Source organism: Planococcus chinensis (genome assembly GCF_020071995.1).
Lineage (GTDB): Bacteria > Bacillota > Bacilli > Bacillales_A > Planococcaceae > Planococcus > Planococcus chinensis_A.
The window spans coordinates 1-57,671 of sequence record NZ_JABWTK010000011.1; the positions used below are offsets into that span (position 1 = coordinate 1).

Below are 57,671 nucleotides of genomic sequence, written 5' to 3' on the forward strand. Positions count from 1 at the left end.
TGACGATGGTTTTTGACGGGACCAATCATGAGACCTCGCTCCTTCATTTTCTTTTAGTGTACATCGGAAAAGTAGTAAAATAAACAAAAAAACAGGCTGTCGAGAGAGTTTCTCGACAGCCTGAAAAGGAGGCACCCTAAGGGATGCCTCCTTTACATTTTTATTCCACGACGTATTCAGTTTCTGTTCGGAAGGCAGGGCCCTGTTCAGGCGTTAGCCAGGCTTCCAGTGTGTAAGTGCCGGGTTCCAGTTCCAGCGGCGGCACTTCGATTTCATACTCCAATTCTTCTGCTTGTTTTACCGTTTCTTCTCCAAGTGCCTGCGCATACATGCTGACAGACGACTGCAGGAAAACCTGCTCGCCTGATTCATCGAGCAAAGCGAAATCATAGCGCTGGCTGCTGGTGAAATCAAAAGTCAGCGGCTTTTCCGTTTGGTTTTTTACCGTATACAGATAGGTTTTGTCATCCAGCTGTTTAATCGCCGGTTCCGGTTCGCCGGCTGCAATGCCGCCGGAAGTGCCTTCGTTTGTTTCGGGTTCTTCAGGCATTTTCTCTGCGTCCTCCTCCATGCCGCATGCTGTTGCAAAGAGTGCCAGCAACAACAGCGATAGTGCCAAAAACCATAAGCGTTTTCTCATTATCGCACCTCCTTTGAAACTTCAATGGAATCTCTTCCGCATCTCCTTCCGCATCTCTTTAGTATAAGACCGTTAATCGAAGAGAAAAGTTACAAAAGAAAAAGGCGCCGGCGGCAACCTGTCAAAGGCCGCCGCCGGCGCTTTTTTGAATCAATCACGTGATCGATGCTTCGTAAATAGTCCGGATTGAATCAGCAATGCCTTCGTTGAATTCGTCATCGCTTTGGTCAGCGCTGACGCCTTCAGATAAACCGCGGGAGAAGCTGGCGATTAAGCCGTTGTTCCGTGCCAATTTCTCATTGGCTTCTTTCCGTGTATAACCGCCGGAAAGCGCCACTACCCGGACGACACGGGGATGTTCGATCAATTCTTTATAGAAATTATCAACTGTCGGAATCGACAATTTCAGCATCACCGGCTGGTCTTCGCTGAGATTATCCAGCTCTTTCAAGATTTCTTCTTTTAACAATGCTTCAATTTTTTCTTTGTCAGCACTGTGAATGTCCACTTCCGGTTCAATGATGGGCACAAGTCCGGTAGCGATGATTTGCTTGCCGACTTCAAACTGCTGGGCCACTACTTGTTTAATGCCTTCAGCATTCGCTTCTTTAATGACCGAGCGCATTTTCGTGCCGAATACTTTGCGTTCAACCGCTCTTTTTAACAGTTCATCTAAATTTGGAATGGGTTTCATCAGCTGGACGCCGCCTTCTTCGTCAGCCAGGCCTTTATCGACTTTCAAGAAGGGTACAACGCCTTTTTCTTCCCATAAGTAATCGGGTGTGTATTTGCCTTCCACTTTCCGGTCCATCGTCTGTTCGAACAGGATGGCTCCAAGAATGGAATCGGAATTGAACGCAGGAGCGGTCATGACGCGCGTCCGCATTTCGTGGATCAAATCGTACATTTCCTCTTCGTTGGAATAGGCATCTTCCGGAACGCCGTATAATTTCAACGCTTTTGGTGTACTGCCGCCGCTTTGGTCAAGCGCTGCGATAAAACCTTGTCCGTTTTTAACCAACTCTAACTGCTCTTTGTTCATTTTCCCAGCTCCTTAGATAAATTTTTTTGAATAAATCCTTCATAAAAACTTTAACTAAAAGTGACCTCTTACAATAATTAGTGTATCAATAATCGATTTAAACTACAAAAGAATATATAGCACCTGAAGCACTGAATTTTCACACTGTTCCAGTATGAATGGGTTTTCTGAACGGTATTTTAACTGTGGAATAAGTACGAAAAGTTAGTTTACTGGTTGCACAAAGTTTATGAACATTGCTACAATTAATGATAACGTTTTCAATTTGAAAGGAGGAAGGGAGTCAAAAAGATTTTTCTCCCGTTGACGCAGATGAAAAACAACAAGAACTTTTATATTTTTGCCATTACTTTAGTGGCTACGTTAGGTGGTCTTTTGTTTGGCTATGACACAGCTGTCATATCCGGTGCAGAAGGGGCTTTGCAAAATTATTTCGCAGATTCCTTAGGGCTTAGTTCCTTTGTTCATGGCCTTACAGTTTCCAGTGCGTTAATTGGCTGCATCATTGGCGGCTTATTGTCTGGTAAAATTTCAACAGCAATCGGCAGAAAGTACTCATTGATTTTGGCTGCCATTCTTTTTATTCTTTCGGCTTTAGGCTCTGCTTATCCAGAGGTTTTGTTTTTCACAGCCGGGGAACCGACGATGGCTCTACTGATTACCTTTAATGTTTACCGCATCATTGGCGGCATAGGTGTAGGCTTGGCTTCTGCCGTCGCTCCGATGTATATCGGGGAAATCGCTCCCGCACATTTGAGAGGCCGGTTGGTTTCATTAAATCAGTTTGCCATTATTCTTGGGATGCTTGTCGTTTACTTTGTCAACTGGGGCATAGCCAGAGGCGAGAGCTTGGAATGGATCAATTCGATCGGCTGGAGATACATGTTCGCATCTGAACTGATTCCGGCGGTATTGTTCCTGCTGCTGCTGTTCTTCGTACCTGAAACACCGCGCTACTTGGTGTCGCAGCAAAAAGAAGACAAGGCAATGGCGATTTTGCTGAAGACTTATGATGCAACCATGGCAAAAGCCACTTTATACGAAATCAAGCAATCGTTCGACCATAAGAAAGAAAAATTATTTGTCTACGGAAAAGCCATTGTGGTAATCGGTGTATTGCTTTCTGTATTCCAGCAATTCGTCGGGATCAACGTAGCATTGTATTACGCACCGCGAATCTTTGAAAGCATGGGAGCGGCACGCGACGCTTCGTTTTTCCAGACCATTGTCATGGGCTTGGTCAACGTCATCTTTACAGTCATTGCGATTCTGACAGTAGACAAATTTGGGCGTAAGCCGTTGTTGATCATCGGGTCAATCGGTATGACAGTGGGGATGTTCGGCGTGGCCGGTCTTGCTTATTTCAATCAAATCGGAATTGCGACTTTGGTCTTCATCATTATTTATACGGCATCATTCATGATGTCCTGGGGACCGGTTGTTTGGGTCTTGCTGTCTGAAATTTTCCCGAACAAAATCAGAGGCCAGGCACTGGCGATTGCTGTCGCAGCTCAATGGGCCGCCAATTATTTCATTTCTTCTACATATCCGATGATGATGGAAGTCAGCGGCGCGATGACGTACTCATTCTACGGAATCATGAGTTTGCTTTCGGCATTATTCGTTTGGAAGTTCATCCCGGAGACAAAAGGCAAGTCGCTGGAGGAACTTGAAATCCTGCTGAAAAAGTCACATGCTTCAAAACAATCGCAGACAGCGAACAAACGCGGTTCTGCAGTGAAAGAAATTTAACGCAGCAACAGGCGGTTTCCATCAGCAGAAGGCTGAAGGGAATCGCCTGTTGTTTTGTGTTTTAGAATGATTTAGCTGCTTTAAAAAAGCAGACTGCCTGAAATCAGCAACCTTTCAATTCAAGGCTGCGGGTCTTTTGAAATTAGATGCAAAATTAAGCTTGAATGGATTCGATTATTATTAAAAACGGCACTTTCGCATAATTGTCAAAATTTTTTATCAATAATTTGCTTCTTTGTGTTAGAGTAATGAAATAACTAAATTCAAAAGGGTGATTCAGATGACAAGAAGCAATACGACAGAGCTTGAGAGAGCAACAGACGCAGCGAAAGTGACAGTGGCAGACATCATGGTGGCAAATCAGGCACTGAAAGACGTCATTGTGAAAACGCCGCTTCAGCGCAACGAAATTCTGTCCGCCCGATACGGCTGCAACGTCTTTTTGAAACGGGAAGACCAGCAAGTGGTGCGGTCTTTTAAATTGCGCGGAGCGTATAATTTTATCTCCAGCATGACTATGGAAGAACGGAGCAGAGGCGTCGTCTGCGCAAGCGCCGGCAACCATGCACAAGGTGTGGCGTACTCCTGCAAGGCGTTGGGCATCGAGGGGAAAATCTTCATGCCGCTCACCACACCGAGCCAAAAAGTGTCCCAAGTCAAGCGCTTCGGTGGTGAACAAGTTTCCGTAGTCCTGACAGGCGACTCGTTTGATGATGCCTTTGCAGCGGCAATGGAGCTTTGCACAGCGGAAGGGAAGACTTTTGTCCATCCGTTCAACAGCACCCAGGTCATCGCGGGACAAGGAACGGTCGCGCTTGAAGTGCTGAATGAAATGCAGGAGCCAGTCGATTACATGTTTTGTGGAATCGGAGGCGGGGGGCTTGCTTCCGGCGTAGGTTCCTATCTAAAAGGAATCAGTCCTTCCACCAAACTGATTGGTGTTGAACCGGCGGGAGCCGCCAGCATGAAAGCTTCCTTAAAGAACGGCGAAGTGACCCGCCTGGATGAGATTGATACTTTCGTTGACGGAGCCGCCGTCAAGCAGGTCGGTGATTTGACGATGGCGATCTGCGAAGACGTCGTTGATGACATCATTCCCGTGCCCGAAGGAAAAGTGTGTACGACCATTCTGGAACTGTATAACGAAAATGCCATTGTCGCAGAACCCGCTGGCGCTTTGTCGGTAGCTGCGCTGGATTTTTATAAAGAGCACATCAAAGGCAAAAACGTGGTCTGCGTAATCAGCGGAGGCAATAACGATATTGAACGGATGCAGGAAATCAAAGAAAAGTCACTGATCTATGAAGGCTTAAAACATTATTTCATCGTGACATTCCCGCAGCGTGCAGGTGCACTCCGCAAATTTATGGAACAAGTGCTTGGTGAAGAAGACGACATCACTCATTTCGAGTATACGAAACGGACAAACCGCGAGCACGGACCGGTTATTGTCGGCATCGAATTGAAACGCCGGGAAGACTACGAACCGCTTGTCACCCGGATGGCGGAAAACGGTTTCCCGTATAAAGACATCAATAATGATTCCTTATTGTTTAATTTATTGATCTAGTCTAAGAGCCTTTTCAAAGAAAGGGCTCTTGGCTGGTATATTGCTTTTGTGAGCATTTGGTGATTTTTTGGCAAATGCTCTTTTCTTTTGGAGCGTTTCAATCGATAATATAGAAGGAAAATTCATCATCGGTGAGTTGAAAAGAAAGCAGAGCAAAAGGATGGAAATCATTGCCTAGACGACTAATAAGAAAAATCATGCAAGTGCTGATGCTGGCGCTTTTTGCATTTACAGTGTTTGCGGCTTATGGCATTTGGACATATGCTGCAGAAATAGAAAATATAAAAACCGATGCGGCCATCGTTCTTGGCACTAAAGTGATCGGGGATCAGCCCTCGCCGGTGCTGCGGGAACGCATCAACCATTCGATATGGCTGTATGAAAATGAGTTTGTGGATAAGATCATTTTTACCGGCGGCAAAACGGACGGCGCCGAAATGGCGGAATCGGAAGTCTCCCGCAAGTATGCATTGGGAATGGGAATTCCGGATGAAGATATTTTCATTGAAACCGAATCCATGATTACGGAAGAAAATTTTCTGTATGCCTACGAAGTTGCAGAAGAAAATGGACTGGACAGCTTTCTGGTGGTCAGTGACCCTTTACATATGAAACGTGCGTTATTGATGGCGCAAGTGACGGGAATCGATGCCTATTCTTCACCGACACAGAGTTCAATCTACCAGACATTCAGCAGTCAGCTGCCATTTTTCATCCGGGAAACCGTATGTTACGTCGGCTATGTGCTGACATCCTCATTTTTTCGTTAAACACAAAAGAGCGCCTCTGCTAAAGAAGAGGCGCTCTTTTGTGTTATTGCTTATACGATTCTTCGTCCGCTTTTTCCGAGGGCATAGTAAATGCCATGCTGCAGCGATTGCAGGCATTCGAATTTTTTTAGGCTGGTTAGGGTCTGCGAGATAATCAGCGCCAGTTCAGGCGACACGCCGACTAAAATTACTTCGGTTCCAAGAAGCCGGGCAGACGCGCCGAGTTTGTCGATCAGTTCAGCCGTATGGGCTGTAATGTTTTTATTCAAGCCGGTTAAATCCAAAAGCAGGTAATTGGCCTGGTGCTTCGGCAAGTGGCTAAGCGTTTTATAAATCAAATCTTCAGCGCGTTCTTCATCGTAAGTGCCGATCATCGGGACGACGATAATGCCTTCGAGTACCGGGATGATGGGAGAAGAAAGTTCTTTCACAAGCTTCTGCAGCATTTGGGTATTTTCATTTACGAGCAATTCAAGCTTGTTGATTTGTTCGGCTTCCTGCCGTCTCGACAGTTCATGGATATTGCGTTGGACGGTCACATCGGAAGGGAAGTACTCAACGATGCTGTATGGATTTTCACTGTTCTGGTATTGAAGGGTCTTGTACCAGAAATTGATGCCGAAAATACCGGTTAATACACCGGCGTAATGGGAAGGGACGAAAATTCCTTCTGTTTGTTTTTCGTCCAGCTGATTCAGTTTGTATTCCCAGTCATCCTGGATATGCAAAGTGAACGTATTGTTCTTTTCATCCATTTTAACAATTTCCACTTTCCCCCAGCCGGCAGGGGCATATGTATCGGAAATCCATTCCACGATATTCGACGTATCGATGTGCTTCATTTCTGCGAAACCTTCGCCGACGATGATGCCTTGGCGAAAACCCGTTGTTTCCAGAACCAGGTTGGTTGCTTCAACGCCTGAGATTTCCTTGATGGTATCAAAGAAGGTTTTCATGGCACTGACCCAAAAGAAGACTACGTCGCCGCCTTCAAAAAGCACTTCTCCTGAATCCAGATCCCATTTCAATTCGATTCCGCCAACTGTTATGTTTTTCTTTTGCGTCATTGTTGTTCCTCCATATCAGCAAGATAAATCAATTATATAGTTTAGATTTCTGAATGTCTCTTTTGACACCTAAACGCAGAAAGCATAAAAAATATATCTGAATAAACTGAAAATATACTTTTCATCTAACGGGAATGGGTGTATAATTAAAAAAATAAGAACACTTGTTCTTTCTGGTTATCTACATAAGTTTTGTATAGGGTGTCTGATGAATCCAGCAGGATTATGCGGATTCAGGGAAAAATAGCTTCTCCTTGAATACGTAAAATAGATAAGGGATAAAAGAAAGGAGCGATTTACGTGCCGGTAGTTGCTTATATGGTGTTCAACGGGAATTGCGAAGAAGCAGTCAAGTACTATGCGGATGTTTTTGGAGCAGAACAGCAGGAAATTATGCGTTTTGGGGACATGCCTCCGGAGGAAGGCTTTGAAATGGCGGAAGAGACGAAGAACTTGGTTATGCATACGGCTTTAAATATCGAAGGCAGTGAAGTGATGTTTTCTGATGGAATGCCGGATTCGGAAGTGCCGTTTGGCAAAAATCTCAATTTGACGATCGTCTCGGATGATTTGGACAAAGTGAAGTCTCAATTTAACCGGTTGGGAGCAGACGGCAAGGTGACGATGGAGTTGCAGGAAACTTTTTGGAGTCCGGCATACGGGGCACTGGAAGATAAGTTCGGCATTGTGTGGCAGTTTAATTACGATGATGGGTCTTATGGCCAGCAGCAATAACACCACAATATGGGGGAAATGACAGCACGCGCCTAAAGCAGGCGCGTGCTTTTTGCTTGTGCGTTTCGACTGCTTGGCAGTTAGGGTATGGGTATAAAAAACCTTGAAATGCGTACCTTGTATGCTTTTTCGTCTATAGGAGTGGACCGCCGCTATGCCGCATATTTCAATTGATGAATCAGTTTCGCTTTACTATCATGTTAAAGGACAAGGCATGCCCATCGTTTTTATCCATCCATTTGTTATGGGGCATAATGTATTCCGTAACCAGGAAGCTCTCGCAGAAAGCTATCAATTGATTTTCTATGACCTTGCCGGGCACGGGCTCAGTTCAAGAGGCAGCAATCCGTTGACCATCCATCTGCTGGCTGAACATTTAAAGAGACTGCTCGATAAGCTCGGCATTAAACAAGTGGTTCTTTGCGGTTACTCCCACGGAGGCTTGATCGCCCAAGAATTTGCTTTGAACTACCCGGAACGCACCATTGCTTTAATCCTGTCGGGAGGCTACTCGGAATTAAATAATTTCACTCCTAAATTCTTTATCAAATCCGTCATGTACATGGCGAAATTTCGGCAAATCCCCATGGCTGCAAAACTGCAGGCTAAATTAAACCGGAAACTGCCGGGAGATGAACAAGCGATTTACCGATTGGCCAAAAAGTCGGATCCTCGGGCTTCTTATGAATTTTGCAAAACGGGGCTGCACTATATTTCCACCTATTCGCTTCATCGTTTGAAAATGCCGATTCTGCTTCTATATGGAACGCTCGAAAAACCGATGCACCATTACCGGATTCCGTTTTTGAAAGCGGCACCCCAAACACAGGTGGTTTTTATCGAAGGGGGTACCCATCAATTGCCGCCCCGGTCATTCAAGGAATTCAATGCGGCTGTAGATTGTTTTCTGTGGCCGATCGAAGAGCAATACCGGCTGGGTTCTACCATAGCAAAGACCGGTGATGCACGATGAGAAATGCTTTGCGTTTGATTGGGCCGACAGTGATGATTTTTATCGGGCTTCAAGTCATGGGAAATGTCGCGATTACGTTTTTGCTTTTTTATAGCTGGCTGCTGTTTGTACCGCTGATTGACCGGGCATTTCCGGTGAAACAGCTGAAGTTGGACAAACGAGGAGTTGTTTTAGGTGTCGGAAGCGGGTTGCTTTTTTTCATTTTTATCTTTGGTGGTTTAAGTTGGCTGCATGTCTACTTATTGGATATTGAATATTTGCGGACTTTGCTGATGGACTGGGGATTTTCAGGACGAGGGGAGATCCTCTTGGTCCTTGTGCTGCTGTTGGCCAACCCGGTATTGGAAGAACTTTACTGGCGAGGCTACATGTTTAACCGGCTGCGGATGAAAGGAAGCGCCTTGTATGCTGTTGGGATGTCGGCTGGTTTTTACACTTTGTATCATCTGCTGTCGATCATCCCGATTTTTGAAGCCGGGTTTAGTTTTGTCGCCGTACTTCCTGTGTTTATCGCCGGGCTTTTTTGGGGGTTCATTCGGGAAAAATCGGGTTCGATGACCGCAACCATCATCAGCCATGTGCTATCGGATTTTGGAATTGTTTGTGTCTACTGGTTTATTGTGAGATAAGGGGGACGACGGAATGGTGGCAGTCCAAAAAAGTATTGTGATCAATCGGCCAATTGACGAAGTATATCGATACGCAACAGATCCAAAGCACTGGTATCAATGGTATTCCGGTTTATCCGAACCACGGAATTTAAGTGGGCAAGGTGAAGCGGGGACAACGATGGATTTGGATATTCATATGTTCGGCATGCAGCTTCCTGTCATCGTTGCAGTGACCGAAAATTCACGGACGGGCAGCGGCTATACGTGGAAAGGGCTTATCAAAGGATCAATCGATTCTCTTCAGAGCTGGACTTATACGCCAGAAGGCACAGCTACCCGGATTGATTATGCGGAAGAGTATGAATTGCCAAAGAGTCTGATGTCGAAGTTAGCGGATAAGCTGATCATCAAAAAAGTGATGAATAATGCCATGGAACAGAGCTTAAAGAACTTGAAAGACATTTGTGAAACAACGGAACTCAGAACCAATTAGGGAAAGCGGCTACGTCTGGCAGTTTTACTCCAGCACGTAGCTTTTTTTATTTTAACGGATGGCTAACCAAAGTTGTGGGTATACAAATAACAGATTAGAAACACGGTTAGGGGCGATGAAATGATAAAAGAGAATACAAAAGTCGGCATCAGCCTGTTGCTGCTGGGGGTAGGGCTCGGCGTGGCTGCGCTTTTCCTGGTGATATTTACGGAACTGGCCGAAGAAGTCATGGAAAACGAAATGAGAAGGTTTGATGGATCGATTATCAATTACTTTAAAGCAATTGACCATCCTTATCTCGACACGGCCATGATTTTGATTACGGAGCTTGGTTCGGTCTGGTTTTTGACGATGCTGTCTGTTGCAACGGTCCTCGTATTAGGAATTAAATACAAAGATAAATGGGGGATTTTGTTTTTCCTCCTGGCAGTTGGAGTTGGCGGTTTATTGACGAAAATGCTCAAACAATTGTATGAAAGAGGCCGTCCTTCCATCAATCCGGAAATCGATGCGGTCGGCTACAGCTTCCCGAGCGGCCATTCCATGGGATCTCTTATTTTCTATGGCTTTATCATGTATCTCGTTATGCGCGGCAATGGGCGTGCTGCCTTTAAGCGGCTTTCCATCGTATTCATGGGGATTGTGGTGCTGCTCATCGGCTCAAGCCGGGTGTACTTAGGCGCCCATTTTCCGAGTGATGTGCTGGCCGGTTATATAGCTGGTACGATTTGGCTGATTTTATGCCTGATTGCTTTAGAGTGGATTCAGTGGCAAAGCAAAAGCGATGTGCGTCCGGTGCATTCCATCCGCAATATGCTGGCGTCCATGTGGAATGCAATCAGAAAGCGATTTCCGGCAAATAAATAGCAGGTGGAAATTTTCCCAACCCGGTGCTCTCCTTTTTATTTTGATGAAAGATGGAGACTGTAGTATGGTTATCTTAAGAATGTTTGATGTACACATTCTCCATAAATTTCGGTTGAATTCTAAGGAGGCGGCAGCCTGTGAACGAAAAGATTGCAAACCTGGCAAAAACATTGACTGCAACAGGCAAGGGCCATATTTTTTATAGTTCCAACAGTTTGGAAGAATATATCCGCAATGCGGTTTCTTTTATCGTGTATGGCATTCAGCAAGGAGACTACGTGCTGTTTGTAGAAAATTCCCGTATATTTCCGATGATCCAACATCATTTGAAAGAGAGGCTGACGGAAGAAGAACAATCAGCTTTGCACTACATCAATAATTTTGATTTTTATTGGCGAAATGGGAATTTTCATCCGCCTACCATTTTGGCTTATTTAGATGAAGTGATGGCTGCAGGAAATGGGACTAAGCGCAATGTCCGTACATGGGGGCATGTCGAGTGGAGCGATTCGCAGGATATCGAACGGGAAATCGCAGTGTATGAAAACGAACTCGACCGGATGGTGCTTCAGAATGAAGCAATTTCTGTTTGTGCTTACAATGCGGAGCGGGTTTCCGAAGAGCTTAAGAAGAAGCTCTTGAGCTGCCATGGCTACTTAATGACAGACAACAGCATTATTTCCTTAGCGAATAAATAACAGCAAAGGCTGTTGTAAACCGTTCTTTCTTCTTTTAATCTTGAGACAGAAAGCAATCAAAAGGAGGAGTTGGATGAAGGCATTATCGAAGAAACGCTCAAAAGCGATGCTCATTGATTTTCTGACTGCAACCGCAGCGCTGGCCGCTTTGGAAGCAGCCGTGCCAAAGAAAGTCAAAAACAATGCAGCCTATTCGCTGGTCGTGCCAACCTTGGTGGTATGGGGACTAGAGTATGTGCAGCTGGCCAAATCAGGGCAAACGCTCGGCTACAAAACACAAGGGCTCGTTTTGGAAAGTGAAGACGGCCAGAAACCAAGCGGCGAACAAATTGCCAAGCGTTTCCTTTACCGTGATTTTATCAGCACCATTGATTATTTTAAAGACCGCCAAGGCTTTGAACAGCTAGGCGGGGCAAGCTTCCCGCATGATGCTTATGCCCGTACGGTAGTCAGAGAAAAATAAGCCTACGAACAATCGTCCCGTTCTGCCGCTCTTTTGAGGATCACTCAAAAGAGCGGCGTTTTTTATTTTTGCGCCTTGTCTCTCTTTGACTAGTTGAAGTTCCGGATTTCCGCTAAGATTAAAGAAAGAATGTATAGAAATGGATAATAATTCAAAGGCAGGAGGGAAGCACATGTTCAAAATCATGATAGTGGAAGACGATGAGACGATTGCCGGCATTTTGAAAGAAGAACTGCAGAAATGGAATTACGAAGCCTTTGCAGTAGACAATTTTAACCGGGTGCTTGATGTGTTCAAAGAACAGTCGCCGCAATTGATCTTGCTGGATATCCAGTTGCCTTCATTCAATGGCTATTACTGGTGCCAGGAAATCCGCAAAATATCCCAGGTGCCGATCATTTTTGTCTCATCAAGAAACGAAAACATGGATATCGTGATGGCAATTCAAATGGGGGCCGACGATTTTATTGCCAAACCGTTCGATTTAACGGTGGCCATCGCGAAAACACAGGCGTTGCTGAGAAGAACGTATGATTTCAACGAAGCAGATAATTTTCTGAACTTTAACCGGACGGTTTTGAAACCGGGTGAATCGAAGCTCTATTACGAAAAGCGGGAAGTGGATTTGACCCGTACGGAATTGAAAATCCTGGAGCTGTTGTTTCTGCAAAAAGGGGAGTACGTCACGCGTGAAGAAATCATGATCCAGCTTTGGGAAGACGAATCGTTCATCGATGACAATACCTTGGCGGTAAATGTGGCAAGGCTTCGAAAAAAACTGGCGCAGGTGGAACTAACCGATTTTATCGTCACCAAAAAAGGCATCGGGTACGCGTTGAATAAGGAAGCAGCCCATGCCTGATTTCTCGAGAAGTGAACTCTTAAAAAAGTTTTTATGGTCAGTGCGCCCGCAAATATTCATTTTCACCGGCATGATGGTGATATTCGGTTTGGTGTATCTGTTGGGCCGGCTGCCACTCGATTTTTTTCTTTACAGCATGGAAGTATCATTTTTTTTATTTGGCATTTACGTGGCCATCCAATATATTCAGTATGCAAGACGCTACGGGAAGGTAAGGCGTCTACAGACAACAGATATTGCAACATTGCAGGAGCTTTCGGAAAGTCCAGACCCTTTTGATCGGCTGTACATAGAAAAACTGGCGCTCGTTATGAGGGACCAGCGTGAAGCAGAAACAGCCTATGCAGACCGGCAAGCGGATCAGCTGGATTACTTCACTTTATGGCTGCATCAGATCAAGACGCCGATTTCTGCCATCAGTTTGCTGAACCAAAGTTCCAGCGGGAAAGAGGCACGGCAGATTTCACAGGAATTGCTTAGGCTAGAGGATTATACGCATATGGCGCTGAATTATGTGAAGCTGGAAGAACCGGGTGCTGAACTTGATTTGAGCCAGGTGGACCTTGATGGTGTTATTAAAAAAGCTCTCAAAAAATATTCCATTTTGTTTATCTACAACGGCATTAAATTAGAATACGAACCGCTTCAGATGACTGTTTTATCCGATGAAAAATGGCTGCAGAATTTGCTTGAACAGGTGATATCCAACAGCTTGAAATACACGCCAAACGGCAAAATCTCCATTTACAAAGATTCAGTGAAAGAAGGAAGGCTGGTCATTGAAGATACGGGCATCGGCATTCGGCCTGAAGATTTGCCAAAGATTTTCAACAAGGGCTATTCAGGTTTCAATGGGCGTCTTTATGAAAAATCGACGGGACTAGGATTGTTTCTCAGCAGAAAAATCTGTGAACGGTTGGGGTATAAGCTCGATATTCAGTCGGAACTAGGCAAAGGAACAAAGGTACTGATTGATCTGTCGAGAGAGGAATTACGGGTATTTGATTGAGGAACGAGAACGCAGTTGGATAAAGAGAAAAGAACCAAAAACAGAAAAATGATTGGTGATTTTAGTAGAAAGTCGGATAAAAATTAAAAAACACGAACTATTAATAGATAATAAGATGCAAATGTTCGCTTTTGTGTTGACTCCCTGTTGGGTGCTTGTTATATTAGCGAAGTGTTAAAAATGAATAATAATTCTCGTATATGCCCGGTAATATGGTCCGGGCGTTTCTACCAAGTTCCCAAAAAATGAACTGGACTACGGGTTGAAGTATTTGACGATGGCGATTTTAACCTTCTATTGGTTTGCCTCGTTCGAACACTTTAACTTTGCTAGTCCAGAAGGTTAGCACAAGCTAACTTCTCTGGCTTTTTTTGTGTGGACAGCCGTGGGGAGGACTTAACAACTAGGAGGAAGACAGCATGAGAAAAGTGAAAACCTATCAAATTTGGGTACTGGCAATGGCAATTTTGCTAATTCTTGCAGGATGCAGTTCAACAGGCGAAACAGAAGCGAAAGAAAAACCGCAACGTCCGATTTTAATTCAAGGACCAATGCCGATTGAAGCGGAAAAGTTTGCTGAACGTTTGGAAAATGTGAAAGTAGAAGAAGCAGGGTCGACCTTTGAATTTTACATTGGGACAGTGGAAGGGTATCCAGTGATTGTAACCAAGACGGGGAAAGGGATGGCAAATACCGGTGCTGCAACTGCATTGGCCATTGAAAAATACAATCCCGCAGCAATCATCAACCAAGGAACATCAGGCGGACACGATCCAGCACTGAACGTCTTTGATATTGTGCTTGGCGAGCGTTCTGTAAATATAGGAGCTTTGAAAACAGGGGATTTAGCAAAAGGTGAAGGCATCGAGCCAACGGAATGGAAGCCGATGGACTTGATGGCTTCAGAAGGCAGTGCCGGAGAAGATCCGGATGCTGAAAATATTCGTTACTATGAAGGCGACAAAGAATTATTGGCTGCAGCTAATGCAGTAAAAGATACGCATACTAAAGGGAAAGTTGTAGAAGGAACAATCGGTTCCGCTGATTTCTGGAACAATGAAGTGGACCGCATCAATTGGATCCATGAGAAATATGGCACCTCTGTTGAAGAAATGGAAACTGCATCCGCTGCGCAAATTTCTGCAGCATACGATATTCCATTCCTCGGCATTCGCATTTTATCAAATAATAAAACAAACGACGGTGCTTACAATCCGGATACAGCAGCAGCGAATCAGGATTATGTGTTTGAAGTGGTAAAAGAATACATTTCCAGTCTTTCAAGCAAGTAAGTAAATTAAAAGATGGCTATAAAAACATATGAGGTTTGAAGGCTGTCGAGTGTTTCTCGATAGCCTTTTTCTTTTCGCTTCATGTGGCCGCTTTCCACTGCGCCTTTACTCGGGTCCGAGAGTTTCAATGCCAGTTCATCTGTTCAATCAATCGCGCTATCAGAATCTGGAAGTCGCGTTCGGGATAGCGTTCCTTGCTCTTCTTGAGTTCTTCAGCAGCATAGCTGGCTGCTTCCTCATAGCTCGAATGATTAGCTACAGCGCCTTGGCTTGTGTACATGGGAGAAGTTCCATTGATCTGCACAAACCGGAATGTTATATAAGGATGTTGTTCGTTTGGATGTTTCGTATCTTCAGAAGTCAGAACATCATTTTCACTAAAGTAAGACTGCTGATTTTCGGTGGCCAGGCCGATGCGCTTCAATAGCCACAAGGCGGTGTACCCCATTGGTGCTTCTTCACGCAGGTTGTGGAATATTTCTGGAATCGTCTGGGCAACTTTCGGGAACGGGTTTGCTCCATTTGTTAAGTAGACAAAATAAGCGGGAGCGGCTTGGTCTTTCAGTAACTTTTCAATCATTGGTCTGCCTCCTAAAGAATTAAATTAGATGATAAAAGAACAAGGTCTCTCAACATAGTATAACAGTAAGAAATTGGAGATAATCTTCGCAGTTTCGTTTATTTGGGCTTGAAGGGCTGAAAAAGGTATCTTACGAAATCGTAAGATACCTTTTTCGATTGTAAGAAACGGTACAGGCAGACCTAATTCTTCTGTCGTATAGTTAAAAGCAAGGAGGGGTTAGCAATGACCTTATTAGAAATTAAGAATTTGAAAAAAGTATACACAGCGCGTTTTTCCAATCAGCAGACCGAAGCACTTTCGACTGTCAATTTCTCAGTGGAAGAAGGAGAGTTTGTGTCCATCATGGGCGAGTCCGGTTCCGGAAAAACGACGCTTTTGAATATCATTTCCACCTTGGACGAAGCGACGGGCGGAGAAGTTTATCTGGAAGGAAAACCTCTATCCAATATCAAAGACAAAGAAATCTCCGCTTTCCGCCGAAATACTTTGGGCTTTGTGTTCCAGGACTTTAACTTGCTGGATAATTTCACAATCAAGGACAACATCCTGTTGCCGCTCGTGCTGTCGAAAATTCCGGTAGCAGAAATGGAAGAGCGGCTGATTCCGATTGTCCGCAAGCTTGGAATTGAAGCCCATATCAACAAATATCCATATGAGGTCTCAGGCGGGCAAAAGCAGCGGGTGGCTGTGGCGCGGGCATTGATCACACAACCGAAAATCATTCTGGCAGACGAACCGACCGGTGCCCTCGACTCGAAGGCTTCGCAAAACTTAATGGAAATATTAAAGGGAATCAATGAAACAGGGCAGACGATTTTGATGGTCACACACAGTACGCGCGCAGCAAGTTTTTCAAGCCGGGTCTTATTCATCCGCGATGGCTCCGTCTACCACGAAATTTACCGGGGCGAGCAGATTTCAGACGAATTCATGGAGCGCATTTCCCAATCATTGACGGTGTTGTCGAGCCGGGGTGGCAAAGATGAATAATCGCTTTTTCACTTCTTTGGCCGTTCGCAACATCAAATCGAATAAGCAATTGTATGTGCCGTATTTGCTGTCGTCGACTGCAATCATCACGATGTTCTATTTGATGTCTTCTCTTTTGACGAATAAATTCGTACAGGAACGTTCAAGTGTGTTGCCGACGCTTTTTGCAATGGGAACGATTGTCATCGGGATCTTCTCGTTTATCTTTATTTTGTATATCAATAGTTTTCTGATCAAAAGAAGGAAAAAGGAGATCGGCCTTTACGGAATACTGGGCTTGGAAAAAAAGCATGTGGCGAAGATTTTGTTTTTTGAAACGCTCATCACGACGTTTGTGAGCATTGCCGGAGCGCTGATTGTAGGGCAGGTTTTCGGCCGCTTGTTTTTCATGCTGCTGAATTACCTGCTCCGTTTGCCGACAAATATCAATTATTCGACAAGCCCGATGACGGCTTTGATCACGGCAGGCTTGTTCGCTGGAGTTTTTGCGATCACTTATCTCTACAACGTCAGCCAGTTTACATTCGCCAATCCGATTAAATTGTTGAAAGGCAAAAAAGAAGGCGAGAAAGAACCGAAAGGATCGATTCTTCTCTTTATCCTGTCTCTTGTTTTAATAGGCTGGGGCTACGGCATTTCGCTGACCATTGCCGATCCGCTCAGCGCGATTTCAAAGTTTTTCCTTGCGGTGTTGCTGGTCATTATGGGAACTTATTTATTATTTATCACGGGTTCGATTTATATTTTAAAGGCGTTGAAGAAAAACAAACGGATCTACTACCGCCCCGGGCCTTTCATCTCCATTTCAGGCATGCTGTACCGGATGAAGCAAAATGCGGTGGGCTTAGCGAATATCTGCATTTTGGCTTCGATGGTAATCATTGCCGTGTCGACAACGGTCACTATTTTTGTCGGGACAGAGGAAACATTGGAAAATCGTTTTCCGAAAGAAAACAACATGACCCTTAACGGAACGGACTTATCACAGAAAGAGCTGAATACGCAATTTATCGGGCTGCAGGGCAAGTTCCGTGAAGAAGCACAGAAAATGGAGCTTAAAGTGACAGACATGGAAAGTTATCGCTACTTGACTGTGTTTGGAAATTTGGAAGGGAATCGCCTAGTATTTGAAGAAGGGTTCCCGGCAGCAAATGTCCCTTTATATATCCAGGTGCTCTTATTGGAAGATTTTAATGAAATGGCCGGAAAACAGATCGAGCTTTCAAATGGCGAAGCGCTGTACTACCATTCAAAGGGAGCTCTCAATCAGCAGAATATTGTAATCGGGGATCAGGAGTTCAAATTGAAAGAAGCCGACTACGATTTTGGGGGAGAAGCAGCCATTGTCACGACGATGGTTCTGATTGTTCCTGAGCTTTCCCAGATCGAAATGATTTCAGAAATCTATCAGCAGGAATTGCCGCAGGCCAATCCGGCGAGCATTGATGCCTTCATCGGTTGGAACACAGACGGCACAAATGCACAGAAGAAAGCACTAGGTAAGCAGATGAAGCAATTATCCAGCGCTTCAGAATCACTAAGTTTCGAATCCAGAGAAGCCTTTCGGGAGGAATGGTACAGCATGAATGGCGGGTTCCTGTTTCTCGGGATATTCCTTGGATTGCTGTTTACGATCGGCACGGTCTTGATCACTTACTTCAAGCAAGTATCGGAAGGCTTTGATGACCGGGAGAAATTCCAGATCATGCAAAAAGTCGGCCTCGACAAAGACATGATCCACGAATCCACCCGTTCGCAAATTGTCTGGATGTTCCTGCTGCCAATTGTGACGGCAACCATCCACGTCATTTTTGCCTATCCCATTGTCCGCAAAATGCTGACGGTGTTCGGTGTGACAAGTGAAATCACCTGGCTGTTGTCGTTCACAGGAGTCGTAGTTGCGTTCGGTGCCATTTACTGGATGATTTACCGCATCACTTCAAGAGTCTATTACAGTATCGTAAAATAAATTCAGCAAAGAGCCGTTCAAGGACCTTGTCCATTGAATGGCTCTATTTTCAGTCTAAAGTCTGAAATAGCGTTCAAAATGAGCATATTAATACCTTTCTGTTTTATTTTCAAATAGCATTTACCTATAAAGGAAACGGAAACTATTACCGCTTTCCAACAATGGCAACTGGGTATAGACCTTTAAGGAGGAATTCATTTGAAAATTAAAACAGAAAACATATTCGAACCGTATACATTTACGTCGGGCTTAACCGTAAAAAACCGGGTTATGATGGCGCCGATGACAATCTCCTCTTCCAATGCGAACGGAGATGCAACGGACGCCGAACTGGCGTATTACAACCGCCGGGCCAAAAGCGGGCTGGGCGCTGTCATCACCGCTTGTGCATTCGTTGAACCGTTAGGCGCCGGATTCCCGGATTCCATTGGAGCGGACAGCGATGAGCGCATACCAAGTCTGGCGCGTTTGGCTGAATCCATCCACGAAGGCGGGGCAAAAGCGATTCTGCAGATTTTCCATGCCGGCCGCATGTCCAATTCGAAATTATTGAACGGCGAACAGCCGGTGTCAGCGAGCAATGTCGCAGCGCCGCGCCCGAACGCGGAAACGCCGCGTGAGATGACAGCGGAAGAAATCGAAGCAACGATTGCCGCGTTTGGCGAAGCCACAAGACGTGCCATCCAGGCCGGATTTGACGGAGTTGAAATCCACGGGGCCAATACGTACTTGGTGCAGCAATTTTTCTCTCCTCATTCCAACCGCCGCACCGACAAATGGGGCGGAGACGTAAACGCACGTATGGCGTTTCCGTTAGCGGTCATCGAATCGATTCAAGAAGCGGTGGCTAAATATGCAGAGAAACCATTTGTAGTCGGCTACCGGATCAGCCCGGAGGAACGGGAAGAACCGGGCATTACGATGGACGACACGCTGCTGTTTTTGTCTGCCATCGTGGACAAAGGCATTGACTACATCCATGCGTCTGTCGGCAATTTCTTCGGCGGGTCCATCCGGGAGGACGATGTCCGTTCGCGCGTGGAAATGATCCAAGAGCATATCGGAAGCCGTGTTCCGGTCATCGGCGTCGGCGGCTTGCAGACGCTTGATCAAGTGAAAAAGGCGTTGGAGATTACGCCGCTCGTGTCGCTTGGGCACGCTTTGATCATGGATCCGGAATGGTTGTTGAAAGTGAAGAAAAGCCAGGAGAAAGAAATTTTTCAGGCGCTTCACCGCAGCAAAAAGGATGAACTGAACATACCTGAAAACTTATGGAACATGGTTGCCAATGCGCCGGGCTGGTTCCGTGTAGAAGACTGAACCAAAAAAAGCCGCGTAGCCAGTTTATTCACTGGATACGCGGCTTTTCTTTTGAGGGCTCATTGTGCATCTTCTGAAAAAGACAGCGCTTTTTCGTGAAGAGCCTCGCGCAGAATTCTGACCGCTTTTGGTCCGACGCCATGCAGCTTCAACAATTCTTTTTCTGAAACCGTGGTGAATTGCTCCAAATGTGTGAAGCCGGCGAGCAATAAGGCGTTGGTTGCGGGCCGTCCTATGCTGTGCGGCAAACTGTGTTCAATTTCTGGCTGTGCCATTTTAATCCCTCCAGTCCTTATTGCTGTAAATATACTTCTAGCCTAAGGAGATTGCAATGCTTATAGGGATCAGGGGGCTATTCTTTAGCTCTTGAAAAACTTGAATGCTTTCAATTCGTTTGACCATTAAAAAGCTGCAGCCCATAATATTGGCTGCAGCTTTCGTTTCAGGTGGAGTTATGAAGATTCGGCAGTCCGGTTTGTATGCGTCCGCCGGCTTCTTCTGCTGAGAACATTGACGATCAATACCCCGGAGATGGCAACCACTCCGCCGATCAGCGAAAGGCCGGTCGGCAATTCATGCAGCCACATCCAGGCGACCACGATGGCGACGGCCGGTTCCAGGTAAATCATGCTCGATACGGAACTTGCATTGCTCAAAGACAAGGCAGTAGACCACGTGACATAAGCAATGGCAGCAGGGAAAATGCCGACATACAGCGTTGATAAATGAGCTTCCAGCGTCGCATTTTGAAGGGCTGTAAAGATGCCGGGCGAAAAGATGAAAAACGGCAATGTGCCGGCCCAAGTAAAATAAGCCGTCAGCTCGATGGCTGTGTAACGGGCAAGCAAATTTTTCTGGTATACAAAAAAGATGGACGTGGCAAAGGCGGCAATCAGGACCAGCAAGGCGCCTTTATTGAGCGTAAGTGATGCGCCGGCAGCCCCAAAAGCGATCAGGACAATGCCGATAAAGCCGACTCCGAGGCCAATCCAGCCGATTCCCGTCAAGCGTTCTTTTAGTACGATGGCTGCAATCAGGGCAGTAAAAATTGGTCCGGAACCAACCAGCATACCCGCGGTTCCCGCTGAAATGCTCTCCATCCCGAATGTGACGCAAATATGGTAAATGCTGATGCCAATCCAGCCAAGAACCAATATGCTCCAAATGTCTTGTTTGCGGGGCAGCCGGAATTTTGTGCCAGGCCACAGGGCATAAGCGAGGAATAGCAACGAAGCAATCACGAAACGCACCAGCACCATTTGTCCGGCATCGTAGCCGCCTTGGAGGCTGACACGGATAGCGGCAAAAGAGGAACCCCATATAAGAACTGAAAATAATGCCAATGAAAAAGCTTTTGTATTCAAAAATTTTCCTCCAGTAAACATGATGAATTTATAAAACAACAGCTTCTATTATATTCGGAAACAGTGGAAATGTCTTTTATTCCAGCCCTTTCTTGATTGCATATTGAAAAATTATTCCAGTTCCTCTTTATTTTGTTTCAATAGTTCTATATTTTTATTGAAAAGCTTCCTCTATAATTTAAAGAATAAAGGGAAAATGGCGAGTGAAACGGGGGAAATACAATGGCATCAAATCACTTTACAGACACAGAGATAAAAAAATCAATTGATGAATTATTGGAAAAAGCGGACCACCGGACAGCAGCATGTTGGGCAGCTGACTGTGCGGAGCGTGTCCTTTCCTATTATGAGCAGTATCAGCCTCAAGATGGGCGGCTGCGCAATGCAATTCAAGCAGCTCAGCGATGGGGGAAAAGCGAAATCCCGACTCGGGACGCCCGCGAAGCGGCTTTTCCCGCTCATGCAGCAGCGCGTGAAGCGACGGATGAAATTGCAATCGCTGCAGCCCAAGCAGCTGGGCAGGCAGGCGCTACACCTCATAGCATCGGCCACGCAGTCCATGCTTCTACCTATGCCGTCAAAGCAGTGGCGCTTGCCAACGACTTTGATGAAGCGGCAATTGCGGAAGAACGGAACTGGCAGTATGCCTGTTTGAAAAAATGGCTTCGCCTTTAAAATGGAATTCCGCTTTTTTTAACTTCAAAGAACAGCCTGTTTCCTGCCTATAAGCAGGAAACAGGCTGTTTTTTTATGCCATGAAATTTACAAAGCTGCCATACATATCGCCTTTTCCACCGTTTGTCGTCCAATAAGACGGGTAATCTAGGGAAGAACGGTAATTTTTTTTATGAATAATAATAGTGTAACCATTAGTTTATATAAGGAGGAATAGTATGAATATGAATAAATACCGGGTTAAGCCGGACGAACAAGTGGAGTTGTCCAATTACCAGACGGTTGAGCAAAATCGGCCTTCCGAAGAAGAACTGCAAGATAAGTTGATTCCCAAGAGCGTCGAAAAATTAAAAGCTCTCTATACGAAATTGCGCGCGGAAGAAGAGAAAGGGGTTGTTGTTGTCCTTCAGGCAATGGACGCCGCAGGGAAAGATGAAGCCATCAGTTATGTTTTTTCAAATCTGGCAGCACAGGGATTGAAAACAACTTCCTTTAAAAAGCCGACCGAAGATGAACTGAAACATGATTACCTTTGGAGATTCCATAAAGGGCGTCCGGCCAGAGGGGAAATCGGTATTTTCAACCGCTCCTATTACGAAGAAGTGATTGCGCCAAGAGTCCACAATCTATTAGAAGAAACGCCGCTGCCGAATGAGTTGATCGGCGATGATATTTGGAAAGTGCGTTACCGCCAAATCAATGATTTCGAAAGATACTTAGTGGAAAACGGGTTCCCGGTAGTGAAATTCTTTTTTAATATGTCTAAGGATGAACAGAAAAAACGTTTGTTGGAGCGTATGAAAGATCCGGAAAAGAATTGGGAATTCTCGTTTAACGACGTCAAAGAACGGGAGCATTGGGATGGTTACCAGGACATTTTTGAAGACTTGATCAATCATACTTCTACAGAGTATGCACCCTGGTATGTGCTGCCGGCAGATGATGAATGGTATTCACGCTACCTGATTTCTGAAGTGATGGTCGAATTGCTTGAAAAAATCAATCCGCAATTGCCGGTTATTTCAGGTGAAGAAAAAGAGAAATTGGATGAAGCCATTAAAAAATTGGAAAACGAATAGTGTATCGACTGCGATGACCGTCTGTAAAGCGCCGGTTATCGCTGTTTTCTTTTTGAGAGCAAAGTATTAAACTGAAGAAAAGTTTGAAAAGTTAGTTAATATACCTTTACAAGAATATTCCGTTAGGAGTATATTGTAAGTATGAAAACATTACTGAATTCACTAGCTGAACCTACCCGTTGGAATATCGTTGAATTGTTGAAAAAAGGGCCGCTGACAGTCGGAGAAATTGCCGAGGAGCTGGGGATCCGGCAGCCGCAGGTATCCAAGCATTTAAAAGTATTAAGCGAAGCCGGGATTGTGGCAGTCCATCCCATCGGAAACCGCCGCGTCTATCAGCTGAACCCCGAGCCGTTTCAGGAGTTGCAGGAATGGACCGAATCTTACCGACACCTATGGGAAGAGCAGTTTGACCGATTGGATGATTATTTAATGAACGTCCAGAAAGGTGTAGAGGAGGAAAAATAATTGCCCCTGCTGGGTCGTGGAGCCAATGGAGTCTAACCCATCCTAAGGAGGAATTGAAATGTCAGTCAACAAAGGATCAAATGAGGCTTTTACAAAAGTCGAGGGACTTGAGTTGGTGATGGAGCGGTTTTTTATGGCGCCGAGAGAGCTTGTTTTTTCAATGTACACAGAGTCTGAACACATTCAGAATTGGTGGGGACCGAATGGCTGGAAGACGACAGTTTATCAAATGGATGTACGGCCAGGAGGCATTTGGCATTATTGCATGCGTTCAGAAGATGGGCAGGAAGCTTGGGGTAAGAGCACCTATCAGGAAGTGCAAAAACCCGGACGGCTCGTTTATGACGATATTTTTTCCGATGAAAACGGAAATGATGCGGAAGGTTTTCCCATCATGAAAATTACCGTTGAGTTTGTGGAAGAAGGAAACGGGACACGGATTGTCAGCCGGACCTTGTTTGAATCCGAAGAAGACTTAAAACAGGTAATGGATATGGGCGTTGTCGAAGGCATGACGGAAACCTTCGATCGACTTGAAAAGTACTTGAATCAGCAGTAGCAGAAAGAACTGGAAAAACAGAAACAGCCACCCTTGAAAAGTGAAATTCAAGGGTGGCTGTTATTAATGTTAAAGAAAAAGCAGATTGATAAGGACGGTCAGGATAATCGAAAGAATGATTGAAATAATAATGCTTCCCATACAAGACATGCGCATAGCCATCCCACCTTTTTTCCTGTTTCTTTACTTTTCCTGCTTTTTTACTTTTCCTGCTTTATATCTTCATTAAACCCTTTCTTGCAGTTCCTATGTTTGAGTGATGGAGTTGAAAGGGAAAAGGGAAACATTCTTTAGGAAAATTAAAGAAAATGGAGGAAGGCTCATGACTATTTTTTCGAACGACTCTTTAAAACAAAAACATGTGTTGATTACAGGCGCCACTGGCGGTATCGGTTACGAAACGGCAAAAGTGCTGGCAGGCATGGGAGCACGGCTGACGATTACCGGCAGAAACGAAGAAAAGTTGCTGGAGTTGAAGCAGGAACTGATTCCATTGGCAGGAGAGGAAAATATTTTCGTGAAAAAAGCAGATTTGACGGACCAGGCAAGCCGTGAAGAACTTGTAGAAAGTTCTGCTCAAGCCCTCGGATTTATAAATGGCCTCGTCAATTCAGCCGGTATCGGCGGAGGCGGCGTAGTGGAAGAGCTGGATGAGGAAACGGTGGACCGGGTCATGGATGTGAATTTCAAATCCACGCTTTTTCTGACGCAGTTGGTATACCGCAATATGCTTGAACAGAAAGAAGGCGACATTGTTAACCTTTCTTCGCTGTCAGGACTGCGGGGCACGCACGGCAATACGGCTTATGCCGCCAGCAAATTTGCGGTCATTGGCTGGACGCAGTCGATGGCGCTGGAAGCGATTGAACACAATATCCGGGTCAATGCTGTTTGTCCGGGGTATGTAGAAACAGAAATGGCCTGGAACAGCATCCGGAAGAAAGCGGAAAAGAAAGGCATCCCGTTTGAAGAAGGATTGAAAGAAGCCGCCGCTGCAATACCGTCCCGCCGCATATCAACAACGGAAGAGGTGGCGAATACGATTGCATTCCTGCTGACAGATGCCGCCCGCAATATTGTAGGCGAGGCCTTGAAGATTTCGGGCGGGAATTTTATGAGATAGAAAATATTTTGTGCATGTAAAAAAAGATGGGATCTGCAGAGTCTGTCGTTCCCATCTTTCTCTGTTTAGGTCCACCACATTTTCGCTGTTGGTTCTTTCAGCAAAAGCGGCATTAAATTATTCACTGCTTTTGTAAATCCTTCCTCTACGGACATCAATCCGTCTTCATGTTCGATACTGACGACGTAATCGTAATCGTATAGCCGCAAGGTGCTGATGATATCCGCCCAGGTTTTTTGATCGTGCCCAAAGCCGACCGTCCGGAAATACCAGGACCGGTCGCGCATCTGGGAATAATCGGTCATATCGGTAAGGCCGTTGCGGTTCATGTTTTGCTGGTCAATGATGGTATCTTTGGCGTGGAAATGGTGAATGGCGTTTTCCCGCCCAAGTATTTTGATGGCTTCGACTGGATCGATGCCTTGCCACCACATATGGCTTGGGTCAAGGTTTGCGCCGATTGCAGGGCCGCATGCTTCCCTCAAGCGGAGCATGGTAGCAGGCGTATGCACAGAGAATCCGCCGTGGAGTTCAAGGCCGATCTTGACGTTCAATGATTCGGCCAGGTCATTTTTTTCTTTCCAGTAAGGAATCAGCTTTTCTTCCCACTGCCATTTCAGTATTTCTTGAAAATCGGATGGCCAGGCAGCAACCGGCCAGTTCGGGTAAAGTGCATGTTCATGGTCGCCTGGACAACCTGAAAATGTATTGACGACAGGCACGCCAAGTTCCGAAGCTAATTTCATCGTTTTAACCAATAATTCATCTGCCGGCTCACTAAACTTTTTCTGTGGATGAAGCGGGTTCGTGTGGCAGCTTAGGGCGCTGATGACGAGTCCGTGGTCGTTGATCTGCTGCTTAAAGCGCTGAAGTTTGTCTGCATCATCCAGCAACTCATCAACATTGCAATGAGCATTCCCCGGATAGCCGCCCGTCCCAAGCTCCACAGCTTCAATGCCTTTTGATGATACATAACCCAGCGTTTCCTCAAAGCTCTTCTCCGAAAACAAAACCGTAAAGACGCCTAATTTCAATGCCAAAACCTCCTTTTGAAATGTCAGAAAATACAGAAATGTAATCCGTTACATCCTTAACATAACGAAATTTTCTTTTGAAATCAATAGATTATGCCGAATAAAAAACTTATTGACAGATTATTCAGATTAATTTACGATGAAAATGTAATCGATTTCATTTTAATTTTAGTGGAATTTTGGAAAGTAGGAAAGCATATGGCCAATATCCAGCAGGTAGCAAAACAGGCAGGAGTATCTGTAGCCACGGTGTCGAGAGTGTTAAATGGGCAAAATACGGTTTCGTCGAAAACAAAAACGAAAGTGGAAGAGGCGATAAAATTCCTGAATTATGAACCCAGCATGCTGGGACGGAATTTGCGGAATTCCGAAAGCCGGATCATCCTGATTTTAATCCCGAACATCTCCAATCCGTTTTACCTGGACATCATTAAAGGAATTGAAAACTTGGCACTTAGCCAAGGTTATAACATCCTGTTGTGCGAAACCGATTCAAATCCGGACAAGGAAAACATTTATTTTGATCTGGTAAGAAAAAAGATGGCAGACGGCATTGTGTCGATGGATCCGGCAGTCAATGTGGACACCTTGAAAGAGCTTGCCAAAACATACGCTATTATTCAATGCAGTGAGTACGGGGGCGGCATCGGCATCCCCTATGTAACAATTGACAGCGAAGAAGCTTCTTACCGCGCGGTAAAACATTTGATCCAAATCGGGCATACAAAAATTGCGCTGATGAATTCGGATGAAAAGTTTCTATATGCCAGAGAACGGAAGGCCGGCTATCAGCGGGCACTGAAAGAACATGGCATTGCTTTGAACCAAGATTACGTGATCTACACCCAGGAACTGAGCTTTGCACACGGCCAGCAGGCGATGAAAAAAATCCTGGCTTTGGGAGACCGGCCGACAGCCGTTTTTGCGGTATCGGATTTATTGGCGATTGGGGCATTAAAGGAAATCAACGCTTCCGGCCTCCACGTGCCAAATGATATCGCCGTAGTCGGCTTTGACAAAATCGATTTCTCAAACATGACCAATCCGACTTTAACCACTGTTGCTCAGCCCATGTATAAAATGGGGGCGACCGCAGCAGCCATGCTGATTGATAAGATCAAAGGCAGGGAAGTGGACAGCGTCATACTGGAGCATGAACTGATTATCAGGGAATCGACATCGGGTTAAACAGCTTGAGGCAGAGTGGCGTCAACAATGGCAAATGGAGTTTGATTGCTTGTGTAAACGCTTATATTTAAGGGTTTAAAAAAACAAAGGGGTGAATCGAATGAAGAAATTGTTGATGTTATCGCTGATTACCGTATTCGGTTTAGCAGGCTGCGGCAGCAATGAAGAAGCAGGATCAAGCGGAGGAGGCGGAGCAGAAGACGATACCCTGACGATCGGCATATCTTTGCCTTCTGCAACGCATGGCTGGATGGGGGCGCTGATCGACAGCGCTGAAAAACAGGCACAGGCTTTAAAAGAAAGCGACGGCATTGAATACGTCATGACCAATGCAACCGACCCGAACAAGCAAGCGAACGATGTGGATGATTTGATCGCCCAGGACGTCGATGTCATTGTGATGCTGCCGATTGAATCAGCAGCGCTTACGCCAGTCGGTCAGAAAATAAAAGATGCCGGAATTCCATTGGTCATTGTGGACCGGGAATTGGAAAATGATGCCGCAACCGTAGTGGTCAAAGGCGACAATGAAGGAATCGGCGTGAACGCCGGCAAGTATTTCATCGAACAACTGCAGGGCAAAGGAAAGATTGTTGAAATCAGCGGACCGCCAAGTTCGGTTACCGAACAGCGGGGATCCGGATTTAAAGAAGCGGTAGAAGGGCAGGAAGGCATGGAAATCATTGCTTCCCAAAGCGGCGATTTCTCTACTGAAAAATCATTGGAAGTCATGCAGAACATCTTGCAGGCCAACCCTCAAATTGACGCGGTATTTACGCAGGATGACGGAATGGCATTAGGCGTCTTGCAAGCCATTAAAGAAGCGGGCCGCACGGATATCAAATTCGTTACAGGAGCGGGCGGTGCGAAAGAAGTATTTGAGGACATGAAAAATGACGGCTTGATGAAAGCGACGTTCTTGTATTCACCGACGATGGTGGAAGACGCAGTAAAAATTGCGGCTGATATTGCAAAAGGTGAAGAACCGGCGGAACCGATGGTCGTCAAAGAAGCAACGCAAGTGACCAAAGAAAATGTAGATGAATACTACGATCCCGAATCTAAATTCTAACAGGAGGAAAGGAAATACAATGAGTGCCATTGTATTTCCTCTTTTCCTATATAAAGGGAGTTTGCGCCATGGATAGACAGCCTTTCTTGATGATGCAAAATATGGAGAAATCGTTTAACGGTGTGCCGGTTTTGAAAAACGTCACGCTGGAAGTTGAAAAAGGGGAAATTCATGCCTTATTAGGCGAAAACGGGGCCGGAAAGTCCACGTTGATGAATCTTTTGGGCGGTGTCCATCAACCCGACGGTGGAACCATCCACATAAATGGACAAGAAGTGAAAATGGCGAATCCAAGGGTATCCCAAGAGCACGGCATCAGCTTTATCCATCAAGAGCTCAATATGGTCTCGGATTTGCGGGTGTATGAAAATATGTTTTTGGGGTCAGAACTCCGAAACAGAATGGGTTTTTTAAAAGTGGAAGAAATGTGCCAAAAAACATACGAAGTGATGGCGAAGTTGGGCGTTGACATCGATCCGAAAGAATATGTGCGGAATCTGGCTACGTCCTATAAGCAGCTGATTGAAATTTCGAAAGCCCTGCTCCACAACTCCACGCTCATCATCATGGACGAACCCACCACTTCACTGGCCGAACACGAAGTAAACCGTTTGTTTGAACTGATGAAAAACCTGAAAAAGTCCGGCGTTTCAATCATCTACATTTCCCATAAGCTGAAGGAAATCAAAAACGTATGCGACCGCTTTACGGTTTTGCGGGACGGGGAACGGGTGAAGACCGGATCAATTGAAGAGGAAGATGTTGAAACCATTACGCGTTTGATGGTCGGGAAGTCCATTTCCCAGGACCGCTTTATCCATGAACATCAATTCGGTCCAGTGTCATTGGAAGTCGTTAACTTAACCAGCCCGGGCTTGTTCCGAAATATCCATTTCGTGCTTAGGCAAGGCGAAGTCCTGGGGTTTACTGGCCTTAGCGGCGACGGGCGAACCGAACTGTTTGAAAGTTTATTTGGATACCGGAAGAAATACAGCGGCGAGGTGCGGATCCACGGCAAAGCGGTAAAAATAGATCATCCCCGAAAAGCCGTCAAAGCAGGCATCGGCTTGGTGCCAAAAGACCGGAAAGAAAATGCCATCATCAAAGACTTGAGCGTGATCCACAACATGAGTCTGTCTTCCATGGGGCATTTTGAAAAAACCGGTTTTATCCAAGACCGGATGGAACGCAAGAAATTCCAGAAGTACAAAGAAATGCTTAATATCAAAGTACACAATCCCCGGATCACCATCGACAAATTAAGCGGAGGCAACCAGCAGAAAGTGATTATTGCCAAATGGCTCGAAGTGGGTGCAGACATTCTCATTTTTGACAACCCGACACAAGGGATTGATGTAGGCGCCAAGCAGGAAATTTATCATGAAATTGCCGAATTGGCCAAAATGGGGAAATCGGTCATCATTCTTTCGTCTGAAGCACCGGAAGTGCTGCGGATTTGCCATAACATCAACGTGATGTACCAAGGCGAAATAACGGCCAGATTTACCGGTGATGAAGCCACGGAAGAAGAAATCATGAATTACGCCACTGGTTCAAAAAGGGAGGCTGCAAAAATTGGCTAACATCGGTGCAAAAGAATACAAGCCCCAAGGCTCAACTGCCAAAAGCCGGCTTTCCTGGCTTTGGTCGGAATACAGCGTCATTATTGCTTTTGTCATTATCTTTATTGCCTCAGCAATTATGAATCCAAGATTTTTGGACATGAACAACCAGTTGAATATTTTGATGCAGGTGTCAATCATCGGCATTATTGCGATGGGGATGACCGTTGTCATGCTGTCAGGCGGCATCGATTTGTCGGTCGGGTCTGTCCTGGCATTGGCGGGCGTGATTTCGGTCTTGGCTTTGAATGCGTCCGGCAGCATTCTGGTCGGTGTATTCACAGCTTTATTGGTCGGCTCGTTTGCCGGGTTCCTGAATGGACTGATGGTGGCAAAAGGCAGGATCGCCTCATTTATTGCGACACTCGGCATGATGGCAGGCGCTCGGTCGATTGCCCTTTATATTGCAGACGGAGGCAGCGTCTCCGGGGAAGTCACCGGATTTACCGCCATAGCCAACAGTGATTTCTGGATATTTGATGTGCCGGTCCTCATTTTCATCGCCATGACAGCACTCGTCTTTATCCTAATGCACAAAACCCGTTTCGGCCGTTACGTCTATGCGCTTGGCAGCAATGAAAAAGCGGCTTTGCTGTCGGCAATCCGGGTGGACCGCATCAAAATCGGCGTTTATACCTTGATCGGCACATTGGTTGGGGTAGCGGCAGTCATCGAAACCTCCCGCTTGAATTCCATTTCCTCATCGAGTTCAGGCGCCCAGTATGAATTGGATGCCATTGCGGCTGTCATTATCGGAGGTACGCGGATGACAGGAGGGCGCGGGAAAATCATCGGCACCCTTTTCGGCGTTCTGATTTTGGGCATCTTGAATAATATGATGAATTTGATGAATGTTTCGCCGCATCTTCAAGGGTTTGTAAAAGGCCTGATCATCATCATAGCGGTCGTCTTTCAAAAAAGAGAATAGGGGGCAAGATTATGGGCTATCGAGCGGGCATTATTGGCTGCGGCTCCATTACGAAAATGCGCCATGCGCCTGAATATACGGCAAATCCGTATGTGGACGAAATCGTTTTTTACGACCGGAACCTGGACCGTGCAGAGGCGCTGGCGGATTTATTCGGCGGAAAAGTTGCAAAAACGGTGGATGAATTGATGGAGGATCCGACAATTGATATCATCAGCGATTGTTCTTCCAATGAATCTCATCATATCTTCTCTTCCAGAGCATTGCTGAGCGGCAAACATGTGTTATGCGAAAAACCCATTTCACTGACCCTCGAGCATGCGAAAGAAATTCTGAATGCGCAGAAAACGTCCGGCAAGAAATTGATGCTCGACCACAACCAGCGGTTTACGCGTGCCCATCAAAAAGCGAAAGAAATCATCGCAGGCGGCGAACTCGGAAACGTCCTGACGTTCCGCACCACTTTCGGGCATTCAGGCCCCGAACTATGGGGGCATAATAAAACCAACTCGACCTGGTTCTTCAAAAAAGAACGCTCGGGGCTCGGTGTGGCAGGGGATTTAGGAATTCACAAAGTGGATGTGCTGCATTACTTGCTGGATGATGAAATTGAGCAAGTCAGCGCTTTTCAAGGAGCCTTGCATAAAGTCGACGAACAGGGCCAGCCGATTGAAGTATGCGACAACATCGTCTGCAGTTTGAAAACAAAAAAAGGGCGTTTAGGAACGGCTTCTTTTTCCTGGACGCATTACGGGCAAGAAGACAATAGCACGGTCCTCTACTGCGAAAAAGGCATCCTGAAAATATACAACAGCGACGCATACCAGCTGGAAGTGCTGACAAACAACGGCGAAAAAATCAATTACGAGTTGGAAAGCATCCAGACAAACGACAATCAGACCAATACCGGCATAATTGATGCTTTTATTGAGAGCATCCGGCTGGACCACCCGCCGATGGTGACAGGGCAGGAAGCCTTATCGTCATTAGCCGTCATACTGGCTATTTTAGAAGCAGCAGGGACGGGGCGTGTGGTATCGGTTGAAAGCGAGTCCCTTCAGTATTTTTAAGGAGGGGCTTTTAACAAGGAAAAGAAACGCCAGCAGGAAGAAGGAGCGAGCGAAGTGAAAGTGCGCGAAGCAACCGAACAGGAATATGAAAAAATTTACAGGCAAGGCTACCGGGAATGGGCAAAAGGGCGGTCGCTTCAGCAATATATAACGGATAATCAAAAAGAAGAAACGCTGGGCAAACGGTATGTCTTGGTGGATGACGAGGAAGACATCATCGCTTCACTGATGCTGTTGGAGTTCAAGCCTAGTTTGTTCGGGATTGGCTCGATTGTCGTGGAGCCGGAATTCCGTGGGAAAGGCGCAGGAGCGCAATTGATCAAGGAAAGCATGAAGCTGCACCCGGATGCAGCTTTCATGCTATACAGCGAAATCGGCACTGCTTATTATGAGCGCTTCGGGTTCCGGGAACTGCCGGAATCCTATCAAGGTTCGGTTCAAGCCATCTGCATGGTCCGGGCGGATGAGGAATTATACACACAGATCCTGAAAGAGACTATCCCTTCATATTTTTAAAGGGATAGCAAAAAGAAGAACCGTAAGCCGAGAGCTTTGGTTCTTCTTGCTGGTTACGCACCTTTTTCTGCTTTTGTCCGTCCGGTGCCGTACAGCATCCACGGGGAAGGAAGGTCGAACTGGTGATTTTCCGGAAGGGTATGGGCCTGCTCTTTTGTTAAGTCCATCCAGATCAACGCATCTTCTTGGACTTCCTGGCACAATTTCTTATGTGCAGAAGCGATGGTTTCCCACAGGCCGGGCTGATCCATCAAGTCTTCCCAAGAATAAATGGCATGCAGATAATGATGTTTTTTAATATCTCTTTTAACAATCACGACTCGTGTGGCGTCTTCATTTTCAAAAAATGACCATGTCTCCAGTTCCTTATCTGCAAAAAGCTCTGAAGAAGCGGGGAATGGGTAATAGCATTCATAAGGAAAAACGGCGCCGTTTTTAACGTATAAGTCATGGACCCATTGTTTTTTTCGCTCTAAATCGGTCAATTCGTTCCAGACAGGAGAACCATTTTGCAGCTGGGACACGTCTTTTGCAGTGGCTCCATAAATGGCTGCTTGGGGCGTGAGCCCGAGCTTTTCCAAAACGCGCCGTGCCGGAACATTTTTTTCCTGCGTGTTGGCACCAACCCAATGGATATTAGGCAGCTTGAACGCTTCATCCATGACTTGAGAAGTTAGCGTAGTCGCCAAGTCTTTGCCTCTAAAACGGATATCGCTGCGGATTCTGCCGAGCATCGCGTAATGCTTGGCAAATATCGAGTAGCCGCAGACACTGGCCAAGTGATCATCCAAAAATAAACCGAACAGGCGGTTTTGCTCGGTCGTGACAAGCCGATCAAAAATCCGTGTGACGTAATCGTCTTCAATTCCTGTTTGCATCGCTTCCATATAGGGCAAATCTTCAAGGCTTAGTAAACGTATTGTTTTTTCCATTGCCTGCACTCCCTGCTTCTGTCGGATTGACTGGTTTCTTTTTATTATAACTTTGAACTAAGAAACTATGCATGCAATTTGCTGCAGCCATAATAAAAAGCCGTCGGAAAAAAACCAACGGCTTTTTAAGTAGAGTGCAGGAGCTACTTGATGGCGCAGGAATTCGGCGACCATTCAGTATGGGTGGAACCGGTACTGACCCAATGGATCTGGTTCAGAATTTTGTAGCTTCCGGCTGGAAGGCTTTTGTATGATGTGAAATTCAGTCTTCCATCATTCGAAGTATTGCGCCATCCTGGTTTCGTATTCGGATTAAATCCGTATAAAGTCACATACGCATAGCCTGGCCATTCGGAAAGAGACTTGAACTGCTCATACTTTGAGCCATTGTAACGGTAGAGCACGGGTTTCCAAAAAACCGTATCCGTTTCCCGCCCTTTCCAGGCAGTCACATAGCGAGGAGGTTCGGCTTTGACTATTTTTCCGGCACATGACATGGAACCGACCGCATGCGAAGGCCAGTTGCCTTCGCCGTTGTGGGCATCAGCAGGTTCAGCGGCAAAACTGATGGCAAAAAATATAGAAACGGAAGCTAATAATTTGGCGGCAGTAGAAAATTTTTTGAAAGCCATGAAAATTCCTCCTCTGGAATATGTAAAATAAAGAAAAATGCATGTTGGTTAGAAAGCAAAATATTTGGGAATAACAAATAATAGAAAATTCGGATATTAAATATAATATCATATTTTTACCAAGAAACCTAGCACTAGGATAATAATGAGATAAATTTTTCATAATTTTTGCCGGAAATGAAAAAAGCGGAAACAACTTGTCGTGCTGCGGCAATGTGTTATAAAATTTTAGCTAGTGAAGAGGCAGGTAGATGGAGGTGGAAAATGAGCTTTAGGAAAACGAGGAGCATTTTGTACAAAATTCGGGGATTTCAAAGCGGTTAAAAACGGTACCATCGGAAGCAGAATCGGCAAAAGAATTCTCAGAAGAATGATTAACCGCCTATTATGGAGGTTCTTTAAAATATAATCGAAAAATTCATCCTAAGCGGGCCGTCTGCAGTTTTTTTGCAGACGGCTTTGCTATAGATTCCTAAACTATTTTCTTTTTAATACACCCAAGTAGTTTGCCCATGGACCGACGTCTTCCCGGTACCTTTCTGCCATAACACGAGTGATTTGGGAAAGATGGGTCATGTCGTGGACAACCCAAGTTGACAGCAGTTCCCGCAGTTTAACAGATCCGAATTCAGGGTGAATGCCGGTCAGTTCAAAATGAAGTTCAGGATTCACGAGTTGGTTTAGCTTTTCAATGTTCTGCAAACGGAGGGCTTTAAATTCCTGCAGCTTATCTTCAATTGAATTTTGATTGCTGATTTTCAAATGGGCAAAACGGTCAAAAGGAGGGAAAGGCTTCGTTTCACCATCCTGCAAAATGGTTTTCAGCCTCGGCAGCCAATTCGTTTTCTCCGCTTCGATCAAATGTGCAACAACTTCTTCAGCATTCCAAGTGCCTTCGTCTTCGCAGTTCTGCAGCCAACCTTCAGATAACCCTGACAAGAAGTGGCTAAGTATGCCGGGGGTACGCTCCAAAATTTCAATCGCTTCTTCAAGTTTCAACTCCATTTATATGCCCCTTTCCATCGCTTAGTGAATAAGAAATAAAACATTATGTATTCATTATATATTAATCTGAATTTTTAGATAAGTTATAGTTTTATTCTTTGTTTAAGCGTATAATAAATACGAATTTAAATCAGAAAATGATAGCACAGCTTCACTAAAATAGAGAAAGGAGAAAAGGCAAACCAAGTTTTTTCGTATTCTTTTGCCAGTCGCCGAAACTTCATGGCCAATCAACTGGAATGACAGCCACTAACTGGAGAAGGAGAAAAATAAGATGCTGTATAATGTCGTATTATTCCTCCACATTTTAGGCGCGGTGATCATGTTCATGGCAATCAGTATCCTTGCTTTATCGATGATTTCCTTGCTTCATGCAAAGGAGACGGGAGATGTGAAGCGCTGGTCGGGGCTTGCAGTCAAAACGGATGCGCTGTTTCCGTTAAGTACACTCATTATCATCGTGCCGGCGTTGTACCTTGTATTTTCTGCCTGGGGATGGGGAACGGCATGGATTAATGTATCTTTAGCGGCGCTTCTAGGCACCAGCTTTTTAGGGCCAATCATCAATTTGCGCCGTCTTAAAGGAATTCTTGCCGCTGCCGAAGCAGAAACAAATCCTGTCCCATCGAGTGATTTAGTGAGAAAAGTGAGAGATCCGGTACTTTGGAATTCCGTTTCCGTTATGACGATGCTGATTTTCGGCATCCTGTTTTTGATGGCCGTCAAGTTGCCGTTGCTGGGAGCACTCATTACAATGGCCATTGCTTTAGTGGCTGGCCTTATACTTGCCCGCTTCATGCTGGCAAAAACTAAGCCGGACACTTCTGTGGATACGGTTTCGTTTAGATGAGTCCAGGGCCATTAACCCAAAGCAGTTGCCGGATAAAAGCCGTACTGATTATAATCAGTGCGGTTTTTTATTATTAATCTTTAGCAATCCTTACATTAAATTATTATGAATAATCAGAAAATACGTTGAAAGCAAAAATTTTGGTACGTATAATGGAAATGTAAGCGCTTTTTATTTTGGAAAGGAAGTGGGAAGATGTGAACGATAACCATGCAAAAGGCAGAGTTGCAGTAATGGATGAGCCGGAAAAGTTGAGCTACCGGGAATACGAATTGCCGAAGCCGGGGCCGGGAGCTGTTCTTTTGAAGGTGCTGCGTTCCAATATTTGCGGATCGGAGCTGCATATATGGAGAGGGCAGCATCCGACCAAAAAGAAAGGCGTCCTTGGCCATGAGATGATCGGCGAAATTCATTCGCTTGGGGACGGTGTGACGACTGATTACGCAGGCGAACCCATCCAAAAAGGAGACCGCATCGTTTCCGCTTATTACATTACGTGCAGAAAATGTACCGCATGCCGGGAAGGGCATTTTCATCTGTGTGAACATGCTTACGATTTCTGGAATCAGCCGCCGGAAGTAAGCCCTCATTTTCATGGTACTTTTGCTTCGCACTATTACATCCACCCAGACCAATACTTCTATAAAGTGCCGGACAATGTATCAGAAACTTCCGCCGCCAGTGCAAACTGCGCTTTATCACAGGTCTATTTCGGCTTGGACAAAGCTGGCGTGACGTATGGCCAAACGATTGTGATCCAGGGAGCAGGCGGCCTTGGATTGAATGCGACGGCAGTAGCCAAGGAAAAAGGTGCCAGAGTGATCGTAGTGGACGGCGTAGAAAGCCGGCTGCAGCAAGCCAAACTTTTTGGCGCTGACCATACGCTTAACCTAAACGACTACGGCTCTGTTGAAGAACGGGCAAAAGCTGTTCTAGATCTTACTGATGGAAAAGGGGCTGAATTTGCAATGGAAGTGGCAGGTGTGCCTGCCGCTTTCGCAGAAGGCATCCACTACATCCGGCCTGGCGGCAAATACGTAACCATCGGGAATATAACCCCAGGGAAACTGATTGAATTCGACCCGGGGCTTTTGACCAGAAAGTCGATTCAAATTATCCCGGTCGTCCGCTACAATCCGTGGTATTTGTACAAAGCCTTGAAATTCCTTTCCGACACGCAAGGGAAATATCCGTTTGATGGCATGATTGATGCTGAATTTTCGATGGATGATATTAAACTGGCGCTGGATAAATCTGCAGCCCGGGAAGTCACAAGAGCCACTATCATTATGGACCGGCAATAATTCTTCGTACGATCCGATCATGGACAGCTATACAGGCAAAGGTTTAAAAATTAGCAGACGGAGGTCATACAATGGACAAACCAAAATTATATGTACTGGATACAGGAACAATGAAAATGGATAAAAACTTTATGGTGGCTGCCCATAATCCGGCAAGCATCGACAACCCCAATCCGCCGGCTGAATTTGTCGAGTTCCCGGTATATGCCGTTTTGATCGACCATCCGGACGGGAAAATTCTATTCGATACCGGCTGCAATCCGGAAGGAATGGGGGAAAACGGGAGATGGCCGGAAGGCGTCCAAAAGTTATTCCCGGCCTTCCAGGATGAATCCTGTTACTTGATCAACCGGCTGGAGCAATTGAATTTGCGGCCTGATGATATTAAATACGTGGTTGCTTCCCATTTGCACCTCGACCATGCGGGCTGCCTCGAGCTGTTTACGAACGCCACAATCATTGTGCATGATTCCGAACTGAAAAATACGATGAAGCAATATGCGATGACAAAAGACATGGGCGCCTACATATGGGCGGACATCAACGCTTGGATCGGCAATGACTTGAAATGGAAAACCGTCATGCCGCATGAAGATGAATTGGAGCTTGTCAAAGGCGTTAAGATTTTGAACTTCGGACCGGGGCATGCCTGGGGACTGCTGGGGCTGCATATTGATCTTCCGGGAGAAGGCGGCGTCATTTTGGCGTCGGATGCTGTGTATTCGGCGGAAAATTACGGACCGCCGGTTAAAATTCCAGGAATCATCTATGATTCATTGGGCTATTTAAGCGCAGTGGAAAAAATCAAAAAATACGCTGAACGCACCAATTCGCAAGTATGGTATGGACACGATTCCAAGCAGTTCCGCAATTTCATCAAATCCACCGAGGGCTTTTATGAATAAGTCAGCTTAATTGGACCGGCCCTGCGACACCTGGACATCAGCTGTTAAGGGGCCAGTCTTCTTTAATTGGAAAAGGGAGGACGAGTGAATGATTGATGTAAAAAGTTATTATTTCGGTTCCATTATTGATGGAGAAGAAATTAGCAAAGATGGCAGAAAAGATCTCGAAGTATTTAACCCGTATACAAATGAAGCGATCGGGAAAATATCCTGTGCGACGACAGAAGATGTGAAACGTGCAGTGGATACGGCGCAGCGGGTATATACCGAAACGACCAAAAAGATGCCGGCTCATAAACGTTCCGAAATTTTGCGAAAAGCCGCTGATTTATTGGAGCAAAGAGTGGATGAGTTCGCCCGCACCCTTGTCCTGGAAGCGGGAAAGCCGATTAAAGAAAGCCGGGTCGAAGTGCAGCGGGCGATCCAAGTTCTGCGTTTTGCTTCAGAAGGAGCAAAAGCGATATACGGTGAAACCATTCCGCTCGACAGCGCCATCGGAGGCGAAAACCAAATCGGCATCGCCAAACGGGTGCCTTTAGGTGTGGTTGCGGCCATCACGCCGTTCAATTTCCCGCTCAACCTGGCGCTTCATAAAATAGCGCCTGCGCTAGCAGTCGGGAATACAGTCGTGTTGAAGCCTGCTGAAAAAACACCGTTTTCATCCGTGCTGCTGTATCATTTGCTGGAAGAAGCCGGACTGCCGAAAGGTGCATTAAATATTGTCATGGGACCAGGTCAGGAACTGGTGGAACCTTTGGTGACGCATCCCGACGTCAAAAAAGTATCGTTTACCGGAAGCAGTGCCGTCGGTTGGAAAATACATGAAATGGCGAAGCGGAAAAAGGTGACGCTTGAACTGGGGTCCAATGCACCGAATATTATTTTCGAAGATGGGGATGTCGAGGTCGCGGTCAATGCAATTGTGCTCGGCGGCTATACATACGCCGGACAGGCCTGTGTTTCCGCACAGCGGATTTATGTCCACGAAACGATTTATGAAAATTTCCTGGATAAGCTTGTTGAAAAAGTAAGTGCGCTGAAAACAGGAGATCCGCTGGAAGAATCTACCGATATGGGCCCGATGATTACGGAAGAAGCTGCAGAGCGTGCGGAGTCCTGGGTAAAAGAAGCCGAAGATCAGGGGGCTGCCATCCTGACCGGCGGAAGCCGAAAAGGATCGATGCTCGAGCCTACCGTTATCAGCAATGTCACATCTGACATGAAAGTCGTCTGTGTGGAAGTGTTCGCGCCGATTGTCAGCGTCATGCCGTTTTCGACCGAAGAAGAAGTGGTGGCCCATGCCAACAATACGGACTTCGGCTTGCATGCCGGCGTCTTTACCGCCGACATCAACCGGGCGATGCGCATGGCGGATGCCATTGAGACGGGCGGCGTCTGGATCAATGAAGTATCCGTACGGCGCTATGACCATATTCCATATGGCGGCATCAAAAGCAGCGGCATCGGCAAAGAAGGCGTGAAATATGCCATTGAAGAAATGACGGACTTGAAATTTGTCGGAATCAAGCTGTATTGATTTCATAAAAATCGTATTGAATGGATTAAACAATTCGAGATAGGGAGAGGATTAAATGAAGGTGAAGTCAGCGGTATTGCGTGAAATTGGAGCCCAGACTCCGTATGAAGAAAGCCAGCCGATTCAAATTGAAGAATTGGAGCTGGATTCTCCGGAGCGGGGAGAAGTATTGGTCCAGATAAAAGCAGCGAGCCTATGCCATTCCGATTTATCGGTGATGAACGGCAGCCGGCCGCGTCCCTTGCCGATGGCACTTGGACACGAAGCGGCAGGAGTTATCGTTGAAGTCGGAGAAGGCGTCGTCGGCTTGGAGGTCGGAGACCATGTGGCTTGCGTCTTTGTGCCAAGCTGCGGACAGTGTGGGCCATGCAGGGAAGGGCGCCCGGCTTTATGTGAGCCTGGAGCTGCCGCGAATACAGCAGGAACCTTGCTTGGGGGCGGACAACGCCTCCACAATGCAGAAGGCGTTGTCAATCACCACGTCGGCGTATCGGCATTTTCCGAGTATGCGGTGGTTTCCCGGAATTCCGTCGTGAAAGTCAGCAAAGACATTCCGTTTGAAAAAGCGGCGTTGTTCGGCTGTGCCGTCATTACCGGAGTTGGTACCGTAGTGAATACAGCCGGTATAAAACTCGGCAGCACCGTAGCGATTGTCGGACTGGGCGGTGTAGGGCTCAGTGCGCTGCTTGGCGCCATTGCGGCAGGTGCGAGCCGGATTGTGGCAGTTGATATTAACGAAACGAAGCTTAAGCAGGCAAAAGAACTTGGCGCGACCGACACGTTCAATTCCAAAGATCCGGATGTGGTGGAACAAATCCGCCAAGCGACCGGCGGTGGCTTGGACTATGCGTTTGAAACAGCTGGAGTGGTGCCGGCGATGGAAGTGGCTTACTCTATTACGAAGCGCGGCGGAACTACCGTCACAACCGGGCTTCCGCATCCGGAACACAAATTTTCATTCCCGTATCTTTCCTTGACGGCGGAAGAACGGACGCTAAAAGGCTCGTATATCGGCAGCTGCGTGCCGAGCCGGGATATCCCGAGGTACATGAATTTGTTCCAGGAAGACCGGCTCCCGGTCGATAAGCTGATCACCGATTTTATTTCTTTGGACGAAGTAAACAAGGGATTCGACATTCTTACAAAAGGGGATTCGTCCCGCATCATCATTAAATTTTAAGAAAACCCGCAGGCTGTGAAATCACTGATTTCACAGCCTGCGGGTTTTTTCATTTTTATGGAAGGAATTATTCAATAAGCAAAAAATCATGGTCAAAAATGAATGCATAACTGATATCCACAAACAAAAAGTACTTGTCGGATAACGGAAAGCTGAACGTCCGGATCATTTCAGCTGTTTCGATATCGGCATAAGGATCGGAAAGAATGCCTTTATGCCATGTCCGCATATGCAGGATGTTTTCCAGGAAATAAGGGCGGAATGCCCAGTGCGAACCTTTTTGATCCGTTTCCATCGTCCAGCTGCCATCCTGTTTCCTGAAGTTTGAAGATATTTGCTGGCCATCGCTGTTGCAGACATAGATGCGGAAACTTTCTTCATCGAACGCTTCAGTTACGGAAGCAATAAATGCATCGGCTGTTTCCGGACCTTGCCATTTCGCCGACATTTTTTTCATCTTATCTTCGCAGGCTAAAGCAAAAGCCAAGCGTTCTTTAACCAGTGATTTTTCCCTTTGGATAAAACCGAGCACTTTTTCGCCGACATTGATCAAGAGGGAGTCATCAGGCAAAGGCGTAAAAGAAGGCTTTGCTAAATGGAAGCCCTGGTAATAATGTCCGCCGTTTTTCCAGGCGAAGTACAGCTGATGATCGTCTTCTATATTCTCGTAAGAAAGCTTCGCGCCAATTCGGCGAGCAAGCAGCGATAAGGAATAAAGAATGTCCTGAAAAACATCAGGGCTGCTCTGGCGAATAATGCCTGTATCGATTTTCAGAATATGCGGTTTGAGTTGGCGTATCCGATCGATGTTCGAGCTCTTGGCCCCGACATGATCGACGGCAATCTGGATGCCGTAGGTTTTATAATAAAGCAGCAAATGATTCAGCACATCGAATCGTTCGTCGAAATCATGTTCGGTGATTTCCAGCACCAATCGGTTCATGGCGAATCCTTGTTTTTCAAATTCCAGCAAAGTATGCAAAAAATCTTCGCCGCCGTTGATTAACAGTTGTTTGGCATTTCGGTTGATAAACAAAGATCCGGCAGCGCCTGATTGAATCATTTCGGTGATGGCCAGCTGCAGAAGATGGTGGTCAACTTCAACTTTGTATTCATCAGGCACATCGGCATCGTGGAAAAAGTCTGCCAGGCTGACCCATTCGCTGCCGGATTGGTAACGGCCGAAAATTTCATAGCCGATAATGGTATGCTTCACTGCACTAACAATCGGTTGAAAGGCAGGTTTTACCTGGTCAAGGTTTTCAAGAATGTCTAAAGGATCCAAAAGTCCGCCTCCTTACGGGAGCTTTATGCTAAAGCTTATGCAATTAAATGCTCTTTCAGCGCTTGTTGAAGAGTGCCAAGCGTTTGCGTTTTTTGATCGAATGTTAAATCCAGATGGATCATTTTTCTGACAACTTCTGCTCTTAATCCCGTAATGACTGATTTGCAGCCCATCATAGCCGTGCCGTCGATAATTTTCATTAAGTGATGAATAACTTCAACTTCCATATCTGCGATGCCTGATAAATCGATGATCAATGTTTGGATGCGGGATCTGCCGATTTCCGTCAACACTTTTTCTTCCAGGATGTTCGTCCGGAACGAGTCGACTGCACCGATCAAAGGCAGGATGCAAACGGAAGCATTGATTGGAATGATCGGAACGGACAAGTTTTCAACCAGCTGACGGTGAGCCAGAATCAACGAATCTTTATAGGTGGAATAACTGATGAAAAACGTATTCAAGAATTTGTCCACACCGTTGTTTACAACTTCTTCTAGTTTGAAAAAGTCAGGAGCCAATTGGTCTTTGAATAATTGATTGTACTTATTGATAAAAGTCCAAAGCGTACGGCGGATGGCCTGCACCCATTCCAACTTGAAAGCCAAATCAATAGAGTGGGTTGCCCAGGCAATCCCTTCTTGCTTGGCAAACAGATTCAATTCCTCTTCTTTGCCATCTATGATATAACCGACTACTTTATGCGCATTGGAAACCAAGTCAATATTCCCCACAGTTAAAATTTCGTCGATTTTCTCTTTTACGTTAACGGCCTCAGACAATAATTTCTCTTCAAAGGCTTGTTTGTTTTCTGAAAGAAATGATTTTAATTCCTCGGAATTCTGCAGGGCTTGTGCCATTTTTCTTGCTCCTTTTTATGTAATATTTGAATAATGTATTTCTTAATTAAATCATATAACCGCGTAAAATAGAAATTAAGTATTCACTTAGCTTATTTTTAACTAAATCAGCAGTCAAGAAGGAGAGATGCCCAGAAGTTTTCCCATTCCACTCCTCTGTTAAACCTTTAGCTTCCTATTTAATATTCATTAGTTAGCAGAAACTAGAAGATATTGACTATTCCGAATATTAAATTTATACTAAATCTTAAGACGTGCTTAATGAAAGATAGCAAATTTTACATAGATGAGCAAAATTCTTTCACCAAAGAAAAAACTCGGCTGCAAAAAGGAAGCCGGATTTGCACATAAAGAAATTTTCACTTCGCTTGATTCTGGCAGTAGCAAAGCAGGTTTCCTGTTTTGTTCACTATAGCAATTCAAACTTTTAAAAAAGGGGGAATTTGCATGAGGAACCAAAAAAACGTGTGGAAAGTTCTGTTATTGGCATTCATCGTATTCATTTTGGCAGCTTGCGGCGGTGATGGAGGAAGCGAAGAAAGCGGCGGAGAATCTGGCGGCTCCGGAGACTCAGGAAGCCAAAAAATCACGGTTTTCAACCGAAAAGTGGAAATCTCTGACCAGCTGGCTGCAATGGCCAAAGAATACACGGAAGAAACGGGAGTTGAAGTGGAAGTGTTGGGGACGACAGGCGACGATTATCTGCAGCAATTGCAGATCCGCTTGAACAGCAACCAAGGGCCTTCCATCTTTACACTTCAAAACGAAACAGAAGCGGAGCAATTAAAGTCCTATGCCTATGATTTAAGCAATGAAGAATATGTAAAGCACATTGCACCCGATATGGAACTGAAAGTGGATGACAAAATAGTCGGCGTGCCTTATGGCGTCGAAGGATTTGGAATCGTCTACAACAAAGATCTGGTACAACCGGAAGATATAACGGATTATGCATCGTTTGTCAGCGCGCTTGAGAAATTCAAAGGAGAAGGCATCAACGGCTTCGGGTTGGCACAGGACGCCTATTTCCTGATTGGCCATCCAAGCAACTATCCATTTGCCTTGCAAGAAGACCATTTTGACTTTATTGACCGCTTGAATGCGGGAGAAGTGACGATGGCAGAAACGCCGGAATTCCAGGAATTCGGCAAGTTTATGGAAGCGATCAAAGCGAATACACCGAATCCCCTCAGCATCACCTATGACCAGGAAGTCGGTGACTTTGCTTCAGGGAAAACAGCTATGATCCATCAAGGAAACTGGGCATTTGGCATGCTTTCCGAATTCGAATTTGATTTTGAAGTCGGTATGATGCCGTTTCCGCTGATGGGCAATGACAAATTGGCGGTTGGCGTCGGCAATAACTGGGTGATCAACAGCAAAAAAGAAGAAGGCGAGATCAAAGCCGCGAACGACTTCCTAAACTGGATGTCTACGAGCGAGACGGGGCACCGCTATATTGTGGAAGAGTTCGGCTTTGTGCCGGCTTTGACCAATATCGATGCAGGCGAATTGGACCCATTGTCACAAGCGGTTCTTGATGCCAGCAACAGCGGCGAAACCATTCCATGGGCCATCAATTACTATCCGGCGAATATTGTGCCGAATGATTTGACTCCACTGGCGCAGCAATTCTTCTCAGAAGACATGACGGGTGAAGAATTCATTGCGGGTATGGACGAAGCATGGAAAGGCGCCCAGTAAATCAAATAGAAGTGAATCTGGACACGCCTCTTGGCGTGTCCAGACTGTATACAAAGTGTAAATGAAATGAATAGCAATGCAGAAAACCAACCGGACCGGACACTTCGCTTTCCGTGGGCTCAGCTTCAGCCTCCTCGCCGCTTCGCACCTGCGGGGTCTTCAGCTTTCGCTGGTCCCACAGGAGTCTCCGTGGCCGGACCGGTTGGGGCGTCTCTCTTTGATTCGATCGTGAATGTGAATCGGATTGTAGCCTAAATAGATATTCCAAAGAGGAAAAGCGACACCTTTGGATAGCCTTCACTTTGAGGATACGAAGTGAAAGCCGGCGACTCCTGCGGGATAGCGAAGTGCCGAAATCCACTCGGGACGCCAGTTCCGAGTTAGTTCGGCGCGAGCCCGCGGAACTCGTCCGGCTGAAACGGAGGATCCGGGACGCCCTGTTGTCCGTTCATTCATTTCTCATACGTAAAAATTCTTTTGTCTACAAGGTCGGACACACCTTTTGGCGTGTCCACTATTCCTTAAACGAGTCTTGATCATTCGCCGAAAGAAGGGGTGGGCGTGCCAAATCGAAATAAACTTAAATGGTTTCTCTTATTTACACTTCCATTGATTTTCATCTTTACGATTGTTGTCATCATTCCGTTTCTTGTGGGCATTTACTATTCGTTTTTTGAATGGGACGGTATTGGAGCGAATCCGAAAGTATATGTCGGCCTGGATAATTTTGTGGAATTATGGGGAGACACTCAGTTTCTCCGGTCAATGTGGCTGACGACTTTGTTCACTGTCCTATCCGTCATTACAATCAATGTGATTGGATTGGCTTTTGCTTTGTTGGTTACTTCCAGAATCCAAACAGCGAATGCTGCACGTACTTTGTTATTCATGCCGTATTTGATTGGTGGATTGATTTTAGGCTATATTTGGCAATTTGTCTTTGTGGATGTGTTTTCTTTTCTTGGAGAAGTGACGGGGCTGGACCAGGTATTTTTTAACTGGCTGGTGGATCCGCAATTCGCTTTATACGGCCTGGTGTTTGTCTTTACGTGGCAAATGGCCGGTTATATCATGATCATTTACATTGCGGGCATCCAGGCGATTCCAAATGATGTGGTGGAAGCGGCAAAGATTGACGGCGCCAGCACATGGCAGCGTTTTACCCGAATTACGTTTCCGCTTCTTATGCCGGCTTTAACAATCAGCCTGTTCCTGACGCTTTCGTCCGCCTTTAAAATCTACGACGTCAATTTGTCGCTGACGGGCGGAGGGCCTGCAAATGCCACGGAACTCTTTGCCATGAATATTTACCAGGAAATTTTCGGCAGCAGCAATTACGGCTTTGGGCAGGCAAAGGCCATTGTCTTTTTCTTGATTGTCGCTGCAATTACATTGACTCAAGTGTACATGACGAAAAAGCGGGAGGTCGAAATGTGATGAGAAAAACTTCAGGCATTTTAAAATCCGTGCTGCTCATTTTGCTCGCACTTTTCTTCCTGTCGCCAATTTACATCATTTTCGTCAATTCATTTAAAGACCGGCAGGAACTTTATGACAACGCCTTGGCGCTGCCGGATAACTTCAGTTTTCAATACTATCTGGAAGCGATGGAAAAGATGAATTTCCTCAGCGCACTTGGCAATTCACTGTATATCACGATTGTATCGGTCATACTGATTGTCATTTTGTCTTCTATGACCGCTTGGATGCTGGTGCGGACAGACAGTAAATGGAGCACCGTCATTTTCATGACATTCATCGCAACGATGCTGATTCCTTTCCAGACCTTGATGATGCCGCTGATGCAGTTTATGAGTGCAATCACTGAGAATTTGAATATCCCGATGTACAACACCCGTGGAGGCTTGATTTTCATGAACATCGGATTCCATGCCAGCCTCTCGGTATTTTTGTACCATGGCTTCATCAAGTCCATCCCGATTACGTTGGAGGAAGCGGCGACGATAGATGGAGCTTCGAAGTTCGGCGTCTTCTGGCGAATCATTTTCCCGATGCTGAAACCCATTACGGCCACCGTGATGATCCTGAATGTCATCAGTATATGGAATGACTTTTTGCTGCCATCTTTAACACTGATTGATACAGCTCTCAGAACCATTCCGTTGTCGACGTTCTTTTTCTTTGGGGAGTTCACCATTCAATGGAATTTGGCCATGGCAGGATTAACGCTTACCATCATCCCCGTCATCATTTTTTATGCGATGGCCCAAAAACACATCATCAAAGGGATAGGAGAAGGCGCAGTGAAATAAAGAAAAGTGGTGATGAACGATGCGCGAAATGCCGGGAATAGCGGGTGCTTTATACGTTTATGCAGAATGGCTCATGCGATTTTCTGCTGCGAATATCTTATGGTTTATCGTAAACCTTCCATTATTATTTGTACTGTTCAGTGTCTACGTCAATGGATTCGCCGAAGGGTTTGTATGGTACTTGCTGCCGCTTGCCGGATTGTTTCCAGCGGTACTGGTGCCCAGTACAATCGCATTATTTGCCACGGTGCGTGAGTGGGTTATCCAAAAAGACCAGCCTTCCATTACGAAAGCCTATTTGTCCCATGCAAAAGCGAATTATCTGAACAGCTTTTTCTCCGGCATTTATATAATGGGGCTCTGGCTCGTCTGGTTAATGGATTTCTATTTTTTAAAGGCAGAGCACGAGCTTTTCGGCCTGCTTTTTGCATTCATTGGATTGTTCCTTTTTGTTTATACGCTGAACTTTTTTTCGCTGAGCGTGCATTATGACATGAAACAGCGGGCATTGATGAAAAATGCTTTTTATCTCACCATTGGGAATCCGCTATTGAGTCTGTTTATTCTTGCGAGTAATCTGGCAATATTTTATGTCAGTGCTGCAAAGCTCTTATTTTTGCTGCCGCTTTTCGCCATATCGATCAGCGCATATCTTTCTTTTCTTGCCTTTTACCGGGTTGCTTTAAAAATGCAGAGAAAAATCGCGGCTTAATGAGGAAGAAAAAGCAGCGACAAAGAGGAGGCGAGGGCTATCAGCATATATCCGAAAGCCATCATTTATGATTTAGACGGCGTAATTACAGATACTGCAGAATTTCATTTTTTGGCCTGGCAGAAAATTGCCCAACAACTCGGTATACCGATTGACCGGGAATTCAACGAGCAGTTGAAAGGAATCGGGCGGATGGATTCTTTGGAACTGATTCTACAACAGGATCCCGCTTTAGCTCAGCTATCTGATCAAGAAAAAGAAATCATGGCAAACCGGAAAAATGAGCAGTACCTGGAATTGGTCGAAACCATTGATTCGTCCAATATCCTGCCGGGCATCGAAGAATTGTTGGCGGCCAACAAAGAACAGGGACTTAAAATTGCCTTGGGTTCCGCAAGCAAAAATGCGCATTATGTATTGGACCGGCTCGGGTTGACCCATTATTTTGATTACATTGTCGATGCGTCGCAAGTAAGTAAGGGCAAACCCGATCCCGAAACGTTTACAGTCGCTGCAGATGCTCTCGGGATTGAATATCCGGCGTGCATCGGCATAGAAGATTCCGCTGCAGGAGTTGCAGCCATCAACGCTGCACATATGTTTTCGGTCGGAGTCGGGGACGCAGCACAGCTTTCCGATGCTGACTATTTAGTAGAAGCTACTTCACAATTGGATTTTAAAGAAATTGTCGAGCGTTATCGCCGGAAAATGGCGTTGAAGGAACCGGATTAATAGATGTTATAGTCTTTACAATCAAAGGGAACGGCTGAGGAGTGAAACCGATGACCTGGAAATTGACGAAATGCGGACTGGAGAACCCTGACCTTTTGCTTGATGAAAGCATTTTGTCAGTGGGAAATGGTTATTTAGGCGTTAGAGGGAATTTTGAGGAAGGCTATCCGGAACTGTTCAGTTCAATCCGGGGAGCCTACATCAACGCCTATCATGACGAAACGGAAATTGCGTATGGGGAGAAATTATACGGCTTTCCGGTGATGCAGCAAAAAATACTCAATGTGATAGATGCCCAGACGGTCCAAATATATGTGGATAACGAATTGTTTTCCTTGTTTGAAGGAGAGGTCATTCATTTTGAAAGGAATTTACATATGGACGCCGGTTTTGCAGAACGTATCGTCCATTGGAAATCACCAAAAGGAAAAGAAGTGAAGATCGTTTTCCGGCGCTTAACTTCTTTTATTACAAGGGAGTTATTTGCCCTTTCCATCCGGATTGAGCCGGGAGAAGGTGTTCGAAAAGTAAGGATTGTGTCGGCTGTGGATGGGGACGTCTCGAACTTTGTAGATGCCAGTGATCCGCGTGTAGGTTCGGGCCATGCAAAAAGGCTTCATGTGACAGAAGCTCGAAAAGAAGAAGATTTTAGCATTGTGAAGTGCCTGACCTATGTTACCCAACTTGAAGTGGCTTGTGCAACAGCTACTGATATTCAGGCTGAGAAATATGCTTACAGCAGCCGGGTTGAAGGCAGCCGCATAGAAGAAACTTATGTTTGCGAAGGCAGTCGGCCGATTGAGTTTACGAAATTCAGCGTCTATACCGATACATTGAGGCATGGGATTGAAGTGGTGGAAGAAGCGCGGATGCTGCAGGAGCGGCTGGAAGGCAAAAGTTTTGAGGATTTGCTGGTGGAACAACGGTCATACATGGATCGTTTTTGGCTGCATTCAGATGTTGAAATTGACGGCGATGCGGACATGCAGGAAAGCATCCGGTTCAACCTTTTTCAGCTGCTGCAATCGGTCGGGAAAGATCCGCACAGCAATATCTCGGCAAAAGGCTTGTCAGGAGAAGGTTATGAAGGGCATTATTTTTGGGACACGGAAATCTTCATGTTTCCGGTGTTTTTGATGACTAATCCTGAAATTGCAAAAAACTTGCTGAAATACCGTTATTCGATTTTGGAAAGCGCAAAAGCACGGGCGAAAGTCCTTGGCCATGAAAAGGGCGCCCTGTTTCCTTGGCGGACCATCACCGGACCGGAAAGTTCGTCGTTTTTTCCAGCAGGAACGGCGCAATACCATATCAGTGCGGATATCGCTTATAGCTATATCCAGTACTATTTAGCAACAGAAGACGAAGCGTTCTTGCAAGAAGCGGGTGCAGAAGTGCTGTTTGAAACTGCGCGTTTATGGATTGATACCGGCCATATGAGTGGCGGTGCTTTTAAAATCGACAGTGTTACCGGTCCTGACGAGTACACATGTATCGTCAATAATAATTATTACACCAACGTGATGGCCAAGTATAACCTGCTTTGGGCCGCTAAAATTTACCGAATGCTTCAGGAAAAAGATGAAGCGCATTTAAATGAGCTTGCAGAACGCCTGGAACTTAAAGAAGCAGAAGCAGCCGCTTGGCAGGAAGCCGGCGGAAAAATGTATTTGCCATTTGATGAAACCCTTAAAATCAATGCACAGGATGATAGCTTTTTGCAAAAGTCCCGTTGGAATCTGGAGGATACTCCAAAAGATAAATTTCCGCTTTTGCTGCATTATCATCCGCTTACGCTTTATAGGTATCAAGTATGCAAACAAGCCGATACGGTTTTGGCGCACTTCCTGCTTGAAGACGAGCAGGACTTGGCCACAATCAAAAACTCATATGACTATTATGAACAAATTACCACACACGATTCTTCGCTGTCTTATTGCATTTTTAGCATCATGGCTTCCAGATTAGGGTATAAGGATAAGGCTTATCATTATTTTAAGGAGACAGCCCGTTTGGATCTGGACAATAGCCATGGCAACACAAAAGACGGTCTCCATATGGCAAATATGGGCGGTGCGTGGCTTGCCATTGTGTATGGGTTTGCCGGTCTGCGCATAAAAGAGGAAGGCTTAAGTTTTGCGCCATCACGGCCTTCAGAGTGGAATGCCTTTGCTTTTCATTTCCAGTACAGGAGCCGATTGATTTTCTTGCGCGTAGAACGAAATGCGGTGAAGTATCTTTTGGTCGAAGGAGAACCTGTAACAGTTTACCAAGACGGAAAGCCCATCCACCTTGAACTTGGAAAAGAAGTGGCAATTAGGGAATCGGCAAAACACCATTAAGCAGAAAAAACCACTTCTATATTATGTTTCGTCCTTTCTGAGACTACAGCTTTAGCCAGCCATTAGCACAAGTTATTTGCTTCAGACATCTATTGAAGTTTCGGAAGGCTTTGGTCCGAATTTCATGCAGAATGGAAAGGGTGAGACTTATGGCAGCAAACCGCAAAAACGAGTCAGACGACAAAACACCGTTTATAGCAATCGGGATTATATTAGGGGTGATCATCGGCGCTATTTTAGGGCTGGTTTTTGGCAATCTGGCCGTGGGAATTGGATTTGGCATTGCCATCGGCTCGGCTGCAGGAGTTGCGATGGAACAAAAACGCATTAAGGTCTAAAGAAGAGAAAAAGAGCGCCGCCTTCACTCTGGAAAGTGAAGGCGGCGCTCTTTTAACTTATTCATCAAATGACAGGTCTTTGGCCCATTTGGACAGATGCTGTTTAATGGATTGATTTGCTTCAGGGTGCGCGTTTTTTAAAAGAGTGACATTGTAATTTTTTTGGTTTTCACTTTCCACGAATGTAGGGGTGAAAGTAGGGTTTTCCAATGCAATCTTGACCGACCCAGCATCTATCGTTTTGACTGCTTGAATGTGAAGGATGCCGCCAATCTGCTTTTGCAAGCCTTCCTGTCCCGATAAAAAGTTGCCTAACGAATAAATGACAAAACTTTTTCTGCCATCGGTGGTTTCAATCCATTCTACAGGCTGCAGAACATGAGGATGATGCCCTAAAATCAAGTCGGCACCTTGTTCCGCGGCAAAATGGGCGAGTTCTGTTTGCTCCTCAGTCGGCATTGTTTCGTATTCGTTTCCAAAATGCAGACTCAATACGACCACATCGGAAGCCGACTTGGCTTTTGCCAACTCTCGCTGCATAGTTTCTTTATCGATCCGGTTAAGCAAATAGTCTTTGCCGCTTGGCGTCGGGATGCCATTTGTGCCATACGTATAAGAAAGAAAAGAAAACGTGATGCCGTTTTTTGTCAGCGTTGTGAGTTCGTTTTGTTCTGCTTCCGACGCATGGGCGCCTGCATGTCGGATCCCAAGTTGGTCCCAGTAATTGATGGCGCTCAAAATCGCTTTTTCTCCTCTGTCGAGTGTATGATTGTTCGCCATGGATACGACATCGATTCCAGCATCTTTCAACGCGTCGGCCACTTCAAAAGGGCTGTTGAAAGACGGATATGTGGAAAGTCCGATTGTGCTCCCGCCTACAATGCTTTCGGAATTGGCGACCGTAATATCCGCTGCTTCTAGAAAAGGTTTCACTTCATCCAGCATAGGTGTGAAATCGAAGCCGCTTTCCGTTTTTGCATCTAAGTAAACTCGTTCATGAATCAAAACATCGCCGACGGCCGACAAGGAAGCGGTAGAAGTCTTTATGAGTTTTGGCGGAATGATAGCAACAGGAATACTTCGTGCTTCAAATTCTTCAACTTCCAGTACCGGCGCAGCATTGTTCGATTTGGAGAAGCAGCCGGCCAAAAACAAACACATCAAAATCAGAAGCAAAGTTAGCAAATTGTGTTTCGTTTTCACCGTGTACACCCCTAAAATTTAATATAAATTATCGCAATCCCGCAATTCGAAAGACTCACGTATTCAATGATATAGTACTATAAATAAACAGTTATATATAGTCTTTTTGTAGCGCCTGCAAGTCAGGGGGAACTTTGCCTTCAACTCGTGCTTAAAAGCTAAAAAAGTACTCGTAGAGATTTAAAATCCTTTATTGCTGATCAATCGTGAAGCTAATTACTTCCTGGTGAAGCAGTATGATTTTGTATGAGAAAAATTGAATATGTGTTAAAGGCTGTCCGACAAATGCATAAACTTCTTTTGGGAGTGCCAGCTGAATCTGTAACTCAAATCCAAGTACGCGACAAATTAACGGAATATTGACAATTAACAGAAAAAATATAGTATGAATATAGACATACTTTTTACGTTTCAAGCATCGCTTGCAAAGCTCATTATTTCAAGAAGGAGGGAAAATCTTGGCTACTTTTGAGGAAAAACAGCCTGCCGTGTCTGTGGAAAAGCTGAAGTGGATGTATGAACATATGGTAAAAAGCCGGTATTACGAAGATCAAATGGTGGATGTTTATACCGAAGGAAAGGCACCGGTTTTTAACATTGGAGCAGGACCGGTTCCAGGCGAAATGCACTTGTCAACCGGGCAGGAACCAGCTGCTGTTGGAATCTGTGTGCATTTAACAAAAGACGATACGGTAACCGCGCCGCATCGTCCGCATCACCATGCCATTGCCAAAGGCGTCGACCTGAAGAAAATGACAGCCGAAATTTTTGGCAAGGAAACAGGGCTTGGAAAAGGCAAAGGCGGCCATATGCATTTGTTTGATCCAGACGTCAAATTTTCTTGTGGCGGAATCGTCGCTGCGGGCATTCCGCATGCCGTGGGCGCAGCACTTGCCAGCAAGATGCAAGGAAGAGATTGGGTAGCTGTAGCCTTTATCGGAGAAGGGGCAGCGAACGCAGGCGCATTTCACGAATCGCTGAACCTTGCGGCATTATGGAACCTTCCGCTCATTGTAGTAGTGGAAGACAATTCTTACGGAATCTCTGTTCCAAAAGCGTCTTCTACGGCGGTCGCCTCCAATGATCTCCGCGCAGCTGCATACGGGATTTCGGGGGCGTATGTAAAAGACAACGATCCGATTGCGATGTATAAAGCTTCGGAAGAAGCGGTTGCAAGAGCACGGGCGGGCCAAGGCCCTACCATTATTGAAATTGAAACGCATCGTTATTTAGGGCATTTCCAGGGAGATCCTGAATTGTACCGCGATAAAGCGGAAGTTCCTGGGCTGCGCCAATTGGACCCGATTTTGAAACTGCGCACCATGCTGCTAGAAGCAGAACAAGTCTCTGAAAAAGAGATTGAGAAAATTGAAAAGCAGGCAAAGAAAAAAGTGGATGAAGCTTATCAATTTGCAAGAGACAGCGAATATCCTGAACCCGAATCTGCATTAAAGGATGTCTTTGCATCTTAATAATGAAAGGGGAAAATTCCGAATGGAAACAGCGAAAAAACGGATTTTAACGGGAAACAAAGCGATGGCAGAAGCCATAGCACTGGAAATGGAGCGGGACCCAAGCGTCTTTGTCCTTGGTGAAGACATCGGAAATTACGGCGGCATTTTCGGATCCACTCAAGGGCTGATTGAAAAATTCGGCGCCCAGCGGGTACTCGATACGCCGATTTCTGAAACAGCCTTTATTGGTGCGGCAATCGGAGCGGCGGCAGAAGGCATGCGGCCGGTGGCAGAATTGATGTTCGTCGACTTTTTCGGCGTTTGTATGGATCAAATCTACAACCATATGGCGAAAATCCCGTATATGTCCGGCGGCAATGTCCGGTTGCCGATGGTGCTTATGACAGCAGTCGGGGGAGGCTACAACGACGCTGCGCAGCATTCGCAAACGCTTTATGCGACGTTTGGCCATATGCCCGGCATGAAAGTGGTCGCACCTTCCACTCCTTATGACTTGAAGGGCATGATGATTTCGGCTATCCGGGACGACAACCCGGTATTGTTCATGTTCCACAAATCGCTGCAAGGTTTGGGATGGATGGAACAACTCGATGTATCTGCTGAACATGTGCCGGAAGAAGCTTATACAGTGCCGCTTGATAAAGCGAAAGTCGTGCGGGAAGGAAAGGATGTCACGATTGTAGGAGTCCAGATGATGACCCATTATGCGGTAGAAGCGGCGGAGAGGCTCGCAAAAGATGGAATTGAAGCCGAAGTGATCGACTTGCGCTCTATTGCCCCGATTGATAAAGAAACAATTCTTCAATCGGTTAAAAAAACGCACCGCTTATTTGTGGTCGATGAAGATTATAAATCCTATGGTATGACTGCTGAAGTGACCGCAATTGTAGCGGAAGAAGTGTTTTATGATCTGGAAGCTCCGCCGCGGCGTTTAGCGAATCCGGATGTGCCGGTTCCTTACAGCCGTCCGCTTGAGGATTTCGTCATCCCGAATGTGGACAGAATCTACGAACAAGTAAAAGCATTGATGGATGAAGAATAAAACTGGAGGCGTTCGAATGATCGAAGTGAAATTGCCGAAAATAAGGGAGGATGTCAACGAAAGCTTAGTGGTCATCTGGTTCGTCTCTGAAGGAGACGCTGTAAAAAAAGGAGACCCTCTGCTTGAAATCCAGACAGAAAAAGAAGTGAGTGAAGTAGAAGCGGAAGCCAGTGGCACCATTAAAGAAATTATTTATAAAAGAGGCGAATCAGCCAAAGTCGGGGAGGTGCTGGCCACGATTAATCCAGCAGAAAATACGCAGGAAACAAAACCGGAAGAGCAGAAACTGGTCGAAAACATAGAACCCGAAACAAAAATTCCGAAAGATGAGCAAAAGCCCGAGGAACAAAAGGTAACAGAAAAAGCGGAACAGGAAAAAGAGGATTCCGGACAAACCGAACCGGCCAAGACAGTTCGGTTAGCGCCTGGGCTGCGAAAGCTGGCGCGGGAACTGAATGTCCCGTTAGAATCCGTAGCTGGAACCGGAAGAAACGGAAGAATTACCGAAAAAGACATTCGCCGGGTGGCTGGACAACCCGGAGCATTGGAGCCGGCTGGGAACGAAGAAGTCTCAAAGCAAGAAAAGACGCCAGAAGAACCGGCACAAGAAGTTCCAACAGAAAAAGATGCAGTAGCAGAAAATGCTTCACATGAAGCAGAAGCGGAAAAGGTGTCTGAGGAAGAGGGGGGGCAAGAAGGCACAGAAACGGAAGAGGAGCCGAGTGAAGAGCCATCTGAAAAAGATCTGGCGCCAGAAGAACGTGCAGCATTGGCCGAACAGGCGGAAGCCATACTCGAAACGCAGGAGAAAAGCCGGGAAACGGGGGCCATTCCGTTTTCCGGTATTCGGGGAGTGATTGCCAGACGCATGACCGAAAGCCTGCAAAACAGCGCGCAGCTTACCGAGACGGCATGGGCCGATGTGACAAAATTGGACAGTAAAAAAGATGCTTTAGGAAAAGGCGTGGGATGGACAGCCGTCGTTGCAAAAGCTGCAGCTCAGGCTTTAGCCGATCATCCGCTCGTAAATGCCTATATTAAAGAAGGGCAAATCCTTCCGCAAGATGCCATTAATCTGGGGTTTGCGGTCGATACGGATCGAGGCCTCCAAGTCGCCGTACTCCAAGAAGCGAATCAGGCCTCGTTGGGCGATTTGCAAAAACGCCTTGCGGAACTCGCGGAAAAAGCGAGGAGCGGCCAATTGGCGAATGAAGAAAGTTCCAGCAGTACCTTTACCATTACCAGCCTAGGTGCATACCGTATTCAATTTTTCACTCCAATTATCAATCCGCCGGAAGCGGCGATACTTGGGATTGGGACAATCGAAACTTATCTGGTGCTCAAAGACGGCAAAGTGCAGGAAAGAAAGCGGCTTCCACTAAGTTTGACAATTGATCACCGGGCAATCGACGGGGCTCCGGCTGCGAAATTCCTTGGAGACATAATTGGGCTTCTGGAAAAACCGAAACAGCTTTTCAAAGATGAAGAAGTGATGGAAAAAGAGAAGAAGGCAGAAAAAAAGAAAGATAAAAAGAAAAGCAAAAAGAAAAGCAAAAAGAAAAGTTCTTGATCAGAGGTTTTATGGCAAAGGCGTCCGCCTATATAAAATAGGCCGGTTACCGGCATAAATCAGCCGTCTTCCAATAGGGAAATTATGAACAGTTTAAGCTTTTTTCGTTTTGTTCAAGGGAATCAGGAACAGGAGGAACATTTGTGGCCAATGAATTTTTGCAAAGAGGAATCCGCGGCACCAGTGCGCATACCGATGCGGTTGCAGTTTTTGAAGGGCTGGACTGGCAACAAGCAGGCAATAAGCCGGAACGGTGTCCGCATTCAGTCTGGCAGCTGTTGTGGCATATGAATTACTGGCAAGACTTTATGCTGGCCTACTTAAAAGGCGAAGCGCCGAGAAATCCGGAACATGCGGCAGAAACCTGGCCGGAAGATCCAATGCCAGCAAGTGAGCAGGACTGGGTAAGGGAAGTTGAGCGGTTTTCAGCCGGCTTGCAGCAAGCCGAACAAGAATCGGCAAAAGATTTTTCGGAAGAAGGCTTTGGAGGGAAAAGAAGAACACGTGCTGATTTGCTCATGGTCATTATCAATCACAATAGCTATCATGCCGGTCAAGTGGTCTTGGTACGCCGGATGATTGGTGCATGGCCGCCGCCCTCCGGAGGCGATACCTGGTAAGAGGAAATAATGGGCAGTAAATTGGAGGTGGGAAATCAGCTTCATACGGATCTGAACTGAAAATTCCTGTTCAAGAAGGCAGCAAGTGATCTTAAAACTACAAAAGGAGAAGAGTGTCATGGCTAAACTCAGACCAAAAAGACGAAACGAGTTTTTCCCCAGCCTCTTTGATAGTACGGTAGAAACAGACGTATTCAATAAGTTTTTTGGGGAGACTCACTATCCTCAAGTGGACATCCAGGAAAAAGAAAACCGTTATGAACTGGAAGTGGACTTGCCTGGTTTCTCGAAAGACAATGTTGAGGTGGAATACCGGGACGGCTACTTGGAAATCAGGGGTACAAAAGAACGGAAAAGCGAGTCGGAAGAACAGGAAGGGCGCTATATCCGCAAAGAACGGACATATGGCTCATTCCGCCGCAGTTTCTATATTGGAGAAATTGAAGAAGACCAAGTAGCGGCCACTTTTCAAAACGGGGTTTTGACGCTGAGCATACCAAAAGCGCCGAATTTGCATAACGATCATCAAGGACATCGTATTCCCATTGAATAGAAAAAGGGTGAATTTAAAAGGCAGTTTGGATGGATACTCCAAACTGCCTTTTGCTGTTCCGGTATTGTTTGCAGGCAATTAGTTGAATTCAAAGGATAAGGCAGATCGGTAGGTAGGAAAGTAATCAGAATCCATGGGAGTTCCCATTGCTTCACAAAGCTGGTGATAAACAGATTCGTTCCATATTTGCCGTGCCACGTAAAAACTGAACGA

The 57,671-nt window shown here is 45.8% G+C and carries 58 protein-coding genes and 1 riboswitch (1 of these 59 running past the window's edge); of the genes, 44 read left to right on the forward strand and 14 right to left on the reverse strand.

Annotated elements, in window-relative coordinates:
- Positions 1-160: 160 nt before the first annotated feature.
- Entirely contained in the window at positions 161-640 is a 480-nt protein-coding gene (locus HU147_RS15705) for a BsuPI-related putative proteinase inhibitor (RefSeq protein WP_036803695.1), read from the reverse strand.
- 154 nt (positions 641-794) lie between these two features.
- The gene (locus HU147_RS15710; RefSeq protein WP_224077111.1) at positions 795-1,682 is read right to left on the reverse strand and encodes a fructose bisphosphate aldolase; all 888 of its coding nucleotides are present in this window, start codon (positions 1,680-1,682) and stop codon (positions 795-797) included.
- A gap of 312 nt (positions 1,683-1,994) precedes the next feature.
- Here HU147_RS15710 and xylE point away from each other — a divergent pair, with 312 nt between their 5' ends.
- The 3 genes from xylE to HU147_RS15725 all read left to right on the forward strand — a co-directional run bounded on the left by xylE (position 1,995) and on the right by HU147_RS15725 (position 5,774).
- Entirely contained in the window at positions 1,995-3,434 is a 1,440-nt protein-coding gene (gene xylE / locus HU147_RS15715) for a D-xylose transporter XylE (protein ID WP_224077186.1), read from the forward strand.
- Positions 3,435-3,714: 280 nt separating this feature from the next.
- A complete protein-coding gene (ilvA, locus tag HU147_RS15720; protein WP_036803704.1) occupies positions 3,715-5,004 on the forward strand; it encodes a threonine ammonia-lyase IlvA in 1,290 nt (429 codons plus the stop codon).
- A 170-nt stretch (positions 5,005-5,174) separates the two neighbouring features.
- Positions 5,175-5,774 (forward strand): YdcF family protein, encoded by a 600-nt coding sequence (locus tag HU147_RS15725; RefSeq protein WP_224077112.1) that lies wholly within the window; start codon positions 5,175-5,177, stop codon positions 5,772-5,774.
- 50 nt (positions 5,775-5,824) lie between these two features.
- On the opposite strand, the gene HU147_RS15730 is transcribed toward HU147_RS15725, so the two are convergent.
- Positions 5,825-6,841, reverse strand: a complete 1,017-nt coding sequence (locus tag HU147_RS15730; RefSeq protein WP_036803708.1) for an STAS domain-containing protein — start codon at positions 6,839-6,841, stop codon at positions 5,825-5,827.
- 318 nt (positions 6,842-7,159) lie between these two features.
- On the opposite strand from HU147_RS15730, the gene HU147_RS15735 reads away from it, so the two are divergent.
- From HU147_RS15735 to HU147_RS15780, 10 genes are all read left to right on the forward strand, one after another.
- Positions 7,160-7,576, forward strand: a complete 417-nt coding sequence (locus HU147_RS15735) for a VOC family protein (protein ID WP_263427890.1) — start codon at positions 7,160-7,162, stop codon at positions 7,574-7,576.
- 154 nt (positions 7,577-7,730) lie between these two features.
- On the forward strand, positions 7,731-8,549 hold the full coding sequence (locus HU147_RS15740) for an alpha/beta fold hydrolase (protein ID WP_053166258.1): 819 nt from the start codon (positions 7,731-7,733) through the stop codon (positions 8,547-8,549).
- Positions 8,546-9,178, forward strand: coding sequence for a CPBP family intramembrane glutamic endopeptidase (locus tag HU147_RS15745; protein ID WP_224077113.1), 633 nt, complete (start codon positions 8,546-8,548; stop codon positions 9,176-9,178). The genes HU147_RS15740 and HU147_RS15745 overlap by 4 nt, the downstream gene beginning before the upstream one ends.
- A gap of 13 nt (positions 9,179-9,191) precedes the next feature.
- Positions 9,192-9,653 carry an SRPBCC family protein gene (locus HU147_RS15750; RefSeq protein WP_036803715.1) on the forward strand — a complete coding sequence of 154 codons (462 nt, stop codon included), beginning with the start codon at positions 9,192-9,194 and terminating at the stop codon, positions 9,651-9,653.
- 120 nt (positions 9,654-9,773) lie between these two features.
- Complete coding sequence (locus tag HU147_RS15755; protein ID WP_053166256.1) at positions 9,774-10,520, forward strand: phosphatase PAP2 family protein; 747 nt, start codon at positions 9,774-9,776, stop codon at positions 10,518-10,520.
- 137 nt (positions 10,521-10,657) lie between these two features.
- Positions 10,658-11,218: an MEDS domain-containing protein gene (locus HU147_RS15760; protein ID WP_176294659.1), complete on the forward strand. Its 561-nt coding sequence runs from the start codon at positions 10,658-10,660 to the stop codon at positions 11,216-11,218.
- Positions 11,219-11,291: 73 nt separating this feature from the next.
- Positions 11,292-11,681, forward strand: a complete 390-nt coding sequence (locus tag HU147_RS15765; protein WP_053166254.1) for an RDD family protein — start codon at positions 11,292-11,294, stop codon at positions 11,679-11,681.
- Positions 11,682-11,853: 172 nt separating this feature from the next.
- Complete coding sequence (locus tag HU147_RS15770) at positions 11,854-12,543, forward strand: response regulator transcription factor (RefSeq protein WP_224077114.1); 690 nt, start codon at positions 11,854-11,856, stop codon at positions 12,541-12,543.
- Complete coding sequence (locus HU147_RS15775) at positions 12,536-13,552, forward strand: sensor histidine kinase (RefSeq protein WP_224077115.1); 1,017 nt, start codon at positions 12,536-12,538, stop codon at positions 13,550-13,552. The genes HU147_RS15770 and HU147_RS15775 overlap by 8 nt, the downstream gene beginning before the upstream one ends.
- A gap of 174 nt (positions 13,553-13,726) precedes the next feature.
- Positions 13,727-13,830, forward strand: a riboswitch (purine riboswitch).
- Positions 13,831-13,971: 141 nt separating this feature from the next.
- Positions 13,972-14,844, forward strand: coding sequence for a 5'-methylthioadenosine/S-adenosylhomocysteine nucleosidase (locus tag HU147_RS15780; protein ID WP_074509794.1), 873 nt, complete (start codon positions 13,972-13,974; stop codon positions 14,842-14,844).
- Between the two features lie 124 nt (positions 14,845-14,968).
- Here HU147_RS15780 and HU147_RS15785 read toward each other — a convergent pair whose 3' ends face one another.
- Positions 14,969-15,424, reverse strand: coding sequence for a hypothetical protein (locus tag HU147_RS15785; protein WP_036803726.1), 456 nt, complete (start codon positions 15,422-15,424; stop codon positions 14,969-14,971).
- A gap of 225 nt (positions 15,425-15,649) precedes the next feature.
- Between HU147_RS15785 and HU147_RS15790 the strand changes: the two genes are divergently transcribed.
- The 3 genes from HU147_RS15790 to HU147_RS15800 all read left to right on the forward strand — a co-directional run bounded on the left by HU147_RS15790 (position 15,650) and on the right by HU147_RS15800 (position 19,706).
- Positions 15,650-16,417, forward strand: a complete 768-nt coding sequence (locus tag HU147_RS15790) for an ABC transporter ATP-binding protein (protein WP_224077116.1) — start codon at positions 15,650-15,652, stop codon at positions 16,415-16,417.
- Entirely contained in the window at positions 16,410-18,386 is a 1,977-nt protein-coding gene (locus HU147_RS15795) for an FtsX-like permease family protein (protein WP_224077117.1), read from the forward strand. The genes HU147_RS15790 and HU147_RS15795 overlap by 8 nt, the downstream gene beginning before the upstream one ends.
- Positions 18,387-18,584: 198 nt before the next feature.
- Positions 18,585-19,706, forward strand: a complete 1,122-nt coding sequence (locus HU147_RS15800) for an NADH-dependent flavin oxidoreductase (RefSeq protein WP_224077118.1) — start codon at positions 18,585-18,587, stop codon at positions 19,704-19,706.
- Between the two features lie 59 nt (positions 19,707-19,765).
- On the opposite strand, the gene HU147_RS15805 is transcribed toward HU147_RS15800, so the two are convergent.
- Both HU147_RS15805 and HU147_RS15810 read right to left on the reverse strand, forming a co-directional pair.
- Positions 19,766-19,981: a DNA-binding protein gene (locus HU147_RS15805; protein ID WP_224077119.1), complete on the reverse strand. Its 216-nt coding sequence runs from the start codon at positions 19,979-19,981 to the stop codon at positions 19,766-19,768.
- A gap of 177 nt (positions 19,982-20,158) precedes the next feature.
- On the reverse strand, positions 20,159-21,070 hold the full coding sequence (locus HU147_RS15810) for a DMT family transporter (protein WP_224077120.1): 912 nt from the start codon (positions 21,068-21,070) through the stop codon (positions 20,159-20,161).
- A gap of 222 nt (positions 21,071-21,292) precedes the next feature.
- Between HU147_RS15810 and HU147_RS15815 the strand changes: the two genes are divergently transcribed.
- From HU147_RS15815 to HU147_RS15835, 5 genes are all read left to right on the forward strand, one after another.
- A complete protein-coding gene (locus HU147_RS15815; protein WP_224077121.1) occupies positions 21,293-21,745 on the forward strand; it encodes a putative immunity protein in 453 nt (150 codons plus the stop codon).
- 218 nt (positions 21,746-21,963) lie between these two features.
- Positions 21,964-22,824: a PPK2 family polyphosphate kinase gene (locus tag HU147_RS15820; protein ID WP_224077122.1), complete on the forward strand. Its 861-nt coding sequence runs from the start codon at positions 21,964-21,966 to the stop codon at positions 22,822-22,824.
- A gap of 141 nt (positions 22,825-22,965) precedes the next feature.
- Positions 22,966-23,292, forward strand: a complete 327-nt coding sequence (locus HU147_RS15825; protein WP_224077123.1) for an ArsR/SmtB family transcription factor — start codon at positions 22,966-22,968, stop codon at positions 23,290-23,292.
- A 58-nt stretch (positions 23,293-23,350) separates the two neighbouring features.
- Positions 23,351-23,851: an SRPBCC domain-containing protein gene (locus HU147_RS15830; RefSeq protein WP_224077124.1), complete on the forward strand. Its 501-nt coding sequence runs from the start codon at positions 23,351-23,353 to the stop codon at positions 23,849-23,851.
- Between the two features lie 322 nt (positions 23,852-24,173).
- Positions 24,174-24,974, forward strand: a complete 801-nt coding sequence (locus HU147_RS15835) for an SDR family NAD(P)-dependent oxidoreductase (protein WP_224077125.1) — start codon at positions 24,174-24,176, stop codon at positions 24,972-24,974.
- Between the two features lie 65 nt (positions 24,975-25,039).
- Here the strand turns inward: HU147_RS15835 and HU147_RS15840 are convergent, their stop codons facing one another.
- Positions 25,040-26,008, reverse strand: coding sequence for a sugar phosphate isomerase/epimerase family protein (locus tag HU147_RS15840; protein WP_224077187.1), 969 nt, complete (start codon positions 26,006-26,008; stop codon positions 25,040-25,042).
- Between the two features lie 198 nt (positions 26,009-26,206).
- Here HU147_RS15840 and HU147_RS15845 point away from each other — a divergent pair, with 198 nt between their 5' ends.
- The 6 genes from HU147_RS15845 to HU147_RS15870 all read left to right on the forward strand — a co-directional run bounded on the left by HU147_RS15845 (position 26,207) and on the right by HU147_RS15870 (position 32,404).
- Positions 26,207-27,196: a LacI family DNA-binding transcriptional regulator gene (locus tag HU147_RS15845; RefSeq protein ID WP_224077188.1), complete on the forward strand. Its 990-nt coding sequence runs from the start codon at positions 26,207-26,209 to the stop codon at positions 27,194-27,196.
- A gap of 100 nt (positions 27,197-27,296) precedes the next feature.
- Positions 27,297-28,268, forward strand: a complete 972-nt coding sequence (locus tag HU147_RS15850; RefSeq protein ID WP_224077126.1) for a substrate-binding domain-containing protein — start codon at positions 27,297-27,299, stop codon at positions 28,266-28,268.
- A 68-nt stretch (positions 28,269-28,336) separates the two neighbouring features.
- Positions 28,337-29,851 carry a sugar ABC transporter ATP-binding protein gene (locus HU147_RS15855; protein ID WP_224077127.1) on the forward strand — a complete coding sequence of 505 codons (1,515 nt, stop codon included), beginning with the start codon at positions 28,337-28,339 and terminating at the stop codon, positions 29,849-29,851.
- Positions 29,844-30,818 (forward strand): ABC transporter permease, encoded by a 975-nt coding sequence (locus HU147_RS15860; protein ID WP_224077128.1) that lies wholly within the window; start codon positions 29,844-29,846, stop codon positions 30,816-30,818. The genes HU147_RS15855 and HU147_RS15860 overlap by 8 nt, the downstream gene beginning before the upstream one ends.
- Positions 30,819-30,829: 11 nt before the next feature.
- On the forward strand, positions 30,830-31,888 hold the full coding sequence (locus HU147_RS15865) for a Gfo/Idh/MocA family protein (protein WP_224077129.1): 1,059 nt from the start codon (positions 30,830-30,832) through the stop codon (positions 31,886-31,888).
- Between the two features lie 54 nt (positions 31,889-31,942).
- Positions 31,943-32,404 carry a GNAT family N-acetyltransferase gene (locus HU147_RS15870; protein WP_224077130.1) on the forward strand — a complete coding sequence of 154 codons (462 nt, stop codon included), beginning with the start codon at positions 31,943-31,945 and terminating at the stop codon, positions 32,402-32,404.
- 53 nt (positions 32,405-32,457) lie between these two features.
- Here the strand turns inward: HU147_RS15870 and HU147_RS15875 are convergent, their stop codons facing one another.
- The 3 genes from HU147_RS15875 to HU147_RS15885 form a co-directional block, all read right to left on the reverse strand.
- The gene (locus tag HU147_RS15875; protein WP_224077131.1) at positions 32,458-33,336 is read right to left on the reverse strand and encodes a GNAT family N-acetyltransferase; all 879 of its coding nucleotides are present in this window, start codon (positions 33,334-33,336) and stop codon (positions 32,458-32,460) included.
- Positions 33,337-33,479: 143 nt separating this feature from the next.
- The gene (locus HU147_RS15880; protein WP_224077132.1) at positions 33,480-33,968 is read right to left on the reverse strand and encodes a hypothetical protein; all 489 of its coding nucleotides are present in this window, start codon (positions 33,966-33,968) and stop codon (positions 33,480-33,482) included.
- 477 nt (positions 33,969-34,445) lie between these two features.
- On the reverse strand, positions 34,446-34,973 hold the full coding sequence (locus HU147_RS15885) for a DinB family protein (protein WP_224077133.1): 528 nt from the start codon (positions 34,971-34,973) through the stop codon (positions 34,446-34,448).
- Positions 34,974-35,247: 274 nt separating this feature from the next.
- On the opposite strand from HU147_RS15885, the gene HU147_RS15890 reads away from it, so the two are divergent.
- The 5 genes from HU147_RS15890 (at position 35,248) to HU147_RS15910 (ending at position 40,749) form a co-directional block, all read left to right on the forward strand.
- On the forward strand, positions 35,248-35,823 hold the full coding sequence (locus HU147_RS15890; protein WP_224077134.1) for a hypothetical protein: 576 nt from the start codon (positions 35,248-35,250) through the stop codon (positions 35,821-35,823).
- Positions 35,824-36,020: 197 nt separating this feature from the next.
- Complete coding sequence (locus HU147_RS15895) at positions 36,021-37,127, forward strand: zinc-binding dehydrogenase (RefSeq protein ID WP_224077135.1); 1,107 nt, start codon at positions 36,021-36,023, stop codon at positions 37,125-37,127.
- A gap of 71 nt (positions 37,128-37,198) precedes the next feature.
- On the forward strand, positions 37,199-38,032 hold the full coding sequence (ahlS, locus tag HU147_RS15900) for an AhlS family quorum-quenching N-acyl homoserine lactonase (protein WP_036804520.1): 834 nt from the start codon (positions 37,199-37,201) through the stop codon (positions 38,030-38,032).
- Positions 38,033-38,120: 88 nt separating this feature from the next.
- On the forward strand, positions 38,121-39,569 hold the full coding sequence (locus HU147_RS15905) for an aldehyde dehydrogenase family protein (protein ID WP_224077136.1): 1,449 nt from the start codon (positions 38,121-38,123) through the stop codon (positions 39,567-39,569).
- A gap of 55 nt (positions 39,570-39,624) precedes the next feature.
- Positions 39,625-40,749 carry a zinc-dependent alcohol dehydrogenase family protein gene (locus tag HU147_RS15910; RefSeq protein ID WP_224077137.1) on the forward strand — a complete coding sequence of 375 codons (1,125 nt, stop codon included), beginning with the start codon at positions 39,625-39,627 and terminating at the stop codon, positions 40,747-40,749.
- A 67-nt stretch (positions 40,750-40,816) separates the two neighbouring features.
- Here the strand turns inward: HU147_RS15910 and HU147_RS15915 are convergent, their stop codons facing one another.
- Together HU147_RS15915 and HU147_RS15920 are read right to left on the reverse strand one after the other, a co-directional pair.
- Positions 40,817-42,034, reverse strand: a complete 1,218-nt coding sequence (locus HU147_RS15915) for an EAL domain-containing protein (protein WP_224077138.1) — start codon at positions 42,032-42,034, stop codon at positions 40,817-40,819.
- Between the two features lie 35 nt (positions 42,035-42,069).
- The gene (locus HU147_RS15920) at positions 42,070-42,894 is read right to left on the reverse strand and encodes an STAS domain-containing protein (protein ID WP_224077139.1); all 825 of its coding nucleotides are present in this window, start codon (positions 42,892-42,894) and stop codon (positions 42,070-42,072) included.
- A gap of 447 nt (positions 42,895-43,341) precedes the next feature.
- On the opposite strand from HU147_RS15920, the gene HU147_RS15925 reads away from it, so the two are divergent.
- The 7 genes from HU147_RS15925 to HU147_RS15955 all read left to right on the forward strand — a co-directional run bounded on the left by HU147_RS15925 (position 43,342) and on the right by HU147_RS15955 (position 50,995).
- Positions 43,342-44,598, forward strand: coding sequence for an ABC transporter substrate-binding protein (locus tag HU147_RS15925; protein WP_224077140.1), 1,257 nt, complete (start codon positions 43,342-43,344; stop codon positions 44,596-44,598).
- A gap of 561 nt (positions 44,599-45,159) precedes the next feature.
- The gene (locus HU147_RS15930; RefSeq protein ID WP_224077141.1) at positions 45,160-46,035 is read left to right on the forward strand and encodes a carbohydrate ABC transporter permease; all 876 of its coding nucleotides are present in this window, start codon (positions 45,160-45,162) and stop codon (positions 46,033-46,035) included.
- Positions 46,035-46,871, forward strand: coding sequence for a carbohydrate ABC transporter permease (locus HU147_RS15935; RefSeq protein WP_224077142.1), 837 nt, complete (start codon positions 46,035-46,037; stop codon positions 46,869-46,871). The genes HU147_RS15930 and HU147_RS15935 overlap by 1 nt, the downstream gene beginning before the upstream one ends.
- 19 nt (positions 46,872-46,890) lie before the next feature.
- Positions 46,891-47,583, forward strand: coding sequence for a YesL family protein (locus HU147_RS15940; RefSeq protein ID WP_224077143.1), 693 nt, complete (start codon positions 46,891-46,893; stop codon positions 47,581-47,583).
- A gap of 39 nt (positions 47,584-47,622) precedes the next feature.
- The gene (pgmB, locus tag HU147_RS15945) at positions 47,623-48,315 is read left to right on the forward strand and encodes a beta-phosphoglucomutase (protein WP_224077189.1); all 693 of its coding nucleotides are present in this window, start codon (positions 47,623-47,625) and stop codon (positions 48,313-48,315) included.
- Between the two features lie 50 nt (positions 48,316-48,365).
- Complete coding sequence (locus HU147_RS15950; RefSeq protein WP_224077144.1) at positions 48,366-50,657, forward strand: glycoside hydrolase family 65 protein; 2,292 nt, start codon at positions 48,366-48,368, stop codon at positions 50,655-50,657.
- Positions 50,658-50,806: 149 nt separating this feature from the next.
- The gene (locus tag HU147_RS15955) at positions 50,807-50,995 is read left to right on the forward strand and encodes a hypothetical protein (protein WP_224077145.1); all 189 of its coding nucleotides are present in this window, start codon (positions 50,807-50,809) and stop codon (positions 50,993-50,995) included.
- A gap of 57 nt (positions 50,996-51,052) precedes the next feature.
- On the opposite strand, the gene HU147_RS15960 is transcribed toward HU147_RS15955, so the two are convergent.
- Complete coding sequence (locus HU147_RS15960) at positions 51,053-52,156, reverse strand: CapA family protein (RefSeq protein WP_263427894.1); 1,104 nt, start codon at positions 52,154-52,156, stop codon at positions 51,053-51,055.
- A gap of 554 nt (positions 52,157-52,710) precedes the next feature.
- Between HU147_RS15960 and HU147_RS15965 the strand changes: the two genes are divergently transcribed.
- The 5 genes from HU147_RS15965 to HU147_RS15985 all read left to right on the forward strand — a co-directional run bounded on the left by HU147_RS15965 (position 52,711) and on the right by HU147_RS15985 (position 57,458).
- Entirely contained in the window at positions 52,711-53,670 is a 960-nt protein-coding gene (locus HU147_RS15965) for a thiamine pyrophosphate-dependent dehydrogenase E1 component subunit alpha (RefSeq protein ID WP_224077190.1), read from the forward strand.
- 22 nt (positions 53,671-53,692) lie between these two features.
- On the forward strand, positions 53,693-54,715 hold the full coding sequence (locus tag HU147_RS15970) for an alpha-ketoacid dehydrogenase subunit beta (protein WP_224077147.1): 1,023 nt from the start codon (positions 53,693-53,695) through the stop codon (positions 54,713-54,715).
- Between the two features lie 16 nt (positions 54,716-54,731).
- A complete protein-coding gene (locus tag HU147_RS15975) occupies positions 54,732-56,285 on the forward strand; it encodes a dihydrolipoamide acetyltransferase family protein (RefSeq protein WP_224077148.1) in 1,554 nt (517 codons plus the stop codon).
- 143 nt (positions 56,286-56,428) lie between these two features.
- A complete protein-coding gene (locus tag HU147_RS15980) occupies positions 56,429-56,905 on the forward strand; it encodes a DinB family protein (RefSeq protein ID WP_224077149.1) in 477 nt (158 codons plus the stop codon).
- A 118-nt stretch (positions 56,906-57,023) separates the two neighbouring features.
- A complete protein-coding gene (locus HU147_RS15985; protein WP_224077150.1) occupies positions 57,024-57,458 on the forward strand; it encodes an Hsp20/alpha crystallin family protein in 435 nt (144 codons plus the stop codon).
- Positions 57,459-57,536: 78 nt separating this feature from the next.
- Here HU147_RS15985 and HU147_RS15990 read toward each other — a convergent pair whose 3' ends face one another.
- Positions 57,537-57,671, reverse strand: the 3' portion of a protein-coding gene (locus tag HU147_RS15990) for a GNAT family N-acetyltransferase (protein ID WP_224077151.1). Its footprint extends 867 nt past the window's final position; 135 of the gene's 1,002 nt are visible here — the last part of the coding sequence; its start codon lies off the right edge, out of view — the gene reads right to left on this strand; its stop codon occupies positions 57,537-57,539.

Excerpts from the sequence above, each read along its gene's own strand:
- HU147_RS15705 (WP_036803695.1), bottom strand. The coding sequence starts at position 640 with ATGAGAAAACGCTTATGGTTTTTGGCACTATCGCTGTTGTTGCTGGCA.
- HU147_RS15710 (WP_224077111.1), bottom strand. The coding sequence starts at position 1,682 with ATGAACAAAGAGCAGTTAGAGTTGGTTAAAAACGGACAAGGTTTTATC.
- xylE (WP_224077186.1), top strand. The coding sequence starts at position 1,995 with ATGAAAAACAACAAGAACTTTTATATTTTTGCCATTACTTTAGTGGCT.
- ilvA (WP_036803704.1), top strand. The coding sequence starts at position 3,715 with ATGACAAGAAGCAATACGACAGAGCTTGAGAGAGCAACAGACGCAGCG.
- HU147_RS15730 (WP_036803708.1), bottom strand. The coding sequence starts at position 6,841 with ATGACGCAAAAGAAAAACATAACAGTTGGCGGAATCGAATTGAAATGG.
- HU147_RS15735 (WP_263427890.1), top strand. The coding sequence starts at position 7,160 with ATGGTGTTCAACGGGAATTGCGAAGAAGCAGTCAAGTACTATGCGGAT.
- HU147_RS15740 (WP_053166258.1), top strand. The coding sequence starts at position 7,731 with ATGCCGCATATTTCAATTGATGAATCAGTTTCGCTTTACTATCATGTT.
- HU147_RS15745 (WP_224077113.1), top strand. The coding sequence starts at position 8,546 with ATGAGAAATGCTTTGCGTTTGATTGGGCCGACAGTGATGATTTTTATC.
- HU147_RS15750 (WP_036803715.1), top strand. The coding sequence starts at position 9,192 with ATGGTGGCAGTCCAAAAAAGTATTGTGATCAATCGGCCAATTGACGAA.
- HU147_RS15755 (WP_053166256.1), top strand. The coding sequence starts at position 9,774 with ATGATAAAAGAGAATACAAAAGTCGGCATCAGCCTGTTGCTGCTGGGG.
- HU147_RS15765 (WP_053166254.1), top strand. The coding sequence starts at position 11,292 with ATGAAGGCATTATCGAAGAAACGCTCAAAAGCGATGCTCATTGATTTT.
- HU147_RS15770 (WP_224077114.1), top strand. The coding sequence starts at position 11,854 with ATGTTCAAAATCATGATAGTGGAAGACGATGAGACGATTGCCGGCATT.
- HU147_RS15775 (WP_224077115.1), top strand. The coding sequence starts at position 12,536 with ATGCCTGATTTCTCGAGAAGTGAACTCTTAAAAAAGTTTTTATGGTCA.
- HU147_RS15780 (WP_074509794.1), top strand. The coding sequence starts at position 13,972 with ATGAGAAAAGTGAAAACCTATCAAATTTGGGTACTGGCAATGGCAATT.
- HU147_RS15785 (WP_036803726.1), bottom strand. The coding sequence starts at position 15,424 with ATGATTGAAAAGTTACTGAAAGACCAAGCCGCTCCCGCTTATTTTGTC.
- HU147_RS15790 (WP_224077116.1), top strand. The coding sequence starts at position 15,650 with ATGACCTTATTAGAAATTAAGAATTTGAAAAAAGTATACACAGCGCGT.
- HU147_RS15795 (WP_224077117.1), top strand. The coding sequence starts at position 16,410 with ATGAATAATCGCTTTTTCACTTCTTTGGCCGTTCGCAACATCAAATCG.
- HU147_RS15805 (WP_224077119.1), bottom strand. The coding sequence starts at position 19,981 with ATGGCACAGCCAGAAATTGAACACAGTTTGCCGCACAGCATAGGACGG.
- HU147_RS15815 (WP_224077121.1), top strand. The coding sequence starts at position 21,293 with ATGGCATCAAATCACTTTACAGACACAGAGATAAAAAAATCAATTGAT.
- HU147_RS15820 (WP_224077122.1), top strand. The coding sequence starts at position 21,964 with ATGAATATGAATAAATACCGGGTTAAGCCGGACGAACAAGTGGAGTTG.
- HU147_RS15825 (WP_224077123.1), top strand. The coding sequence starts at position 22,966 with ATGAAAACATTACTGAATTCACTAGCTGAACCTACCCGTTGGAATATC.
- HU147_RS15830 (WP_224077124.1), top strand. The coding sequence starts at position 23,351 with ATGTCAGTCAACAAAGGATCAAATGAGGCTTTTACAAAAGTCGAGGGA.
- HU147_RS15835 (WP_224077125.1), top strand. The coding sequence starts at position 24,174 with ATGACTATTTTTTCGAACGACTCTTTAAAACAAAAACATGTGTTGATT.
- HU147_RS15845 (WP_224077188.1), top strand. The coding sequence starts at position 26,207 with ATGGCCAATATCCAGCAGGTAGCAAAACAGGCAGGAGTATCTGTAGCC.
- HU147_RS15850 (WP_224077126.1), top strand. The coding sequence starts at position 27,297 with ATGAAGAAATTGTTGATGTTATCGCTGATTACCGTATTCGGTTTAGCA.
- HU147_RS15855 (WP_224077127.1), top strand. The coding sequence starts at position 28,337 with ATGGATAGACAGCCTTTCTTGATGATGCAAAATATGGAGAAATCGTTT.
- HU147_RS15865 (WP_224077129.1), top strand. The coding sequence starts at position 30,830 with ATGGGCTATCGAGCGGGCATTATTGGCTGCGGCTCCATTACGAAAATG.
- HU147_RS15875 (WP_224077131.1), bottom strand. The coding sequence starts at position 33,336 with ATGGAAAAAACAATACGTTTACTAAGCCTTGAAGATTTGCCCTATATG.
- HU147_RS15880 (WP_224077132.1), bottom strand. The coding sequence starts at position 33,968 with ATGGCTTTCAAAAAATTTTCTACTGCCGCCAAATTATTAGCTTCCGTT.
- HU147_RS15885 (WP_224077133.1), bottom strand. The coding sequence starts at position 34,973 with ATGGAGTTGAAACTTGAAGAAGCGATTGAAATTTTGGAGCGTACCCCC.
- HU147_RS15890 (WP_224077134.1), top strand. The coding sequence starts at position 35,248 with ATGCTGTATAATGTCGTATTATTCCTCCACATTTTAGGCGCGGTGATC.
- ahlS (WP_036804520.1), top strand. The coding sequence starts at position 37,199 with ATGGACAAACCAAAATTATATGTACTGGATACAGGAACAATGAAAATG.
- HU147_RS15905 (WP_224077136.1), top strand. The coding sequence starts at position 38,121 with ATGATTGATGTAAAAAGTTATTATTTCGGTTCCATTATTGATGGAGAA.
- HU147_RS15910 (WP_224077137.1), top strand. The coding sequence starts at position 39,625 with ATGAAGGTGAAGTCAGCGGTATTGCGTGAAATTGGAGCCCAGACTCCG.
- HU147_RS15920 (WP_224077139.1), bottom strand. The coding sequence starts at position 42,894 with ATGGCACAAGCCCTGCAGAATTCCGAGGAATTAAAATCATTTCTTTCA.
- HU147_RS15925 (WP_224077140.1), top strand. The coding sequence starts at position 43,342 with ATGAGGAACCAAAAAAACGTGTGGAAAGTTCTGTTATTGGCATTCATC.
- HU147_RS15935 (WP_224077142.1), top strand. The coding sequence starts at position 46,035 with ATGAGAAAAACTTCAGGCATTTTAAAATCCGTGCTGCTCATTTTGCTC.
- HU147_RS15940 (WP_224077143.1), top strand. The coding sequence starts at position 46,891 with ATGCGCGAAATGCCGGGAATAGCGGGTGCTTTATACGTTTATGCAGAA.
- HU147_RS15950 (WP_224077144.1), top strand. The coding sequence starts at position 48,366 with ATGACCTGGAAATTGACGAAATGCGGACTGGAGAACCCTGACCTTTTG.
- HU147_RS15955 (WP_224077145.1), top strand. The coding sequence starts at position 50,807 with ATGGCAGCAAACCGCAAAAACGAGTCAGACGACAAAACACCGTTTATA.
- HU147_RS15960 (WP_263427894.1), bottom strand. The coding sequence starts at position 52,156 with ATGTGTTTGTTTTTGGCCGGCTGCTTCTCCAAATCGAACAATGCTGCG.
- HU147_RS15965 (WP_224077190.1), top strand. The coding sequence starts at position 52,711 with ATGTATGAACATATGGTAAAAAGCCGGTATTACGAAGATCAAATGGTG.
- HU147_RS15970 (WP_224077147.1), top strand. The coding sequence starts at position 53,693 with ATGGAAACAGCGAAAAAACGGATTTTAACGGGAAACAAAGCGATGGCA.
- HU147_RS15975 (WP_224077148.1), top strand. The coding sequence starts at position 54,732 with ATGATCGAAGTGAAATTGCCGAAAATAAGGGAGGATGTCAACGAAAGC.
- HU147_RS15985 (WP_224077150.1), top strand. The coding sequence starts at position 57,024 with ATGGCTAAACTCAGACCAAAAAGACGAAACGAGTTTTTCCCCAGCCTC.